The organism is Streptomyces sp. NPDC059649, assembly GCF_042734445.1.
Classification (GTDB): domain Bacteria; phylum Actinomycetota; class Actinomycetes; order Streptomycetales; family Streptomycetaceae; genus Streptomyces.
This window is the reverse complement of the sequence record NZ_JBHWDV010000032.1, coordinates 11788-56694: the sequence shown is the minus strand read 5'-3', so window position 1 is coordinate 56694 and position 44907 is coordinate 11788. Positions and strand designations below refer to the sequence as shown.

The 44907-nt window shown below is 73.5% G+C and carries 34 protein-coding genes; 11 read left to right on the top strand and 23 right to left on the bottom strand.

Going from position 1 to position 44907, the window contains the following annotated elements; translation table 11 throughout:
* Positions 1-316: 316 nt before the first annotated feature.
* From nudC to ACFV1J_RS27605, 5 genes are all read right to left on the bottom strand, one after another.
* The gene (gene nudC, locus ACFV1J_RS27625; RefSeq protein WP_385862423.1) at positions 317-1252 is read right to left on the bottom strand and encodes an NAD(+) diphosphatase; all 936 of its coding nucleotides are present in this window, start codon (positions 1250-1252) and stop codon (positions 317-319) included.
* A 76-nt stretch (positions 1253-1328) separates the two neighbouring features.
* Positions 1329-2735 carry a dipeptidase gene (locus ACFV1J_RS27620; protein WP_385862421.1) on the bottom strand — a complete coding sequence of 469 codons (1407 nt, stop codon included), beginning with the start codon at positions 2733-2735 and terminating at the stop codon, positions 1329-1331.
* A 10-nt stretch (positions 2736-2745) separates the two neighbouring features.
* Complete coding sequence (locus ACFV1J_RS27615) at positions 2746-6402, bottom strand: UvrD-helicase domain-containing protein (protein ID WP_385862419.1); 3657 nt, start codon at positions 6400-6402, stop codon at positions 2746-2748.
* 707 nt (positions 6403-7109) lie between these two features.
* Positions 7110-10520, bottom strand: a complete 3411-nt coding sequence (locus tag ACFV1J_RS27610) for an ATP-dependent helicase (protein WP_385862417.1) — start codon at positions 10518-10520, stop codon at positions 7110-7112.
* A 218-nt stretch (positions 10521-10738) separates the two neighbouring features.
* Positions 10739-11128, bottom strand: coding sequence for an MGMT family protein (locus ACFV1J_RS27605; RefSeq protein ID WP_385862415.1), 390 nt, complete (start codon positions 11126-11128; stop codon positions 10739-10741).
* Between the two features lie 188 nt (positions 11129-11316).
* On the opposite strand from ACFV1J_RS27605, the gene ACFV1J_RS27600 reads away from it, so the two are divergent.
* Complete coding sequence (locus ACFV1J_RS27600; protein ID WP_385862413.1) at positions 11317-14286, top strand: flippase-like domain-containing protein; 2970 nt, start codon at positions 11317-11319, stop codon at positions 14284-14286.
* Positions 14287-14404: 118 nt separating this feature from the next.
* Here the strand turns inward: ACFV1J_RS27600 and moeZ are convergent, their stop codons facing one another.
* The 12 genes from moeZ to ACFV1J_RS27540 form a co-directional block, all read right to left on the bottom strand.
* Entirely contained in the window at positions 14405-15583 is a 1179-nt protein-coding gene (gene moeZ, locus ACFV1J_RS27595) for an adenylyltransferase/sulfurtransferase MoeZ (RefSeq protein WP_385862412.1), read from the bottom strand.
* A 73-nt stretch (positions 15584-15656) separates the two neighbouring features.
* On the bottom strand, positions 15657-16421 hold the full coding sequence (locus ACFV1J_RS27590) for a spherulation-specific family 4 protein (RefSeq protein ID WP_385862410.1): 765 nt from the start codon (positions 16419-16421) through the stop codon (positions 15657-15659).
* The gene (locus ACFV1J_RS27585) at positions 16409-17365 is read right to left on the bottom strand and encodes an NAD-dependent epimerase/dehydratase family protein (RefSeq protein ID WP_360946945.1); all 957 of its coding nucleotides are present in this window, start codon (positions 17363-17365) and stop codon (positions 16409-16411) included. Before ACFV1J_RS27585 ends, ACFV1J_RS27590 begins: the two co-directional genes overlap by 13 nt.
* Positions 17366-17639: 274 nt before the next feature.
* Complete coding sequence (locus ACFV1J_RS27580) at positions 17640-19220, bottom strand: hypothetical protein (protein WP_385862407.1); 1581 nt, start codon at positions 19218-19220, stop codon at positions 17640-17642.
* A gap of 447 nt (positions 19221-19667) precedes the next feature.
* Positions 19668-21377 (bottom strand): DUF3492 domain-containing protein, encoded by a 1710-nt coding sequence (locus ACFV1J_RS27575; RefSeq protein WP_385862405.1) that lies wholly within the window; start codon positions 21375-21377, stop codon positions 19668-19670.
* 183 nt (positions 21378-21560) lie between these two features.
* Positions 21561-23225, bottom strand: a complete 1665-nt coding sequence (locus ACFV1J_RS27570; RefSeq protein WP_385862403.1) for a dipeptide ABC transporter ATP-binding protein — start codon at positions 23223-23225, stop codon at positions 21561-21563.
* The gene (locus ACFV1J_RS27565) at positions 23222-24220 is read right to left on the bottom strand and encodes an ABC transporter permease (protein ID WP_385862402.1); all 999 of its coding nucleotides are present in this window, start codon (positions 24218-24220) and stop codon (positions 23222-23224) included. Before ACFV1J_RS27565 ends, ACFV1J_RS27570 begins: the two co-directional genes overlap by 4 nt.
* Positions 24217-25206 (bottom strand): ABC transporter permease, encoded by a 990-nt coding sequence (locus tag ACFV1J_RS27560; protein ID WP_385862399.1) that lies wholly within the window; start codon positions 25204-25206, stop codon positions 24217-24219. The genes ACFV1J_RS27565 and ACFV1J_RS27560 overlap by 4 nt, the downstream gene beginning before the upstream one ends.
* Positions 25203-26942 (bottom strand): ABC transporter substrate-binding protein, encoded by a 1740-nt coding sequence (locus tag ACFV1J_RS27555; protein ID WP_385862398.1) that lies wholly within the window; start codon positions 26940-26942, stop codon positions 25203-25205. Before ACFV1J_RS27555 ends, ACFV1J_RS27560 begins: the two co-directional genes overlap by 4 nt.
* 189 nt (positions 26943-27131) lie before the next feature.
* The gene (locus ACFV1J_RS27550; RefSeq protein WP_385862396.1) at positions 27132-27224 is read right to left on the bottom strand and encodes an Ms4533A family Cys-rich leader peptide; all 93 of its coding nucleotides are present in this window, start codon (positions 27222-27224) and stop codon (positions 27132-27134) included.
* 114 nt (positions 27225-27338) lie between these two features.
* Positions 27339-28817 (bottom strand): DUF3152 domain-containing protein, encoded by a 1479-nt coding sequence (locus ACFV1J_RS27545; RefSeq protein ID WP_385862394.1) that lies wholly within the window; start codon positions 28815-28817, stop codon positions 27339-27341.
* Between the two features lie 8 nt (positions 28818-28825).
* On the bottom strand, positions 28826-29845 hold the full coding sequence (locus tag ACFV1J_RS27540) for an alpha/beta fold hydrolase (protein ID WP_385862393.1): 1020 nt from the start codon (positions 29843-29845) through the stop codon (positions 28826-28828).
* 181 nt (positions 29846-30026) lie between these two features.
* Between ACFV1J_RS27540 and ACFV1J_RS27535 the strand changes: the two genes are divergently transcribed.
* The 4 genes from ACFV1J_RS27535 to ACFV1J_RS27520 all read left to right on the top strand — a co-directional run bounded on the left by ACFV1J_RS27535 (position 30027) and on the right by ACFV1J_RS27520 (position 31965).
* On the top strand, positions 30027-30245 hold the full coding sequence (locus tag ACFV1J_RS27535; RefSeq protein ID WP_385862391.1) for a hypothetical protein: 219 nt from the start codon (positions 30027-30029) through the stop codon (positions 30243-30245).
* 148 nt (positions 30246-30393) lie between these two features.
* A complete protein-coding gene (locus tag ACFV1J_RS27530; protein WP_385862389.1) occupies positions 30394-31035 on the top strand; it encodes a TetR/AcrR family transcriptional regulator in 642 nt (213 codons plus the stop codon).
* A gap of 140 nt (positions 31036-31175) precedes the next feature.
* Complete coding sequence (locus ACFV1J_RS27525) at positions 31176-31403, top strand: DUF3107 domain-containing protein (RefSeq protein ID WP_261955827.1); 228 nt, start codon at positions 31176-31178, stop codon at positions 31401-31403.
* Between the two features lie 271 nt (positions 31404-31674).
* A complete protein-coding gene (locus ACFV1J_RS27520) occupies positions 31675-31965 on the top strand; it encodes a hypothetical protein (protein ID WP_385862387.1) in 291 nt (96 codons plus the stop codon).
* A 39-nt stretch (positions 31966-32004) separates the two neighbouring features.
* On the opposite strand, the gene ACFV1J_RS27515 is transcribed toward ACFV1J_RS27520, so the two are convergent.
* Positions 32005-32742, bottom strand: coding sequence for a ferritin-like fold-containing protein (locus tag ACFV1J_RS27515; protein WP_385862385.1), 738 nt, complete (start codon positions 32740-32742; stop codon positions 32005-32007).
* A gap of 315 nt (positions 32743-33057) precedes the next feature.
* Here ACFV1J_RS27515 and ACFV1J_RS27510 point away from each other — a divergent pair, with 315 nt between their 5' ends.
* From ACFV1J_RS27510 to ACFV1J_RS27500, 3 genes are all read left to right on the top strand, one after another.
* Positions 33058-35277 carry a DEAD/DEAH box helicase gene (locus ACFV1J_RS27510; RefSeq protein ID WP_385862491.1) on the top strand — a complete coding sequence of 740 codons (2220 nt, stop codon included), beginning with the start codon at positions 33058-33060 and terminating at the stop codon, positions 35275-35277.
* Between the two features lie 116 nt (positions 35278-35393).
* Complete coding sequence (locus tag ACFV1J_RS27505) at positions 35394-36260, top strand: alpha/beta fold hydrolase (protein WP_385862383.1); 867 nt, start codon at positions 35394-35396, stop codon at positions 36258-36260.
* Positions 36261-36563: 303 nt separating this feature from the next.
* Complete coding sequence (locus tag ACFV1J_RS27500) at positions 36564-37025, top strand: SRPBCC domain-containing protein (RefSeq protein WP_385862381.1); 462 nt, start codon at positions 36564-36566, stop codon at positions 37023-37025.
* Positions 37026-37125: 100 nt separating this feature from the next.
* Here the strand turns inward: ACFV1J_RS27500 and ACFV1J_RS27495 are convergent, their stop codons facing one another.
* Positions 37126-38052 carry an NYN domain-containing protein gene (locus tag ACFV1J_RS27495; protein WP_385862379.1) on the bottom strand — a complete coding sequence of 309 codons (927 nt, stop codon included), beginning with the start codon at positions 38050-38052 and terminating at the stop codon, positions 37126-37128.
* Positions 38053-38255: 203 nt separating this feature from the next.
* Here ACFV1J_RS27495 and ACFV1J_RS27490 point away from each other — a divergent pair, with 203 nt between their 5' ends.
* Positions 38256-38408 carry a hypothetical protein gene (locus tag ACFV1J_RS27490; protein WP_093485054.1) on the top strand — a complete coding sequence of 51 codons (153 nt, stop codon included), beginning with the start codon at positions 38256-38258 and terminating at the stop codon, positions 38406-38408.
* A 205-nt stretch (positions 38409-38613) separates the two neighbouring features.
* On the opposite strand, the gene ACFV1J_RS27485 is transcribed toward ACFV1J_RS27490, so the two are convergent.
* The 3 genes from ACFV1J_RS27485 to ACFV1J_RS27475 form a co-directional block, all read right to left on the bottom strand.
* Positions 38614-39219, bottom strand: coding sequence for a MarC family protein (locus ACFV1J_RS27485; protein ID WP_385862377.1), 606 nt, complete (start codon positions 39217-39219; stop codon positions 38614-38616).
* A 198-nt stretch (positions 39220-39417) separates the two neighbouring features.
* Entirely contained in the window at positions 39418-40269 is an 852-nt protein-coding gene (locus tag ACFV1J_RS27480; RefSeq protein WP_385862375.1) for a PHP domain-containing protein, read from the bottom strand.
* 114 nt (positions 40270-40383) lie between these two features.
* A complete protein-coding gene (locus tag ACFV1J_RS27475; protein ID WP_385862373.1) occupies positions 40384-41022 on the bottom strand; it encodes a DUF6758 family protein in 639 nt (212 codons plus the stop codon).
* A gap of 210 nt (positions 41023-41232) precedes the next feature.
* On the opposite strand from ACFV1J_RS27475, the gene ACFV1J_RS27470 reads away from it, so the two are divergent.
* Positions 41233-42498 (top strand): MFS transporter, encoded by a 1266-nt coding sequence (locus ACFV1J_RS27470; protein ID WP_385862371.1) that lies wholly within the window; start codon positions 41233-41235, stop codon positions 42496-42498.
* 40 nt (positions 42499-42538) lie between these two features.
* Here ACFV1J_RS27470 and ACFV1J_RS27465 read toward each other — a convergent pair whose 3' ends face one another.
* Positions 42539-43123: a suppressor of fused domain protein gene (locus ACFV1J_RS27465; protein WP_385862369.1), complete on the bottom strand. Its 585-nt coding sequence runs from the start codon at positions 43121-43123 to the stop codon at positions 42539-42541.
* Positions 43124-43623: 500 nt separating this feature from the next.
* Here ACFV1J_RS27465 and ACFV1J_RS27460 point away from each other — a divergent pair, with 500 nt between their 5' ends.
* On the top strand, positions 43624-44751 hold the full coding sequence (locus ACFV1J_RS27460) for a magnesium and cobalt transport protein CorA (protein WP_385862367.1): 1128 nt from the start codon (positions 43624-43626) through the stop codon (positions 44749-44751).
* Positions 44752-44907: the final 156 nt, after the last annotated feature.

The window sequence follows — 44907 nt, the reverse complement described above, 5'->3', positions numbered from 1 at the left end:
TTTTTAACCCCCCCTGCCCCCCCCCACACCCCCCCGGGGGGGGCCCAGCACCCCCCGGGGGGGGGGGGGGGCTGGCGCGGGGGGGGGGGGGCCCCCCGGCCCCCCCCACACCACTTGCCGCGAGGGCTGCCACTCGCCTCAGCTGTCACTGGCCGCGGGGGCTGCCAGTTGCCCTGAGGGCCGACGCCACGGCAAGGGGCAAGCGGCGACGCGCAAGCCCGCACGCCAAAGGGCCGCCGTCCCGTTCCGTAGAGCAATGACGGAACGGGACGGCGGCCCTTTGCCGTGCGTGTGAGGTCGCGCTCGCCTCAGGTCGTTACGGCTTCGGCAGGGGCTTGCCGTACCAGAGCTCGATCAGGCACGCGGCGATGGAGATGCCGTGGGGCGGCAGGACCTCGCCGGATTCGAAGGCGGCGCGGAGGTCCTCGCGGGAGAACCAGCGGGCCTCTTCGATCTCCTCTCCGTCCACCTGGATCTCGGAGGAGGTGGCGCGGGCCATGAAGCCCAGCATCAGGCTGGAGGGGAAGGGCCAGGGCTGGCTGGCCACGTACTCCACGTCCCCGACGACGACGCCGGCCTCCTCGTAGACCTCACGGGCCACCGACTGCTCGATGGACTCGCCCGGCTCGACGAAGCCGGCGAGGGTGGAGAAGCGGCCTTCGGGCCAGTGGACCTGGCGGCCGAGCAGGGCGCGGTCCTCCTCGTCGGTGACGAGCATGATCACGGCCGGGTCGGTACGGGGGTAGTGCTCGGCGCCGCAGGCGGGGCAGCGGCGGATGTGGCCGGCGGCGGCGATGACGGTGCGTTCGCCGCAGCGGGAGCAGAAGCGGTGCAGCCGCTGCCAGTTCTCCAGGGCGACGGCGTGGACGAGCAGGCCGGCGTCGCGCGGGGACAGCAGCATGCCCGCCTCGCGCAGGCCGGCCGGGCGGGCGGACTGGTCCATGCGGCCGGGGAGGCTGTCCTTCTGGAGAGCGAAGTAGCTGACGCCCTCGTCATCGGTGCCGAGGTAGTAGCGGTGGGCCTCGGTCAGCGGCGCCTCGAAGGACGGCGTCATGATCAGTTCGGTGCGGCCGTCGGGGGTGTCGTCGATCAGTGCCTGGCCGCCGGACACCACGAAGACGCGCGTCGTCGGGTGGCTCCAGGCCGCCGCCAGCCATGCCTCGTCGAGACGGTGGTGGGCGGAGCGGTCGATGCCGCTCGGCGCGCTGAACGTGATCGGCCGGTCGGCGGTGTGGTCGGTCCAGGTGGTCACTGCTGTTTCCAACTCCCCCTGAGGCGTGGGTGATTGCTGCGTACGGGCGCGGAACGGGGCGGCGGGTGCGGCGCGGTCAGGTCCGCTGCCAGTGCTCCGCCAGGTCGCCCCACAGGTGGGCGGCGGTTTCGACGCCCTTCATCAGCAGGTCGAGTTCGACCTTTTCGTTCGGTGCGTGCCAGCCGTCGGAGGGCACGGAGATGCCGAGGAAGAGGACCGGGACGCCGAGGACGTCCTGGAGGTCGGCGGCCGGGCCGGAGCCGCCCTCGCGGGTGAAGCGGATCTTCTGGCCGAAGGCGCGTCCCATGGCGCGGACGACGGACCGGAGCGCGGGGTGGTCGAGCGGGGTGAGGCAGGGGCGGGTGGCGCCCCAGAAGGTGATCGTGTGCCGGATGCCGGGCGGGAGCTGTGCGGCGACCCAGTCGCGTACGGCCTGCTGGACGGCGGCCGGGTCCTGGCCGGCGACCAGCCGGAACGAGAGCTTCAGCTGGGCGGTGGACGGCACGATGGTCTTGCCGCCGGGGCCTTGGTAGCCGCCGCCGATGCCGTTGACCTCGGCGGTGGGGCGGGCCCAGAGGCGCTCCAGGGTGGTGGTGCCGGCCTCGCCGAGGGTGGCGTGGGAGTGCGCGGTGCGCAGCCACTCCTCCTCGTCGAAGGGCAGCTCGGCGAAGAGTTCCCGTTCGCGGTCGGTGAGTTCGATCACGCCGTCGTAGAAGCCGGGGACGGCGACCCGGCGGTCGGCGTCGTGGAGTGCGGCGGCCAGCCGGGCGGCCTCGGTGGCGGGATTGGGCACCGCGCCGCCGAAGGAGCCGGAGTGGATGTCCTGGTCGGGGCCGTACAGATCGATCTGACAGTCCGTCAGTCCGCGCATGCCGGTACAGACCGTGGGGTTGTCCCTGGACCACATGCCGGTGTCGGAGACGATCACGGCGTCGCAGGCGAGGCGGTCGGCGTGCTTCTCGATCAGCGCGGGGAAGTTCGGGGAGCCGGACTCCTCCTCGCCCTCGATGAGCAGTTTGAGGTTGACGGCGGGGGCGGTGCGGCCGGTGGCGGCGAGGTGGGCGCGGACGCCGAGGGTGTGGAAGAACACCTGGCCCTTGTCGTCGGCGGCGCCGCGGGCGTAGAGCCTGCCGTCGAGGATCTGCGGCTCGAAGGGGTCGGTGTGCCAGCCGTCCTCACGGGCGGCGGGCTGCACGTCGTGGTGGCCGTAGACGAGCACGGTGGGGGCGGACGGGTCACCGGAGGGCCATTCGGCGAAGACGGCGGGCAGGCCGTTGCCCTCGGTCTCCCAGATCTCGGCGGTCGGGAAGCCGGTGTGGGTGAGCTTGGCGGCGAGCCATTCGGCGCTGCGGCGTACGTCGGGGGCGCGGTCCGGGTCGGCGGACACGGAGGGGATGCGCAGCCACTCGGCGAGGTCGCCGAGGAAGGCGTCGCGGTGGCGGTCGAGGTACGCGTGGACGGCGCTGTCCGGGGTTGTGCTCATACGACCGAGCCTATCGGCCTTCCGGGGGAGGCCGGTCGTCGGTCTCGCCCAGCAGGATGCGTTCGAGGCCGGCGCGGCCGGGGAGGCGGGTGGGCCGGACGATCTCGCCGGTGCGGACGTAGAGGAAGGCGGCGCCGACGGCGGACGGGGGCAGGCCGTGCCGTTCGGCCCAGGCGAGGCGGTAGATGGCGAGCTGGAGGGGGTCGGCGGTCTGGGTGCGGCCGGTCTTCCAGTCGATGATCTCGTAGCGGTCGCCGTCGGGGCCGCGCTCCTTGTAGACGGCGTCGATCCGGCCGCGGACGACCCGTCCGGCGAGTATCAGTTGGAACGGCGCCTCGACGAGGTAGGGGGTGCGGTGGGCGTAGGGGGTGCGGGCGAACGCCTCCTTGAGGGTTTCCAGGTCGTGTTCGTCGGTGATGCGGTCGGCGTCGGGATCGTCGGCGCCCGGTAGCTCGTCGGGGCCGAGCAGTGGCAGGGCGAGCTCTTCGAAGCGGGACTCGACCCAGGCGTGGAAGCGGGTGCCGCGGCGGGCGCCGGGCTGGGGCGGGCGCGGCATGGGGCGGGCCAGCTCGCGGGCGAAGCCGTCCGGGTCGGCGGCGAGGCGGAGCAGCTGGGTGGCGCTGAGTGCGGCGGGCAGCGGGACCTCGCGGACGGTGGCGCGGGAGCGGCGCAGCTCGTCGGCGAGCGCCTCCAGGTCGCGGTCCCAGGAGCCGAGGATGCGGCGTTCCTCGGGCAGCAGCGCGTGCGGGCCGGTGCCCTCGTCGCCCCCTTCACCGTTTTCGCCCTTTTCGTCCGGGCTGCTGAGGTCCGGCTCGGTGGTGCGCTGGGCGACGATACGGGGCCGCGGCGGCGCGGCGGCCGGGTCGGGTACGTCGTCGAACGGGTCCGCCTCCGGGAGCGCGGCCGCGTCCGGGAGCGCGGCCGCGTCCGGCTCCTCGAACGGGTCCGCTTCCCGGAAGGGGTCCGCTTCCTCGAACGGGTCCGCCTCGGGCACGCCGTACGCGTACGCCGCGTCGTCCTCCGGCATGCCGTACGGGTCGTCCGCCCACTCCTCCTCGGGCGGGGCCGGCGGCCACTCCGGGTCGTACGCCGGAGACGGTGCGGGGACGGCGGCGGAAGTCGTGGTGGCGGGCGGCCGGGCGGCCTGGTGGCGGGCCAGGTGGGCGCGGACCGCGGCGGCTGCGGTGCGGCGGCGGGCCAGGGCGGCGGGGTCGAGCGGCAGGGGCCAGGCCTGTTCGACGGCGGCCTCGGCGAGGGTGGGGTTCTCGGCGCCCTCCTCGGGCGGGTCGGCCCAGTGCTCGATCTCGCCGTGGCCGGCCTCGCAGTGCTCGCGCAGCGCGTCGAGGAAGGCGGAGGGGCCGCGCGGTCGCTTCTGGTGGGGGCCCCACCAGTGGCCGGAGCCGAGCAGCAGGGAGCGGGGGCGGGTGAAGGTGACGTAGCCGAGGCGGAGTTCTTCGGTCTGCTGGTGGTGCTTCATCGCCTCCTTGAAGTCCTTGATGCCGCGGGCGGCCCATTCCTCGACGTCGGGGAGGGTGGCGGCGTCGCCGCGGAGGGCGTGCGGCAGGACCTTGGCGCGGCTGGTCCAGGACTCGCGGGACTGTTCGCTGGGGAACTGCTTGGCGACCAGGCCGGGGACGGCGACGACGTCCCATTCGAGGCCCTTGGACTTGTGGGCGGTGAGCACCTTGACGGTGTTGTCGCCGCCGGGGAGGGAACTGTCGAGGCCCTTCTCGTACTGGGCGGCGGTGCGCAGGAAGCCGAGGAAGGCGAGGAGGGTGGCTTCGCCGTCGAGGGATTCGCCGCCCTGTTTGGCGGCGAATCCGGCGGCGATGTCGAGGAAGCTGCCGAGGGTTTCGCGGCGGCGGGCGGCGAGGGCGTGCGGGGAGGCGGAGAGCTCGACCTCGAGGCCGGTGGTGGCGAGCACCCGGTGGAGGACGTCCATGAGGGGGTCGCCCAGGGAGCGGCGGAGGTCGCGGAGCTCGGTGGCGAGGTGGGCGAAGCGCACCCGGGCCTCGGCGGAGAACGGCAGGCCGTCGTCGGTGCCGTCGGCCTCCAGGAAGGTGTCGAGGGCGTCGGCGAGGGAGAGGGTCTCGGCGGGGTCGGTGCCTTCGACGGCTTCGGCGAGGCGTTGGGCCGGGTCGTCGGAGGGGCCGCCGTGGTGGACGAGGGTGCGGGCGCGGCGGCCGAGGAGGGCGAGGTCGCGGGGGCCGATCCGCCAGCGGGGGCCGATCAGGAGGCGGACGAGGGAGGCGTTGGCGGTCGGGTCCTGGAGCACTTCGCACACGGCGACGAGGTCGGCGATCTCGGGGAGGTGCAGCAGTCCGGAGAGGCCGACGACCTCGACGGGGATGTCGCGGGCGACGAGTTCGCCCTGGATCTGGGCGAAGTCGCCGGCGGTGCGGCACAGGACGGCGATCTCGCCGGGCGGGGTGCCGGTGCGGACGAGGTGGGCGAGGGAGTCGGCGAGCCAGCGGAGTTCTTCGGCGTGGGTGGGCAGCAGGGCACAGCGGACGGTGCCGTCGCGTTCGGCGCCGGGGGCGGGGCGGAGCGCTTCGACGCCTTCGTGCATGCGGCGGAGCGGGGCGGCGAGGCCGTTGGCGAGGTCGAGGAGGCGGCCGCCGCTGCGGCGGTTCTCGCTGAGCGCGTACCGGTGGGCGGGGGTGCCGTCCGCGAAGGGGAAGTGGGCGGGGAAGTCGTCGAGGTTGGCGACGGAGGCGCCGCGCCAGCCGTAGATGGCCTGGCAGGGGTCGCCGACGGCGGTGACGGCGTGCCCGGTGGGGGTGCCGTTGGCGGCGCCGAAGAGGCCGGAGAGCAGCAGTCGCTGGGCGACGGAGGTGTCCTGGTACTCGTCGAGCAGGACCACCCGGAATTCGTCGCGCAGGATCCGGCCCACCTCGGGGCGGGTGGTGGCGAGGGTCGCCGAATGGGCGATCTGGTCACCGAAGTCGAGCAGATCGCGGCGGCGTTTCTCGCTGCGGTACGCGGCGACGAGGTCGAGGAGCTCCAGCCGGGCGCGGGCGGTTTCGGGGACCTTGCGCAGGTCGGCGTTGGTGAGCTTGATCCCGTCGAGGGTGGTGAGCAGCCCACTGTCGTACGCACGGAGCTCGGCCGGGTCCACGAGGTGCTCGGCGAGCTCTGCATCGAGGGCGAGGAGGTCCTCCACGAGGGAGGGCAGGGAGGTGGTGAGCGCCGGGTAGGGGCCGGGGGCGGTGCGCAGGGTGCGGGCGGCGAGCTGGAAGCGGGTGGCGTCGGCGAGCAGCCGGGCACTGGGTTCCAGGCCGATGCGCAGGCCGTGGTCCTTGAGGAGCTGGCCGGCGAAGGCGTGGTACGTCGAGATGCGCGGTTCCCCGGGGACGGCCTCGGCACTGACCGGCACGGGCTCCGGGTCGGTCACCCCGGCCCTGACGAGGGCGGCACGGACCCGCTCGGCCAGCTCGCCGGCGGCCTTGTTGGTGAAGGTCAGGCCCAGCACCTGCTCGGGAGCGACCTGCCCGGTGCCGACCAGCCACACCACCCGCGCGGCCATCACCGTGGTCTTACCGGACCCGGCCCCGGCCACGATGACCTGCGGCGCGGGCGGCGCGGTGATACACGCCGTCTGCTCCGGGGTGAACGGGATCCCGAGCAGCTCCTTGAGCTGCTCGGGGTCGCTGATACGAGCTGACACGCTGAAAACGGTAACGGCCCCCACTGACAATCCGCTGCGCTGGGCTGCTCGCCCCACGTACCTGGCTTTCCCGCCGCGGGGCGCTTTGCGGCGCCCCGCACGTACCCGTCTGCGGCGCCGCGGGGCTTGGTCGCCGTTGCGCGCTTTGCGGCGCCCCGCACGTACCTGGCCGTCCCGCCGCGGGGCTTGGTCGCCGTTGCGCTTTGCGGCGCTCCCCACGTACCCGTCTGTCCCGCCGCGGGGCTTGGTCGCCGTTGCGCCTGGCGGCGGGCGATTGTTTGTCGGGTGCGGTGCCGGCCCTCCAGACTTCGTCCTCCGGTCCAGCCCCTCCCGTGAGTGGGGGGAAGAGCTGAGCGGGGGCGGGCCTGATCCGTTGACCGCGCGCACGTGGGCATTACCTGCACCCCCACCGTCCTTAACTTTCCCCCTCCCGGGAGGGGACGGGCCGGAGGGGCCTTGTTCGTGGACGTAAAGCGAAGCAGTCCACGAACAAGGCCCCGGAGGACCGTCACCGCACCCGACAACCACCAGCCCGCCGCAGGCGCAACGGCGAGACGCCCCGCGGCGGGAAAGACAGGTACGTGGGAGGCGCCGCCAAGCGCGCAACGGCGAGACGCCCCGCGGCGCAGCAGACAGGTACGTACGGGGGCGCCGCGAAGCGCAACGGCGAGCAACCCCCACGGCGGGAAGGCCGAGTACGTGGGAGGTCACTCCACCACGTGACGCCCCTCCGGTCGCGCGCTGCAGGACGCGCGGAACGCGCAATGCGTGCAGTGCGTGCCCGCGGCCGGTGTGAAGCGTTCCTCCAGGACGCGGCCGGCGGCGGTGGCGAGGAGGTCGCCGACCCAGTCGCCGTCCGGCGGCGGCTGGGCCTGTACGGCGGGCAGCGCGTCGCCGCCCTCCTTCTGGGGGGCGCCGATGCGCAGGTGGACGAGTTCGGCGCCGCCGGGTTCGGGGGTGCGGCCGTCGAAGGCGTCGTCGACCGCGCCTTCGCGGACCGCGAGCTGGTAGACGGCGAGCTGGGGGTGGCGGGCGACCTCGGGGCCGGTCGGTTTCTGTTTGCCGGTCTTGAAGTCGACGACGTAGGCCCTGCCGTGTTCGTCCTGGGCGACGTGGTCCATGCTGCCGCGGATGCGGACCTCGTAGGTGCCGGCCCGGAGGGTGACGTCGAAGGGGTGCTCGGTGGCGACGGTGTCGCGGCCGAGGGTTTCGCGTTCCATGACGTGCCAGCGCAGGAGGCGTTCGAGGGCGGCGCGGGCCTGGTCCTTTTCCTGGCGGGACTTCCAGGGGGCGTCGAAGGCGAGCGCGTCCCATACGGAGTCCAGGCGTTCCATGAGGACGGTGAGGTCGGCGGGGGTGCGTCCGGAGGCGACCTCGTCGGCGAGGACGTGGACGACGTTGCCGAAGCCCTGGGCGGCGGTGGCGGGGCTGTCCGCCTTGACCTCGCGGCCGAGGAACCACTGGAGGGCGCAGGTGTTGGCGAGCTGGTCGAGGGCGCTGCCGGAGAGGACGACGGGCCGGTCGCGGTCGCGCAGCGGGACCCGGCTGTGGGTGGGGTCGTGCATGCCCCACCAGGTGTCGGGGTGGGCGGCGGGCACCAGGGGGCGGTGGTCGTCGTCGTGCAGTGCGGCGAGCCGGGCGAGCCGCTGGGCGGCGGCGTCGCGCAGGGCGGGGCTCGCGGCGGGGTCGACGGTGGTGGCGCGGAGTTCGGCGACCAGCGCGGCGACGGAGAGGGGGCGGCGGGGGCGGCCGGTGACGTCCTGGGGGGTGATGCCCAGTTCGGTGAGGAACCGGGAGGGCTGGTCGCCGTCGTCGGCGGCGGCCTTGACGGCGGTGACGACGAGGCGGTCGCGGGCGCGGGTGGCGGCCACGTAGAACAGCCGGCGTTCCTCGGCGAGCAGGGCGCCGGGGGTGAGGGGTTCGGCCAGGCCGTCGCGGCCGATCCGGTCGGCTTCGAGGAGGGAGCCGCGGCGGCGCAGGTCGGGCCAGAGTCCTTCCTGGACGCCGGCGACGACGACCAGCCGCCATTCCAGGCCCTTGGCGCGGTGGGCGGTCATCAGCCGGACGGCGTCGGGGCGGACGGTGCGGCGGGTGAGGGTGTCGGCGGCGATGTCCTGGGCGTCGAGTTCCTCCAGGAAGTTGAGGGCGCCGCGGCCGCCGGTGCGTTCCTCGGCGCGGGCGGCGGTCTCGAACAGGGCGACGACGGCGTCGAGGTCGCGGTCGGCGTTGCGGCCGGCGGCGCCGCCGCGCCGGGCGGCGCGTTCCAGGCGCTGCGGCCAGGGGGTGCCGTCCCACAGTTCCCACAGGGCCTGTTCGGCGGTGCCGCCGCCGGCGAGGAGTTCGCGGGCCTTGCGCAGCAGCAGGCCGAGCCGCTGGGCGCCGCGGGCGTAGCCGGGGTCGTGGGCGACCAGGCGCTGGGGTTCGGCGAGGGCCCGGGCGATCAGTTCGTCGGAGGGCGGCGGCAGGGCCGTGCCGGCGGCGCGTTCCTCCTCGCGCAGGGCGCGGCCGAGGCGGCGCAGATCGGCGGCGTCCATACCGCCCAGGGGGGAGGCGAGCAGGTCGAGGGCGGTCTCGGCGTCGAGCCGGCCCGGGGCGGTGGTGTCCGCGGTGTCCGGTTCGGGGCCGAGGGCGGCGAGGGCCGCGGCGCGGAGCGCGGTGAGCAGGGGGGCGACGGCGGGTTCGTGGCGCAGCGGGAGTTCGTCGCCGTCGATGTCGAGGGGGACGCCGGCGGAGGTGAGGGCGCGGCGGACGGCGGGGATGGAGCGCCCGCCGGCGCGGACGAGGACGGCCATGTCGCGCCAGGGCACGCCGTCCTCCAGGTGGGCGCGGCGCAGGATGTCGGCGACGTTGTCCAGCTCGGCGCCGGGGGTCGGGTAGGTGTACGCCTCGACGCGGCCGCCGTCCCGTACGGGCGTGGGTTCGCGGTGGGCGCGGACCTTGGCGGCGGGGAGGCGGGTGAGCGGCATCCGGTGGGTGAGCTGCCGGGTGGCGGTGAGCAGGGCGGCGCCGGAGCGGCGGGAGGTGCGAAGGACGGCGACGGGGGCGGGGGTGCCGTCGCCGCGGCGGAAGGTTTCGGGGAAGTCGAGGATGCCGTTGACGTCAGAGCCGCGGAAGGCGTAGATCGACTGGTCGGGGTCTCCGAAGGCGACGAGGGTGCGGCCCGGGGTACCGGGGGCGGCGGCCGCTGTGTGGTTGCCGGCGAGCGCGCGCAGCAGCCGTACCTGGGCGGCGTCGGTGTCCTGGTACTCGTCGACGTAGACGGCGTCGTAGGCGGTGGCCAGTTGGGCGGCGATCTCGGGGCGTTCGGCCAGGAGCACGGCGCGGTGGACGAGTTCGGCGTAGTCGAGGACGCCCTGGCCGTCGAGGACGTCGAGGTATTCGGCGAGGAAGCCGGCGGCGGCGTACCAGTCGGGGCGTCCGGTGCGGCGGGCGAAGGCGGCGAGGGCGTCCGGGCCCAGGCCGAGTTCGCGGCTGCGGGCGAGGACGGCGCGGACCTCGTCGGCGAAGCCGCGGGTGGTCAGGCAGGCGCGGAGGTCGTCGGGCCAGCTGATCGCGGCCCGGCCCTCGCCGGCGAGGTCGGCCTGGCCCTGGAGGAGTTCGCGGACGACGAGGTCCTGTTCGGGACCGGACAGCAGCCGCAGCGGGTCGGCGAAGAGGTCGGCGTCCTGATGGGCGCGGACCAGGGCGTAGCAGAAGGAGTGGAAGGTGGTGGCCTGCGGGATGCCGGCCGGTGCGGGCGGTGTCCCCGGCCCTTCGCCGTTTCTGCCGGGGCGGCGGCGGGGCTTCTCCAGGGCACGCAGGCGGAGCGCGAGGCGGTCGCGGAGGGCGACGGCGGCCTTGCGGCTGAAGGTGAGGACGAGGATCCGCTCGGGGTCGCCGCCGTCCCGCACCCGGCGGGCGACGGCTTCGACGAGGGTCGTGGTCTTGCCGGTACCGGGCCCGGCGAGGACCAGCAGCGGGCCGTCCCGGTGGTCAACCACGGCGCGCTGGGCTGCGTCCAAGGTGGGAGGGTCCACCCGTTCCGGCGGTGTGCGGACCAGTCGGTACGCGCCGGAGGCGTCCTGCCGCGCCGCCCGGCGGGGCTGCGTCGGCGGGACGGCCTTGAAGGAGGAGCTCACGTGGATCGCCGGTCCTGAGGAGGGTGCTGGTCGTGGTGCGGATGCGGTGCGGGGCGCGCCGCGGTGCGGGGTGCCGGGGTGGCTGGGAGCCGGGCGGCGGCGCCGTGGGGGCGGCCGGCGCCGGGACGGCAGTGCCCGACGCTACGCCAGTGGGCGCCGGGGCCGCGGACCGGTCCGCGGGCCGCCGGGCCGGGCCGGGGTGGCCGGCGCCGGGCGGCTCAGTCGTGCCATGGCTCGTCCCGGTCGTCCTGCCGGCCGTCCCAGCGGGCGCGCCGCATGTCGAGTCTCGGTATGTGGCCCTCCGCCCCCTGCGACGCGGCACGCAAGGGGGTGCCCTCGTCCCTGTAGTGGGCCAGGGCGCGCAGTTCGCTGCCGGGGAGCAGCCGCCCGTCGGCGCGTACCACCCGCCACCAGGGGACCGCGCCGCCGTAGAGCGCCATCACCCGCCCGACCTGGCGCGGACCTCCCTCGTCCACGTACTCCGCGACATCGCCGTACGTCATGACCCGGCCGGCCGGAATCAGCTCGGCGACGGAGAGCACCCGCTCTGCGTAGGCGGGCAGTTCCCCGGCGTCGGCGCCGGGCGCCGTGTCTCCGGTACCACTCATTCGGTCCATCCTGCCGCACGGCACCGACAATGGGAGCGGACACACGGTCCACCACCCTTCGGAACGCCGGCGGCGGCCGCCACCGGACCCGGCGCGGTGGCAGAGGTTCCGCTTCCCGTCACCCCGAAATGCACCCTGATGCCCCCCTCCACCGGTCGGCCGTGCCACCATCTTCCGGACGGTGACTGGTGATACGAGATCAAGAAGAGACGGCCGAGCAGCAGGGCGCGGCGCCTCCACGGGAGGCGGGCGCCCCTGAAGCGCTGCCCGTCGAGGGGAAGCACCAACGGAGGCCGGCCACGGCTTCCGCTACCGAAAAGGCGAGCACGATCAAGAAGGCCGAACGACCGGGGGCGTCCCAGAGGCCGGAAGGGCCCAAGGAGCCCGCACCACCCACGGGACACGAGGAGGAGCGGCAGAGCGACCGGCAACACCAGCAGGCGCAGGACGACGCGCACGTGGAGCACGGCAAGGGCGCCGAGCCGGGCCCGACCGCGGCCCGCGGCGCGTCCCGGACGGGTTCGCACCGCGACGGGACGGCCGCCGACGAGTGCGGCGAGTTCCACGTCGACCGGGTCTCCGGCGACGAGCCGCTGCTGCCCGCCCGGGTGCACCGGCCCGCCGACCTGCTGCGGCTGCTGCTCGGCATGGCCGGTATCGCCCTGGTCCTCGCCCTGGCCACGTTCGCGCACGGCACCACCGCGGGCCTGGCCCGGGACATCGGCACCGGCGCCCGGGCCACTCCCCCGCTGCTGATCAATCTGGCGGGGCTGACCGCCAGCGTCGCGGTGCTGATCGTGCCGGTGGCGTTCGCCGTCGAGCGGCTGGTCAAGCGGGACGGGCTGCGGATCGCGGACGGCGTGCTCGCCGCCGTCCTCGCGCACGGGGTGTCGCTCGCCACCGACCTGTGGGTGGCCGAGTCCGCCCCGGCCTCCATCAGGGTGGCGCTGACCCAGCCGCTGGCGAACGGCTCGCTCTCCGCGCCGGTGCACAGCTATCTGGCGCCGGTGATCGCCTACATGACGGCGGTGGGCATGTCCCGGCGGCCGCGCTGGCGGGTCGCGATGTGGGGCGTGCTGCTGCTGGACGCGTTCGCGGTGCTGGTCGGCCGCTACACCACCCCGTTCGCGATCATCACGACGGTGCTGATCGGCTGGACCGTGGCGTTCGGCACGCTCTACGCCGTCGGCTCCCCCAACGTCCGGCCCACCGGGCAGAACCTCCTCGCCGGGCTGCGCCGGGTCGGCTTCCGTCCGGTCAGCGCGATGCGCGCGGAGGACACCGCCAACGCCGAGCACAACGAGAACAACGAGCACGCCGACCGCGGCCGCCGCTACCTCGTCACCCTGGAGGACGGCCCGCCGATCGACGTCACCGTGGTCGACCGCGAGCAGCAGGCCCAGGGCTTCTTCTACCGGGTCTGGCGCCGGCTGTCGCTGCGCGGCATCAACCAGCGCCGCAGCCTGCAGTCGCTGCGCCAGGCCCTGGAGCAGGAGGCGCTGCTGGCGTACGCGGCGATCGCGGCCGGCGCCCACGCCCCCAAGCTGATCGCCACCTCCGAGCTCGGCCCGGACGCGGTGATGCTGGTCTACGAGCACATCGCGGGCCGCACCTTCGACTCGCTGGCCGACGAGGAGATCACCGACGCGCTGATGCACAGCGCCTGGCGGCAGGTCGAGGCGCTGCAGTCGCGGCGGATCGCGCACCGGCGGCTGGTCGGTGACGCCATGCTGGTGGATCGTTCCGGCAACATCGTGCTGACCGAGCTGCGCGGCGGCGAGATCGCGGCCGGTGACCTCGTTCTGCGGATGGACATCGCGCAGCTGCTGGTCACGCTGGGCCTGCGGGTCGGCGCGGAACGGGCGGTGGCGGCGGCCGTGGAGGTGCTCGGCCCGGACGCGGTCGCGGACAGCCTGCCGCTGCTCCAGCCGATCGCGCTGAGCCGCACCACCCGGGCCACCCTGCGCCAGCTGGCCCGGGAGCGCGCCAAGCGGGAGCGGGAGGCGGTGCTGGCGGCGTCGCAGGCCGCCAAGGAGGCGCGGGAGGCCCGGGAGGCGGCCCCGAAGGACCGCCGGACGCTGCGGGCCGAGCGGCACGCGGAGAAGAACGCCGAGAAGCGGGCGTTGGACGAGGCGACCGAGGAGGCCCGCGAGGAGGACCTGCTGGCCCAGATCCGCCGGCAGGTGCTGTTGATCCGGCCCACCGCGGTGATCGAGCCGGCGAAGCTGGAGCGGCTCAGCCCGCGGATCCTGATCAGCTGGATCGCCGGTGCCTTCGCGGTGTACCTGCTGCTGTCCCAGCTCACCAACTTCAACCTCGGTGACGTGGTCAGCGAGGCCCAGTGGGTGTGGGTGCTGGTGGCGATGTTCTTCTCGGCGACGACGTACATCGCGGCGGCGATGAGCCTGCTGGGGTTCGTCACGGAGAAGGTGTCGTTCGTCCGGACCGTGATCGCGCAGATCGCCGGCAACTTCGTGAAGCTGGTGGCGCCCGCGGCGATCGGCGGGGTGGCGCTCAACACCCGCTTCCTGCAGCGCGCCGGGGTCCGGCCCGGTCTGGCGGTGGCGAGCGTCGGCGCGTCCCAGCTGTTCGGGCTGGGCAGCCACATCCTGCTGCTGCTGGCCTTCGGCTATCTGACCGGCACCGAGCAGACCCAGGACATCTCGCCGTCCCGTACGGTCATCGCCGGGCTGCTCACCGTGGCCGTGCTGGTGCTGGTCGTCACGGCCGTGCCGGTGCTGCGGAAGTTCGTCTCGACGCGGGTGCGGTCGCTGTTCGCCGGTGTGGTGCCGCGGATGCTGGACATCCTGCAGCGGCCCCGGAAGCTGGTCACCGGCATCGGCGGGATGCTGCTGCTGACGGCGGCGAACGTGATGTGCCTGGACGCGTCGATCCGGGCGTTCGGCGGCGGCGACAAGATCAGTTACGCGAGCATCGCGGTGGCGTTCCTCGCCGGCAACGCACTGGGCTCGGCCGCCCCCACACCGGGCGGCGTGGGCGCCGTCGAAGGTGCGCTGATCACCGCGCTGACCATCGCGGGGCTCCCGGGCGACACCGCGTTCCCGGCGGTGCTGCTGTTCCGGCTGATGGTCTTCTGGCTGCCGGTCCTGCCGGGCTGGCTGGCCTTCACGTATCTGACGCGCAAGGGCGAGATCTGACCCGCAGGGTCGCCCCGGGGCCCTCGGGCAGCCGGGCAAGGCGAAGGCGCCGGTCCGTGGCATACGGACCGACGCCTTCGGCGCTGTCTACGGCGCGGTGATCAGTGCGCGGGCCTGATCAGTAGACCGGCTTCTCCGGCTCGACGGTGTTGACCCAGCCGATGACGCCGCCGCCCACGTGGACCGCGTCGGCGAAGCCGGCGGACTTCAGGACGGCGAGCACCTCGGCCGAGCGGACGCCCGTCTTGCAGTGCAGGACGATCTTCCGGTCCTGCGGGAGGTCCTGGAGGGCGGTGCCCATCAGGAACTCGTTCTTGGGGATCAGCCGGGCGCCGGGGATCGAGACGATCTCGAACTCGTTCGGCTCGCGGACGTCGATGATGTCGATCTTCTCGTCGGCGTCGATCCACTCCTTGAGCTGCCGCGGAGTGATCGTCGAGCCGGCCGCGGCCTCCTGGGCCTCTTCCGAGACGACGCCGCAGAACGCCTCGTAGTCGATGAGCTCGGTGACGGTCGGATTCTCGCCGCAGACCGCGCAGTTGGGGTCCTTGCGGACCTTGACCTGACGGTACGTCATCTCCAGGGCGTCGTAGATCATCAGGCGGCCGACGAGCGGGTCGCCGATGCCCGCGAGCAGCTTGATGGCCTCGTTGACCTGGATGGAGCCGATGGAGGCGCACAGCACACCGAGGACGCCGCCCTCGGCGCAGGAGGGCACCATGCCCGGCGGCGGGGGCTCCGGGTACAGGCAGCGGTAGCAGGGGCCGTGCTCGGACCAGAAGACCGACGCCTGGCCGTCGAAGCGGTAGATCGAGCCCCAGACGTACGGCTTGTTCAGCAGCACGCAGGCGTCGTTGACCAGGTAGCGGGTGGCGAAGTTGTCGGTGCCGTCCACGATCAGGTCGTACTGGGCGAAGAGCTCCATGACGTTCGTGGAGTCGAGGCGCTCTTCGTGGAGGTTGACCGTGACGTACGGGTTGATGCCCAGCACCGTGTCCTTGGCGGACGCGGCCTTGGAGCGGCCGATGTCCGCCTGGCTGTGGATGATCTGGCGCTGCAGGTTCGACTCGTCGACCTCGTCGAACTCCACGATGCCGAGGGTGCCGACGCCGGCCGCGGCCAGATACATCAGCGCGGGCGAGCCCAGACCGCCGGCGCCGACACAGAGCACCTTGGCGTTCTTCAGCCGCTTCTGCCCGTCCATTCCGACATCGGGAATGATCAGGTGGCGGGAGTACCTGCGGACCTCGTCGACGGTGAGCTCCGAAGCGGGCTCGACCAGGGGTGGCAGCGACACGGATGACCTCAACAAGGGGGTTGGTCGGTATCTGAGGACTGGTTGTCTTCCCGTAACACTGCCACGCCCTTCTTCATTCCGAGACACCCGGTCCGATGCGCGAGACGAATTCGTCCCAGTAGCCGGGCAGTGATTCCCAGGCACTTCCGACGGCATCGGCGGCCCCGGCCCGGCGGTCGGTGAGGTACACGGTGCCCGCCCCTTGCCAGCGGGCGATCCGCAGCGCCTCGTCCAGATGGGTCCGCGGCACGCTGTGCACGAGGTGACAGAACCGCTCCGGAGGGTGGTCGGCGGTCCACTCCGCGACCTGTGACCAGCGGTAGTCCGCCCACCGGCCGGCGAAGGTGACGAGCTGGTCGGCGGTGTCGGCGTATCCGGGGTGCGGATGGCTGCCGTGCCCGAGGACGAGGTGGGCGCCCGGGCACAGGCCGCGCAGGGCGGTGGTGAGCCGCCGGGTGGCGGGCAGCAGGGGCCGGTCCGTGGGGGTGCGGTCCAGCCAGAAGCCGTCGACGCGGTACCACTCCAGATAGCGGTGGGCGTCGGCGAGCAGCTCGCCGACGGGCCGGGTACCCCGGCCGAGGTCGAGGTGTCCCAGCACTCGGACACCCGTCTCACGCAGCCGGGCGGCGGCCGGTGCGCAGTGCGGGTCGGGGCGGGCCCCGGGCCCGTTGGACACGTCGAGCACCGCCCAGTGCACCAGGCCCGGGCCGCAGCCGAGCAGCCCGGACCATTCGGCGGGCGCGAGCAGCGGATGGGCGAAGCCGGGTACGCCGAGGCCCAGCGGGGCGGCGCCGGTCGGGGCGCGGGTGGGGCCGGCGGGGGTGGTCAGATGCGACACGCGGCCTCCATCCAGATGTCGGCGAGGGATTCCTCCAGGACGATCCGGGGGCGCCAGCCGAGCCGGTCGCGGGCGGTACGGACGTCGGCCTGCTGCCAGGTGCCGCAGCCGTCCGGGTACGGGTAGGTGGTGGGCGGCGAACCGACCGGGTGGTCGCCGGCCGGGGCGGGGATGACGAGGCGGGCCGGCGGGGAGTCGAGTTCGTGCAGCGCGCCGCCGAAGCCGGCGACCCGGGCGAGCACCGAGGCGGCCTCGCGCAGCCGTACCGCGCGGCCGGTCCCGATGTTGACCACGCCCTGCGCGGCGGACAGCGAGGCGGCGTGCACCGCGCGGGCGACGTCCCGGACGTCGACGAAGTCCCGCTGTACGCCGAGCCCGCCGAGCTTGAGTTCGTTGTCGCCGGACTGCATGGCGCGGCGCATGGCCTCGGCGAGCCGGCCGAGCGGGGAGCCGGCCGGGGTGCCGGGGCCGACCGGTGAGAAGACCCGGAGCACCACCGCGTCGAGCCCGGAGCCCAGGACGAGTTCGGTGGCGGCCAGTTTGCTGACGCCGTACGGCCCGCCGGGGCGCGGCACGGCGTCCTCGGCGGTCGACGAACCGGGCTGCGAGGGCCCGTACTCGGAGGCGCAGCCGAGGTGGACCAGGCGGGCGCCGCAGCCGCTGCGGCGCAGCGATTCGCAGATGGTGGCGACCGCGACGGTGTTGTGGCGGGTCAGCTCGCGGGCGCCGCCGCGGGTGGCACCGGCGCAGTTGATGACCACGCCGGGGTGGACCGCGTCGAGGAAGCGGGTCAGCGCCCCGGGGCTGCCGGTGGCCAGGTCGAAGCGGACGTCGGCGTCGTCCCCCCGGCCGAGGGCGGTGAGCTGGACGGCCGGGTCGGCGAGCAGGCGGTCGGCGACGTAACGGCCGAGGTAGCCGTTGGCTCCGATGAGCAGCACCCTCATCGTGCGACCCCCCGGTGCCGTCGGGCTTCGGTCGGCTGGACGTTCATGTGTCGTGCTCCTAAGGAGGGTGGTGGGAAGTGCGTGCGCTCCGGCCGGGGGGTCGGCGTCCGTCGTGGGGACGGGGGCCGCGTGGGGGGCGTGGTCCGCGGCGGGCGGGCCGCAGCGGCCGGAGGTGCCACAGAAGCCGTTACGGGGTGCCTCCGCGGCGGTGGTGCGTGGTGCGGGTGCCCGGGTGGTGCGGCGTGGGGGTGCGGGCCGGTGGCCGTCGGAAGGGTCACGACCGGGTCGCCTTCCGGGGGCCGGTGGGGGCGGGTGAGTGCGCACAGGCGCCGGTGAGCGCCCGCAGGCCGTACGCGAGGAGGGCGAGGGCGGCGGCGGTGCAGGCCAGGGCGGGGACCGCGGCCGGTCCGGCGGCGGTGGCCAGCGCCTGGACCGGGGCGTCGAGCGGGGGCGCGCCGGGGAGCCGGGCCGCCAGGACGAGGGCGGGGGCGAGCGCCTCCAGGGCGGCGGCCGAGGCAAGGCCCCGTGCGGCGGCCTTGGGGAAGCCGTGGACGGTGAGCAGCCGGGCGAGGAAGAGCAGCAGCCCGAGGGCGATGACGGCCACCGCCGGGAGCGCGCCGCCGTCGCTTCGGCCGAGGACCGCCCGGGCGCCCAGCAGCAGGGCCGTCAGCGCGCCCAGGAAGAGCAGGGTGGTGCCGAGCAGCAGCGGCCGGATGCGGGCCGCGAACTCGCCCAGGCCGCGGCTGGCGGCCAGCGCCCGGCGGCCGCGTACGGCGAACCAGCGGGCGCAGCCGGCCGCGGGCGGTACGGCGAGGGCGAGCGCCGCGGCGGCGGCGAGGGCGGGGTGGGGGTGGGTGGTCGGCAGGGCGGGGCCGCCGGCCAGCAGGTGGCCGAGCAGCCGGTCACCGACGAGTGCGTAGCCGACGGTCCAGCAGGTCCACAGGGCGGCGGACCGGGGGGCGGTGCCGGAGTGGCGGGGGCGCAGCGGTCCGGAGCGTACGGCCAGCCGGACGGCGAGCGCGGTCAGCACCAGCCCAGTAACGCCAACGGCCATACGGGCGAAGGGAGTTACCGATCCGCCGACGGAGGCGAGGGCGGCGAGGGTGGCGGCACAGAGGGCGGCGGGGAGGAGGTGCAGCGCGGCGCCGCAGCGTCCCCCCCACCCCCGAACCCACCCCCCGCCCCCTCCCCCGAAGGGGGAGGAGGGGGCGGGGGAGAAGCTCCGCGGCCGGCTGGCGCCCTCGGAATACGCCCGCCCCTCCGCCCCCTCCGCGTACGCCCGCCCCAACTCACCGTCGGCATACGGTGATCCGCCGGCATAACGTGATCCGTCGGCATACGCCGACCCGGCGCCGTAGGCCGACCCGGCGCCGTACGCCGATCCGTCCGCACCGTCCAGGGGATCGCCCCCCGCCCCGCGGTCCAACCCGCGGTCCAACCCGCCGTCCGCCCCCCGCTCCCCCACCGCGTCGTCCAGGGCGGGCGCTGCCGACCCCGCGTCCGGCCGGGTCGTCGTTCCTCCCGTGCCGGGTTCCGCGCGGGGTACGCGGGCGTAGAGCTCCTCGGCGAGGGAGAAGACGTCCCGGTGCCGGAAGCGGGCGGCGGTGCGATCGGTGACGCCGTGGGCCTCCAGGCCGGCGGCGATCTCCAGTGGGTCGACGGCGTGGGCGCAGAGCGTCCGGTGACGGTGCATCAGGGCTCGTACCGGGTCGGCGGGCCCGCGGCGGGCGGGGCGGGTGGTGGCGGCCTTGCGGGGCGTGCGGGCGGGTGCTGCGGGGTCGGCCGTCGCGCTGTTTGGGCGGGCACCGGGGGTGCCGCGGTCCGGTGGGGTCGTCGCCCAGTCAGGTGTGGTCATCGTTCCTCTCCCCTCCCCGTGGCTGCCGACGCGTGGGTCCCGCCTACAGGCCTCCCCGTGGCTGCCGACGGGTGGGTCCCGCCTACAGGCCTCACCGTGGCCGCCGACGCGTGGGCCCCGTCTACGGGCCTCACCGTGGCCGCCGACGGGTGGGTCCCGTCTACGGGCCTCACCGTGGTTGCCGGCGGGTGGGTCCCGCCTACGGGGCGGATGCCCGCGGTGCGCTCCCGGGGTGGGCGGCCGCGGCGGCGGAGGCCGTCCCGGTTGCCGGCGTGCGCCACATCGGCCATACCCGTCACCAGGGCCACACCCACCACCCCCATCGCGCACATCACGTCCAGCACAGCTGTCATCACTGCCGACACCCCTGTCCTCTCCGTCACGCCAACCACGGCTGCCTCTCGCCCTCTTGGTCCGTAGGCCGCTGCGTCCTCGGTCCTCGCCGTCTCATGGCACCGCCCAGCTCGGGGTCCGGCCGGCCGGTGCGGGGCCGGGCCGGGCGGCCGCACCGGTGGTGGCCCAGCGGCCGGGCACATGGGATTCGGCGGGGCGGGCGAACGGCTGCGGTACGCCGTGCGCGTCCCGGTCCCGGGCGGCGGACGGGCGGCCCGGGGCGTGCGAGATCAGCTCCAGATAGATGCCACGAAATGCCGCGGTGTTCTGCTCGACGGTGAACAGCTCCAGCGCCCGGGCCCGGGCGGCGGCACCCAGGCGTGCCCGGCGGTCCGGGTCGCCGAGCAGCGCGCCGCAGGCCTCGGCGAGCGCGCGGGGGTTGCGCGGCGGGACCACGAGCCCGGTGCCACCGATGACTTCGCAGACCGCGCCGGCGTCCGTCGACACCGTGGCGCGGCCGCAGAACATCGCCTCCACCAGGGAGCGCGGGAAGCCCTCGACGACGCTGGAGAGCACCACTACGGAGGCGGAGGCATAGGCGTCCGCCAGGGTGGGGGCGTCGGGACCGCCGATCTCCTCGAAGCTGACCGGGTTCTCGCCGACGGTGACGGCGTCGGCCGCCTCGTCGGGGAACAACTGGGCGGCCAGCGCCCGGCAGTGGGCGAGGTAGCCGGCCGCCCGGGGGGCCCGGCCGAGGCCGCCGATGATCCGGAGGGTGGCCGCGGGTTCGGCCCGGTGGACCTCGGCGAAGGCGTGCAGCAGCGCGATCAGGTCCTTGGCGGGCTCGACCGCGCCGACCCACACCAGGGTCTTGGAGTCGTCGGCCGGGGCGTCCGCGACGGCGGCGAACGGCGCGGCGTCCATGCCCGGGTGGACCGTGCGCAGTCGGTCCCGGTCGGCGCCGCAGCGCTCCTGCCAGCGCCGGGCGTGGGTGTTGCCGGGGGTGATCAGGGCGGCCTGGGCGTAGGTCTCGGCGGCCAGTGCGCCCTGGAACGCGGCGAGCAGGGCGCGCACCGGTGCACTCAAGGGTGCCGCGGCGCGCGCGAGGTAGTGCTCCCGCAGCCGTACGCCGTACTCGGTGACCAGGAGCGGCGTACCGAAGAAGCGCTTGGCCAGCAGGCCCGGGAGGGCGGCCGCACCACCGGAGGCGGCATGGCAGAGGTCGACGCCGTCGAGGCCGGGGGTGTTCCCGTCGCCGTACCAGTCCAGTGAGAGGGGGCGCAGTGTGCGTTCGAGCCGGTCGGCGACCGTCAGCAGGTCGCCCACCTGGGCGCCGTGTGCGGCGGGCAGTGCACGGGGGCCGTGGCAGACCGATTCCAGCCGGCGCACGGCGTCCTCGGAGCGCAGCAGGGCGGGCAGTCCGCCGTCGTCCCCGGCCTGTTCGGCGAGTCCGTACAGGCCGCTGGCGAAACGGTCCGCCTTCCTGGTCAGGGCGTTTTCGGGGGGCGTCGAGGCGAAGCCGGTCAGCAGGTCGCCGAAGTGCTCGGCGAAGCGGCGGCGGGCCCGCCGTCCGGGGGCGCGGCCGCGGCGCCCGTCCGCGGCCCGGCGGTGCCCGGCGGGGAAGTCGCCCCAGAGGGGGGCGTCGTGCACCCGTGTGATGTGGCCGGGCAGGGCGGGCCGGCCGCGTTCCCGGCGGGGGTCGGTGCGCAGGGCGTAGATCTCGAAGTCATGGCCGGTGAGCCCGCGTACGAGCCGGTCGCACCACGCGTGCGACTCACCCGGCGCGTACGGATAGCCACCCTCGGTGAGGAGTCCAATGCGCACGACGGCACCCCCGTCCTCCCATGTCGGCTTCCCTGACACGACGGCGCAGGGCCGTCGAACCTGCAGGGAGACGCTATGCAAAAGGGCCGGTGGCGCGATGGACGGTTGTCCGTCGCGCCACCGGAAGGGGTGAAAGCACGTAACTTTCGGCCTGTTGGGGCGTTTCGACGCGCTATGTGATCGCTATGCCGCCGCCCGTAGCGTCCGGCGGTCCGCCGCGACCTGCGGGTCGAGGACCGGTACGGCGGCCAACAGCCCCTGTGTATAGGTGTGTTGGGGGTTCTCGTACACGGAGTCGACCGGGCCCTCCTCGACGATCCGGCCGGACCGCAGCACCACGACCCGGTCGCTGACCGCCCGGACGACCGCCAGGTCGTGGGCGATGAAGACCAGCGACAGGCCCAGTTCCCGGCGGAGTTCGCCGAGCAGTTGCATCACCTGGGCCTGGGTGGTGACGTCCAGGGCGGAGACCGGTTCGTCGCAGACCAGCAGCCGCGGGCCGGGAGCCAGCGCCCGGGCGATGCCGACGCGCTGGCGCTGGCCGCCGCTCAGCTCGTGCGGATAGCGGTGGTACCAGTCGGGGTCGAGCCCGACCCGTTCCAGCAGTTCACGGGCGCGCCGGAGGGTCGCCGGAGCGTCCTGCCCGCCGGCTGCGCGGAGCGGGTCGGCCACCGATTCGCCGATGGTGCGGCGGGGGTTGAGCGAGGAGGCCGGGTCCTGGAAGACCATCTGGATCTCCCGGCGGACCGGGCGCAGGGCGCGTTCGTCGAGGGAGCCGATGTCGCGGCCCCGGTAGCGCAGCGTTCCCGCGGTGGGCTCCAGGAGGCGGACCAGCATCCGGCCGAGGGTGGTCTTGCCGCTGCCGGACTCGCCGACCAGGCCGAGGGTTTCGCCGGCCCGTACGGTCAGCGAGACGTCGTCGACGGCGGTGGTGCGGGCCCGGCGCGGGCCGAACTCCCGGCGCAGGCCGACGGCTTCGAGGAGCGGCGGTTCGGCCGGGGGTGCGCCGGGCGTGCGGGGTGCCGGGACGACGGGCCGGGGCCGTACGGCGTCCACCCGGGGCACCGCGGCGAGGAGTTCCTTGGTGTACGGGGCCGAGGGCGCGCCGAGGACCTCGCCGACCGGGCCGTGTTCGACGGCCCGTCCGGCGCGCATGACCAGCACCTCGTCCACGGCGCCGGCGGCCACCCCGAGGTCGTGGGTGACCAGGATCAGTCCGGTGCCGGTCTCGGTGCGCAGTTCGTGCAGCAGGTCGAGGATCTGGGCCTGGACGGTGACGTCCAGCGCGGTGGTCGGTTCGTCGGCGATCAGCAGCCGGGGTTCGCAGGCCAGGGCCATCGCGAGCAGCGCCCGCTGCCGCATCCCGCCGCTGAATTCGTGCGGCCGGGAGCGGGCGCGGCGGGCGGCGTCCGCGATGCCGACCCGGTCCAGCGCGGCGACCGCGCGCGCCCGGGCGGTGCGGCGGGAGGCGTCCGGCCGGTGCACCCGGTGCACCTCGGCGATCTGGTCGCCGATGGCGTGGTACGGGTCGAGGGAGGACAGCGGGTCCTGGAAGATCATCGCGGCGGTGCCGCCGCGCAGCCGCCGCAACTCGGCCTCGGGGGCGGCCAGGACGTCGTGCCCGTCGACCCGTACGGTGCCCTCGACCCGCGCGCCGGTGCCGCGGTGCAGGTCGAGCAGGGCGGCGGCGACGGTGGACTTGCCGGAGCCGGACTCGCCGACGATGCCGAGGGCGCGGCCGGGCGCGAGGGAGAAGGAGAGCCCGTCGACGGCGCGGACGCCGGCCGGGTGGTCGCCGGCGGGGAAGGTGACGGCGAGGTCGGTGACCTCGACCAGGGTGCCGGTCATGTCAGGGTGACCCTCCGGTCGGCGAGTGCGTAGAGGACGTCGGCCAGGGCGTTGGCGAGGACGACGGCGGTGCCGATGCCGAGGACGGCGCCGACGACGACGGGCAGGTCCACGGTGCGGACGGAGTGGACCAGCAGCTGGCCGAGGCCGGGCAGGCCGAACAGCGTCTCGGTGAGCATCGCGCCGCCGAACATCGTGCCGAGGTCGATGGCGTTGAGCGCGATGACCGGCGGGAGTGCGCCGCGCAGTGCGTGCCGTCCGATGACCGACCGTTCGGCCAGGCCGTAGGCGCGGAAGGTGCGGATGTGGTCCTCGGCCAGGGTTTCCAGGATCGAGGAGCGGGTCAGCCGGGCGTATTTGGCGGATTCCAGCAGGGCGAGGGTGGTCCAGGGCAGCAGCAGGTTCCAGGCCCACTGCTCGGGGTCCTCGGTCAGCGGGACGTAGGACGGGAACGGCAGCCACTGCAGGGTCGCGCAGAAGAGCATCAGCAGCAGCAGGCCGGTGATGAAGACCGGGGTGGCGGTGCCGGTGAGGGTGAGCACGGTGAGCAGCCGCTCGGTGGTTCCGCCGCGGCGCAGTGCGGAGAGCAGTCCGGTGCCGACGCCGAGCAGCAGCCACAGCACCATCGCGCCGAGGGCGAGGGAGGCGGTGACCGGCAGCCGGGCGGAGAGCAGTGCGGTGACCGGCTGGTCGTTCTGGTAGGAGAGGCCGAAGCAGGGGGCGGGGCAGTGCAGCACGCCGGTGCCGGTGGAGTAGTCGCGGCCGGTGACCAGGCCCGCGAGGAAGTGCAGATACTGCGTCAGGAGTGGTTCATTCAGGCCGAGTTGGTCGCGTACCTGGCGGAGCTGTTCGGCGTTGCAGCGCGGTCCGCAGGCGAGTTTCGCGGGGTCGCCGGGGGCGACGTAGAAGAGCAGGTAGACCAGGACGGAGAGCAGGAACAGCACGATCAGTGCGCCGCCGAGTTTGCGCAGCAGGTAGCCGGTGGTGCCGGTCATGCGGCGGCTCCCTTCGGGGTGTGCCCGGCGGTGGCCGCCGGTGTGCCGCGGGAGCCGCCGCGGGTGCCGACCCGCAGCCGGGAGCGTTCGCGGGGGTCGAGCGCGGCGCGGACCGCGTCACCGAGCACGGTGAAGGCGAGGACGGTCACGAACAGGCAGGCCGCGGGGAGCAGGACGTACAGCGGGTCGGCGCGGAACCAGGTGGTGGCGGTGGAGAGCATCTGTCCCCAGGAGGCGGTGGGCGGTTTGACGCCGATGCCCAGGAAGGACAGGGAGGCCTCGGCGACGATGTTGGTGGGGACGAGGATCGCGGCGTAGGTGATCACGGGGGCGGCGAGCGCGGGCAGGAGTTCCCGGCGGGCGACCCGGGCCGGGCGCCAGCCGGCGAGCCGGGCGGCCGCGACGTGGTCGAGCTTCTTCAGCGACAGTGTCTGGGCGCGCACGACCCGTGCGGTGCTGCCCCAGTTGAGCAGGCCGATGACGATGATCAGCAGCAGTGGGCGGGGGAAGCCGGCCGGTACGACGGCGGTCAGCGCGACACCGAGGACGAGCATCGGCAGCGCGATCATGACGTCGGTGAGGCGGGACAGCACGGTGTCGACGAGCCGGCTGCCGAAGCCGGCGGCCAGGCCGATCGTGACGCCGGTGAGGACCTGGACGGCGGTGGCGCCGAGGGCGACGAGCAGGGAGATCCGCGCGCCGTACAGCAGCCGGACGAACAGGTCGCGCCCGGTGCCCGGTTCGACGCCGAGCCAGTGGTCGGCGCTGATCCCGCCGTGGGTGCCGGTGGGCACGCCGCCGCGGGCCGAGTCGATCAGTGCGTCGTGGTACGTGGTGGCGTCCTGGCCTTCGAGCGCCGCGAGCAGCGGGGCGCCGAGGGCGAGCAGGGCGAGGACGGTGAGGACGGCGGCGGCCGCGACGGCCGACGGGCGGGCGCGCAGCCGCCGCCACACACCGGTTTCCCGGGTGGTTCGTTGCTGGGTCACTTGACCGCGACCTGCGAGATGTCGAGCACGCCGTCCCAGTCGCTGATCACGATGTTCTTGACGTCCTTGCCGTAGAGCCGCTTGTAGACGGGGTGGAACAGCGGGACGGACAGCGCCTTCGCGCCGATCTTCCGGTCCAGGGCGCCCCAGCGGCGGGCCGCCGCGTCGAGGTCGGTGAGCTTGTTGATCTCGTCGATCTCGTGGTTGACGGCCGGGTCGTCGAGCTGGGCGTGGTTGAAGTTGTAGGCGTCCTTGACGATCTGCCGGCCGTCGAAGATCGGCGCGAGGAACGGGCCGCCGGAGGGCCAGTCGGCGCCCCAGTGGCCGATGAACAGGCCGGGCTCGTCCTTGATGCTGTGGGTCTTGTCCTTGTAGTCGTTGTCCTCCAGGCCGGCCAGCTTGACGGTGATGCCGGCCTTCTGCAGCGCTTCCTGCACGGCGGTGGCGACGTCGCGGCTGGTTTCGAAGTTCTTGGCGGTGGAGTGGGTGAGGGTGAGGGTGAGCCCGTTCTTGTGGCCCGCTTCCTTCAGCAGTTCCTTGGCCTTGGCCGGATTTCCGGTCCTTCCGGCCGGGAACGCGTCGTAGGGCGTGTAGCCGAAGGATTTCTGGTGCGGGAGGAAGGTCGTGGCGGGTTCCGCGAGCGAGGAGCCGCCGGCGGCATTGATGACGCTCTGCCGGTTGATGGCGTAGGAAATCGCCTGGCGCACCTTGGGGTTGTCGAAGGGCTTCACCTTCGGGTTGAAGGCGAGGTAGGTGGTGTAGCCGAAGTGGCCGGTGCCGACCCGCTTCTGGAGTTCCTTGTCATTGCCGATCTGGGCGAGTTCGGCCGGGCCGAGGTTGGTGTCGGTGGTGACCGCGGCGGCGTCCGCGCCGGAGCCGGTGGACAGCCGCTGGTTGATGACGGAGGAGTCGAGTCCGGAGCGCACGTCGACGGTGTCGGGGTAGGCGTGGCGTTCCTTGTCGGTCTTCTCCGACCAGTTCTCGTTGCGCGTCAGGACGAGGTGTTCGCCGTCCCCGGTGTTCTTGACGACCTTGTACGGGCCGGAGGAGACGGGGTGTTCCTCGTATTTCGTGCCGGTGTCCTTCTTTCGCGGTACGGGGGCGAACTGGGTCTGCGAGGCCAGCAGCGGGAATTCCCCCTCGGGCTTGCGCAGATGGAATACGAGGGTTTTGGCGTCGGGTGTCTCGATGGACTTCAGGCCGTCCTTGGACGTGTCCTTGTACGGGCCCTGGTATTTCTCGCCGCCGATCAGCCAGTCCCGCAAATAGGGTGCGCCGCCGGAGAGTTCCGCGGCGAAGGACCGCTCGATGCCGTATTTGATGTCGGCGCTGGTGATCGGGGAGCCGTCCTCGAACTTCAGGCCGTCCTTGAGGGTGTAGGTCCACACCGTGGCGTTCTTGCTGGGCCGTCCGGTGTCGGTGGCGAGGTCCGGTACGGCCTTGGCGCCGGCGGCGCCGTTCTCGCGGTTGCGGGTGGTCAGGGTGCGGAAGACCAGGCTGGGGACCTTGCCGCCGCCGGAGGTGTAGAGCCGGGCCGGGTCGAAGTCGGTCTGCGGTTCGGAGTTGAGGACGGTGAGGGTGCCGCCCTTGTGCGGGGTGGCACCGGCCCCGGTGTCGGCGCTGCCGTCCTTGGGCCCGCAGGCGGTCACGCCGCCGGCGAGGAGGACGACGGCCGCGGCCGCGGCCACTTTGCGGGCGGACAGGGGGAGATGACGGGAACGGGCCGGCTCGGCCATGACGGGGGTGCCTTTCGCAGCGGGGCGTCGGCAGGGGGCGGCGGCCGGGCTGTGCGGGCACACGAGGCCGCCCCTGCGGATGCGTTACGGGAGGTGCCCACCGGCATACGGGCATGCCGGTGGGGACGCGTTTCACGCGGGGAAGTGACCCGGTCCGGAGGCGGGCGCCTCTACGGAACCGGGTGGGCCTCAGCGACAGTCGATGTCGGCCACGGACTGCACGGACACGCCGATCAGCGCCAGCTCGATGGCGGCGTGGTCGGTGGCGTGGCGGTGCGGCATGCGCAGATGATGGAACGGAAGTTCGCATCCTGGCAAGGTGTCTCACGATGAGAGACGCCTCGTCTCAGCCAGGACGGCGACGCACTCCCGGCCGGTCCCCCTACCCGCTCGGTCTCAGCGTGCGGTGGGATACGGCCAGGAGTTGGGCCGGCAGGTCACACCGTCCGTGGTCAGGAACTTCGTCTGCTGCATCATCACCGGGGCGAGCGCGCCCTGCCGGGTGCAGGCCTCGTGGTTGTGCCCGAGCCGGTGGCCGACCTCGTGGTTGATCAGCATCTGGCGGTAGGCGTGCATCTTGTCGGGCCCGTACGTCTTCGCACCCTGCGCCCACCGGTAGGCGTTGATCATGACCCGGTCGGTGGCCGCCGAGTCGCAGGAGACGTTCTCCTCGTACGTGTCGAGACCGGACTTGGCGCACCACTTCGCGGTGGTCCCCGGGCTCGCCAGGGTGACCACGAAGTCGGCCGGGCCGGAGGCCACGCGCTGGAACGTGCGTTGCCCGCCGTGCGCCCAACTCCGGTCGTCGTTCAGGGTCTTGTGCACCGCCTCGGCGAAGAGCGCGCCGTCCAGCGGCAGTCCCTCCTCGATGTCGACGCGGTAGCGCAGCACCTTGCCGTGGCCGGGCGCCTCGGCGTTCCCGCCGACCGGCTTGAAGCGGCCGGTCGCGGTCATATGCGCGTCCAGCGGGAAGACCTGCGCCATCTGCTCGTCGTAGCCGGCGGGCTTGGCGTCCTGGGTGGGCCGGGCGTGCGAGCGCGAGGCCTCGTCACCGGCCGCGTCGGTACGGTCGTTGCCGCTGCGCGCCTGCGGGTCGCCGCCGTCCTTGTGCTGCTCGGCGACCTGGCCGGCGATGACGACGGCGAGCACGGTGGTGACCGCGGCGGCCGCCGCGCCGGTGAACGTCCGGCCCTTGCCGCCCTTGCGGGCGCCGTGCCGCGCCTCGTCGAAGGTGGCGTCCGCGCCCTCCGGGAAGTCGTCGTCCTGGAAGTCCTCGTCGGGGCCGTGGTCCACCACCGTCCCCGCGGGCCCGGCGGCGGGCCCGGGCACCCGTACGCCTGCCGCGTCCGGCCGGCCGTACGCCGGGGAGCCGACGGGTGTACGGACGGCGCCGGGCGCACCGGCCCGGAAGACATCGTCGTCGGCGCCGTCCGCGGCGAGCGCGCCGGCCGGGCCGTCGGGGCCGGCCGGCCGCCGGGCGTACGACGCCGCGTCGAAGGCGTCCACGTAATCCCGTCGCGGGCCGCGACCGGTGCCCGGTGCGGCCATCGGCGGCGCGCCGGCCATCTCCGCCCGCGGCCGGGGAATCCGCGGCGCGGCCTGCCCGGGCATCCCGGGCGCGGTCCGTCCGGGCGCGGTCCCGGGCGTCATCGGGGACGTCGGCACGCCCGGGAACGCACCCCAGGCGCCGCCCGGTTCGCGCTGTTCGGGGTGGCCGCCGCGGACCGTGTCACCCCCGGCCGGCTCGCGCCGGCGACGGCCCGGACCGGGGCCGGGGGCGGGTGCCCGGCCGGCCGGCGGACCGTGGCCGGGCGGCGTCGCGGACTGCGAGGGGTCTTCGGCCTCCGGCCGGTCTCGGCGGCTATGACGTCCCACGGGGCGTGTCAGCTCCTGCCCGGATCAGCGGTCACTTCGGTCATCCCGGAATCGAGCAGCTCGCGGACGGCACGCGCCACCGCCTCCGGGTACTCCATCATCGCCACGTGCCCCGCCTCCGGCAGTGTCACCAGCCGCGCACCGCGGAACGCCGCGGCCGCCCGCCGGGCCATCCGGAGGGAGACCAGGCGATCGCGTCCACCGTAGACGAGAAGGGTGGGGGCGAGCACGCGTTCGGCCTGACGCCACAAATTGTGCTGCCCGCCGAGCGTGTACGCGTTCACCAGCGCCCGCGTCGAACGCTCCATCACCTCCCAGAAATAAGGGAGTTCGAGCCGCCGGGCGTACTCGGCGGCCGCGGTGTCGAACCCTTCGGGGGTCACCCTTCCGGGATCGCCGTAACAGAGGGACAGCACCTCGCGGGTGCGGCGCTCGGCGGTCCAGTCGCGGGTGAGCCGGGCGAAGAGGCCGGCGACACCGGGGACGGCGAGCAGCGCGGTGGGCACCGCCGTGCGCTGCGGCCGCAGCTCGGGCAGGGCCGGCGAGATCAGCGTCAGGGTGCGGACCAGATCCGGCCGGGCGGCCGCCACGCGGGTGGCCGTGGTGCCGCCCATGGAGTTGCCGATGAGGTGGACCGGGCCGCGGCCGGCCGCGTCGAGGTGCCGGATCACCGCGCGGGCCTGCGCGGAGACGGAGTAGTTGCCGTCGGCCGGCGGCGGGGAGTGCCCGAAACCGGGCAGATCGAGGGCCTCACCGTCCAGCCGGTCGGCGAGCAGCGGCATCAGCTGCGACCAGTTCTGCGAGGATCCGCCGAGGCCGTGGACGTAGAGCGCGGGCTCGCGCTCCCGGGCCGACCCCGCGTCGCCGTCGCCCCGTACTTCGGGCCGCCCCTCCGGAGCCCGTACGGTGAGGGTGAGGCCCGGCAGGCGCACGGTGCGCACCGTCTCCGCCGCGCCGGGCCGACCAGGGCCGGCCGGGGGCACCGGGAGGGCGGTGGTCGCGGTGTCCGGCGACTCGGTCGAAGACATGGAGTCGATGTTACGAGACGATCACACCCCCAATTGTGTGTTCGCGGTCACACACCGCATCGCGCCGTCGCGGCCGCTCTCCTAGGCTCGTAGGCAGGGGCGGCCGCCCCGGCCCTGCTTTCCTGTCAGGCACCAGCCGACATAGCGAGCACGCGAGGAAGCACCGAGAAAGGCAGTCATCATGCGTGTCGACCCGACCGACCCGGACACTTTCGTGGACGACAGCGACACCGCCGAATTCGACGTGGAGGCGCCGGAGGCGGACGCCCAGGAGCAGTACGCCGATCTCGCACCGCAGCGCGACGAGGCGCTGACCCGCATCGACCCGTCCGCCGCGAACGAGGCGGACCTCGCCGAGCAGGCCCGGGTCGTCGAGCTGAACGAAGACGAATACCGATGACCTGGGACGTTATGTCGCATTGGTGCGGCGGGGCCGGAGAGAAATTCTCGGCCTTGACCGCGCACAGCCGGGTTACCCAAAAGTACGATGGCGGGCGCGGTGCACCACCTTGTACTGGCCGCGTAGGGAACGATTTCTGGGAGGCAGCGTGAGCGCCATCGAGCAGACCGAGGCCGCACGCCCGCGGGGCACACGCCTGCCACGCCGCGCCCGGCGGAACCAGCTTCTGGGCGCGGCCCAGGAGGTTTTCGTCGCACAGGGCTACCACGCCGCGGCAATGGACGACATCGCCGAGCGGGCCGGCGTCAGCAAGCCGGTGCTCTACCAGCACTTCCCGGGGAAGCTGGAGCTCTACCTGGCGCTGCTGGACCAGCACTGCGAGGCGCTGCTCCATTCGGTGCGCTCGGCGCTGGCGTCGACCACCGACAACAAGCAGCGGGTCGCGGCCACGATGGACGCCTACTTCGCGTACGTCGAGGACCCGGGCGGCGCCTTCCGGCTGGTCTTCGAGTCGGACCTGACCAACGAGCCGGCGGTCCGCGAGCGGGTGGACAAGGTGTCGCTGGAGTGCGCCGAGGCCATAAGCGCGGTGATCGCCGAGGACACCGGCCTGTCGCAGGACGAGTCGATGCTGCTCGCGGTGGGCCTGGGCGGTGTCTCCCAGGTGGTGGCGCGCTACTGGCTCTCCTCCGGCAGCGCGGTCCCGCGGGAGACCGCGGTGGCCCTGCTCACGTCGCTCGCCTGGAAGGGCATCGCCGGCTTCCCGTTGCACGGCAGCGACACGCACTGACCCTGTTCGCTGCGGGCGTGTTCCACGGCGTCCTGCCCGTCCCCGTACCGGGCTAATGTGTGCTGCGTACGGCGCGGATGACCGCGCATCCTCCCCCAGCGGTGCTGGGGGACCCCCAGATCGTCGGAGGGACAAAAGCCGTGGAGGTCAAGATCGGCGTGCAGCACGCACCCCGCGAGATCGTTCTGGAGAGCGGGCAGTCTGCCGAGGAGGTCGAGCGGGCGGTGGCCGAGGCGCTGGCCGGCAAGTCGGAGCTGCTCAAGCTGGCGGACGAACACGGCCGCAAGATCCTGGTCCCGGCGGACCGGGTGGCCTACGTGGAGATCGGCGAGCCGGCCGGCCGCAAGGTCGGATTCGGCGCGCTCTGATCGACGGGCGCCGCACGGCGCCCGCCAAGAACGAGGGCGGCGGCCCGGGGGACGCGTTCCCCTGGGCCGCCGCCTTTTCCCGTAGTCCGTCCCGGTCCGCGCCGGGTGCCCGGCCCGCTGCGCTGATCGGGCAGCGGAGCGGCGCACCGAGGGTTGCTGCCGCCGCCCCCTGGGTACGACCGCCTACGACCGATTTGTTCGCCCGACGGATCGACACACCCCGCCACCGGCGTGGTGCCCGGAGTTCGCACGGAACGTGGGAGGGAAGAGCATGATCTTCGAAGCGCTCGGAGCCGTGGCCATCGGCCTCGCCATCGCGGTCGTCGCCATGCGCCGGCTGCCCGACCGCTTCCCCGCGCGCGGTCTCACCCTGGCGACCGGCCCGGTCGCGGCCCTGCTCGGCGCGCTGCTGACCCGCTCGATCCTCGGTGCGGGGCATCCCGTCCAGGTGATGCTCGCCGCGGTCGCCGTGAGTGCCGCGCTGCTCTCGGTCCTGGTGCGCCCGCCGCGCAACCGTCTTCGGCGGCCGGCCGCCACGCTGAAGGGGCACCGGACGGCCTGAAGCGCCCGGCGCCCTTCCTCGGACGTCCTGCGTCGGCCGTCAGGCCGCCAGGCCCAGCGCCGCCATCCGCTTGGTGTGCGCCTCGGTGATCCGGGAGAACATCCGGCCCACCTCCGCCAGGTCGAAGCCGTCGGCGACCCCGCCCACCAGCATCGTGGACAGCGCGTCGCGGTCCGCGACGACCCGCTGGGCCTGGGAGAGCGCCTCGCCCATCAGCCGGCGGGCCCACAGCGCGAGCCGTCCGCCGACCCGCGGCTCGGCCTCGATGGCGGCCCGTACCTTCTCCACGGCGAAGGACGCGTGCCCGGTGTCGTCCAGCACGGTCAGCACCAGATCGCGGGTGTCGGCGTCCAGCCGCGCCGCGACCTCGCGGTAGAAGTCACTGGCGATCGAGTCGCCCACGTACGCCTTGACCAGGCCCTCCAGCCAGTCCGACGGCGCGGTCTGGCGGTGGAACTCGTCCAGTGCGGCGGCGAACGGCTCCATCGCCTCGTTCGGCTCGGCCTCGATCTGCGACAGCCGCTCCCGCAGCCGCTCGAAGTGGTGGAACTCGGCCGAGGCCATCTTGGCCAGTTCGGCCTTGTCGTCCATCGTCGGCGCGAGCTTGGCGTCCTCCGCCAGGCGCTCGAAGGCGGACAGCTCGCCGTACGCGAGCGCGCCGAGCAGATCGATCACGGCGGCCCGGTAGTGCGGGTCGGCGGATGCCTGCACCCAGTTCTGGGCGGCGATCCCGGTGTGTTCTTGCGTGTCAGCCGCAGCGTTGTCAGGCGTTCCCATGGCGGCACAATAGCCCGCGCGGCGCCGCGGGGAAGGCCCTGGTCAGCCAGTTCCGTTCACCCGTCCGATCGGCCCGCCGGACCGGCGCGGGGGCGGTGCGCGGGGACGTGACGTATTCCTCACTCATACACGCCTTCGGATGGGGGCGCCGCATCCGGGGTACAGTGGTATTTGGACCTGCCGAGTATCGGTGGGTCGTTCCACGAAGCGGATGCCCGGTCGGTGGCCCGATCGGCTCCAAACCGACCGCCCTCCCCCGCGGCGCGTACGTAGACGTACGCACAGCAGGAGGCACACCGCTCGCGGCAGGAGCGCCTGAGCGTTGGCAGTGGTCCCGCGCCACCGGCCCCATCAGGCCGGCCCCGTACGAAACCGTGCGACGGTGCGGTACGACCCCCTTCGCCGCCTCACGCCGCGTCTCACAGAAGAGGCAAGATTCTGTCTACGTTTCGAGACCTCGGGATTTTCCCCGAGACCGCCGAGGCCCTGGAAGCCGTCGGTATCGTTTCCCCCTTTCCGATCCAGGAGCTGACGCTCCCCGTCGCCCTCTCCGGCAACGACGTCATCGGCCAGGCCAAGACCGGCACCGGCAAGACCCTGGGCTTCGGACTTCCGCTCATCGAGCGGGTCACCGTTCCGGCGGACGTCGAGGCGGGCCGCTCGCAGCCCGAGCAGCTGACCGAGGCGCCGCAGGCCCTCGTCGTCGTCCCCACCCGTGAGCTGTGCCAGCAGGTCACCAACGACCTGCTCACCGCCGGCAAGGTCCGCAACGTCCGGGTGCTGGCGATCTACGGCGGCCGGGCCTACGAGCCCCAGGTCGAGGCGCTGAAGAAGGGCGTCGACGTGGTCGTCGGCACGCCCGGCCGGCTGCTGGACCTCGCGGGCCAGAAGAAGCTCAACCTCTCCCAGGTCAAGAGCCTGGTTCTGGACGAGGCCGACGAGATGCTCGACCTGGGCTTCCTGCCCGACGTCGAGAAGATCATCCAGCTGCTGCCGGCCAAGCGGCAGACGATGCTGTTCTCCGCGACCATGCCGGGCCAGGTCATCTCCCTGGCCCGCCGCTACATGTCGCAGCCCACGCATATCCGCGCCACCGCGCCGGACGACGAGGGCCAGACCGTCGCCAACACCACCCAGCACGTCTTCCGCGCGCACTCCATGGACAAGCCGGAGATGGTCGCGCGCATCCTCCAGGCCGAGGGCCGCGGCCTGGCCATGGTCTTCTGCCGTACGAAGCGGACCGCGGCGGACATCGCCGACCAGCTCGCCCGGCGCGGCTTCGCGTCCGGCGCGGTGCACGGCGACCTCGGCCAGGGCGCCCGCGAACAGGCGCTGCGCGCGTTCCGCAACGGCAAGGTCGACGTCCTGGTCTGCACCGACGTCGCCGCCCGCGGTATCGACGTCGAGGGTGTGACGCACGTCATCAACTACCAGTCGCCCGAGGACGAGAAGACCTATCTGCACCGCATCGGCCGCACCGGCCGGGCGGGCGCCAAGGGCACCGCGATCACCCTCGTCGACTGGGACGACATCCCGCGCTGGAAGCTGATCAACAAGGCGCTGGACCTGCCGTTCGACGAGCCGGAGGAGACCTACTCCACCTCGCCGCACCTCTATGAGCAGCTCAACATCCCCGAGGGCACCAAGGGCGTGCTGCCGCGCGCCGAGCGCACCCGGGCCGGGCTCGCCGCGGAAGAGGTCGAGGACCTGGGCGAGACCGGCGGCCGCGGCCGCGGTCCCCGCCGGGGCGCGGCCGTCGAGGAGGAGCGCCCCAAGCGCACCCGTACACCGCGGCAGCGCCGCCGTACCCGCAGCGGCGCGCCGGTGGACGACCCGGCTGCTTCCGAGACGAAGGCGACCGGGTCGCTCGATGCCGCCGAGGGCACCGCGGCCGGTGAGGAGTCCGCGGAACCGCGGCAGCCGCGCCGGCGCCGGCGTACCCGCGGCGCGCAGACCGGGGCGACGATCCCGGTGGCGGGCACCGCCCCGGCGCCGGCCACGGAGTCCGCCGACGTGGTCGCCGAGGCCGCCCCGGCCGCCGCCCCGGCCGAGGTGACCGAGGCCCCGGCCAGGCCGAAGCGGACCCGCACCCGGACCCGCAAGGCCGCCGAGCCGGCCGCGACGGACGCCGCCGAGGCCGCGCAGGCCGTGGTGGACACCGCCGAGGGCACCGAGGAGGCGCCGGCCAAGCCGAAGCGCACCCGGACCCGTAAGGCGGCCGCCGCCGAGCCGGCCACCACCGAGGCCGCCGAGGCCGTGGTGGACGGCGTCGAGGGCACCGATGAGGCGCCCGCCAAGCCGAAGCGGACGCGGACCCGCAAGACCGCCGCGGCCAAGGCCACCACCACCGAGACCCCCGTGGTCGCGGAGGAGGCGCCGGCGAAGCCGAAGCGGACGCGCAAGACAGCGGCGAAGACCGCTGCCGCCAAGAAGACCGTGGCCGCGGCCCCCGCCGCCGTCGACGGCGAGGAGGCTCCGGCCAGGCCGAAGCGCACCCGGACCCGTAAGGCCGTCGCCGCCCAGCCGGCCGACTGACGCCGTACGGCCCGACCGGCCCGATCGACCGGACGACCCGGCCCCGCTCCCCGCGGGTGCCGGGTCGTTCGGCGTCCCGGCCCGGTTTTCCCGGACGGCCCGGATAACCTCACTCCATGAGCAGGCCGCCCACCCTCACGCTGCCCCCGTGCGCCCGCGCGTACCGACTCGACACCGACCGCGGCGAGTTCGCCGTCCATGAGGCCCGGCCGGACGGCGCGCCGATCGGGACCGCGCTGCTGGTGCCCGGTTTCACCGGCAGCAAGGAGGACTTCATCGCCTTGCTGTCGCCGCTCGCCGCGGCCGGGTTCCGGGCGGTCGCGGTGGACGGCCGCGGCCAGCACGAGTCCCCCGGCCCGCGGGACGAACGGGCTTACGCACAGCGGGAGTTGGCGCTCGACGTACTGGCCCAGGCGCGGGCCGTGCAGCAGGCCGGGAACGGTCCGCTGCATCTGCTCGGGCATTCGCTGGGCGGCCTGATCACCCGGGCCGCGGTGCTGCTCGACGCCGCCCCGTTCCGTTCGCTCACCGTGCTCAGCTCCGGTCCGGGGGCCATCGAGACCTCCCAGCAGACCCGGGTGCGGATGCTGATCGACGCGCTCGGCTCGCTCGGCATGGAGGACGTCTGGCGGGCGATGCGCGAGCTGGACCCGCCGGAGGCGGCGGACGCCGAGACCCCGCCGGAGATCGGCGCGTTCCTGCACCGACGCTGGCTGAACACCGTCCCCGAGCAGCTGATGGCGACCGGCCGGCAGATGCTGGCGGAGCCCGACCGGGTGGCGCAGCTGGCCCGCACCGGGCTCCCCGTGCATGTCGTCTCCGGGTCCCTGGACTACGCCTGGCCGGTGCCGTCGATGGACGACATGGCGCGCCGGCTGTCGGCCCGGCGCACCGTCATCGAGGGCGCCGAGCACTCCCCCAACGTCGAACGCCCGGAGAAGACCGCCGAGGCGCTGACCGGCTTCTGGAGCGGGGTGGGCTAGCACCCGGGGCCCGGGGCCGGGGGCCGTCCCTGGCCGTGCGTCGGGGTCTCCCTTACGGGTCCGGCCGTGCGTCAGGGGCTCCGTACGGTCCGGCCGTGCGTCAGGAGTCCCGTGCGGGTCCGGCCGTGCATCAGGGTCTCCCCTACGGGTCCGGCCGGACGGCGGTGGCGTCGGCGGTGGCGTCCGGCAGTGGCATCCGGCGGGGTGTCGTCGGGACAGCGCCGGACGGTTCGGCGAGCATCGAAAGGAAACGGGCGGGCCCGGGCGGCCCGTCCGGCACCGGCTGCCGACGAAGGGCCCGACATGACCGAGAACCCCCAGGACGATCCGCACGGCATCGCGCTCACCCGCACCTTCGACGCCCGCCGCGATCTGGTCTTCGAGGCCTGGACCACGCCCGCGCACTTCGCGTACTGGTTCGGTGGGGAGCTCACGGTGCCGGTCGAGCGGATGACGATGGACGTCCGGCCGGGTGGGACGTGGAGTCTGGTCATGCACTCCCCGGACGGCAGTGAGCTGCCGTTCTCCGGGGTGTACCGGGAGGTCGTACCGCCGGAGCGGCTGGAGTTCACGCTCAACGACGCCTATGCGCCGAGCAGTTCGGAGGGCGAACTGATCAGGGTGACCCTGAGCGATCTCGGGGACCGGACGGAGATGGCCTTCCGGCAGCTCGGCGGCAATCTCACCTCGGAGCAGTACCAGCAGGCGGAGGCGGGCTGGTCGAGCTTCTTCGACCGGCTCGCGGGCCTCCTCGCCCGGGCCTGAGCCGCTCCAGCGTTGCCCGGGGTCTCCGCCGGAGCTGTCCGTGAGGGGCGCCCCGGAGCTGTCCCTGAGGTGCCCCAGGAGCTGTCCCCGAGGTTCTCCCCTAGAGCTGTCCCTGGACGTGCTCCCAGAAGCCGTCCCGCAGCACCCGGCGCAGGTCGGCGTGGCCGCGCAGGGAGTGGTGCAGCAGCGCCTCGGCGGCGGTCAGCAGCTCCTGGTCGACGGGGCCGGGGAGGTACGGGTGTCCGGGCAGCAGTCCGGCCGCCCATTCCCGGCCGCGCTCCGCGAGCCACTGGGCGGCGACCCGGGCGCCGACGAAGCGGACCTCCTCCCGGCCGGGCGCCGGCCCCTCGCCACCGGGCTGCTCGGTGACGTCGATGCCGGTCCGCCGGGTGACGTAGGGCTTGCAGAAGTCCAGGTCGAAGACGCGGGTGCTGTCGGCCTCCCACAGCAGCGGTTCGGCCTGGTTGCGGCCGGCCGGTGCCTCGATGCCCCACAGGTGTACCCGGGCGCCGTAGCCCTGGGCGGCCTCGACCGCGGAGACCAGGTCCTCGTCGCCGCCGATGAGCACCGCGTCGGTGATCGCGCGGTGCCGGGCCAGCGACTCCAGGTCCGAGCGGATCAGGGAATCGACGCCCTTCTGCTGGTTGTTGGCGTTGAGGTTGCCGAGCCTGACCTTCACGTCCGGCAGTTCGGCGATCCGCTGCTGCTCGGGGGTGTGGAGGCGGCGGCGGGCGCCGTCGTACCAGTAGACCCGCAGCAGCCGGCTGTCCGGGAAGATCGTCCGGGCCCGGTCGATGAAGGCCTCGATGATCCCCTCGGCGTCCAGCTCGAAGCCCTTGCGGTCCTCGGTGCCGGCGACGAGCTTCCCCGCGGCGGCGTAGACATAGCCGGCGTCGACGAAGGCGGCGTGCACCGAGGGGGTCGTGCCGACCTTGTTGAGGACCCGGGCGAGCAGCTCGTTGGTGCGCGCCATCCCGGCGGCGAGCGCGGCGAGGTCGGTGGGGCCCGGGGGCTGGAGGTCGTTCATACCGGACCCATTGTCCGGGCGTCCGCTCGGCGGGCACAACCGCTCTACCTGCGAGTATTTAGACCGTCGAAAAATTTCTTTAGCGTAGGGAATGATTGCAGGGTGCGGGTCGTTGTACCGGTACGGAAGGACGGGCGACGAGGCCCCTCATTCCGTCTCACTCACGTTCTCCGCAGGAGGATTCCGACGAAGGGAGAAGCCTGATGCGCTTCGAGATCATGCGCCTGGACGATGTCGACGGCACGGCCGTGGACAGCACTGTCGTGGACGCCGCCTCCGTCAACCGGATCGTGCAGCAGGCCGCCGCAACCGGCCAGCGCATCTACATCCGCCCGGCCGACACCGCCGCCCGTTAATCCCTGGCCGCCGAAGGCCACCGACGCCGCACCGCCCCCGTACGGAACATGCCGTACGGGGGCGCTGCCGTACCTAGGGGCGGCGCGCCCAGGACCCTGGGTCAGGGACCGGCGCGCACCGGACCCCGGGGCAGGGGGCGGCGCGTGCAGGGCCCCGGGGCAGGGGCCGACGCGCACACGGGGCCCCGGGTGCGGCCCCGCCGCCTCAGGCCGCCTGGATGACCTGCAGCACGCCGTTGATGATCTGCTGCACGGCCAGCGCGGACAGCATCATGCCCGCCAGCCGGGTCACCAGGACCACCCCGCCGTCCTTGATCACGCGGATGATCACCAGCGAGAACCGCATCACCAGATACAGCACCACATGGATCGCCGCGATCGCCGCCCATACGGAGACCTGGGCCGCGAACCCGTGCGCGTGCTGCACCGCGAGGATCACCGACACGATGGCACCGGGCCCGGCCAGCAGCGGCATGCCCAGCGGCACCAGCGCCACATTGACGTCCTTGGTCTGGGTCGGCTCCTCCGACTTCCCGGTCAGCAGGTCCAGCGCGACCAGCAGGAGCAGCAGTCCGCCCGCGATCATCAGCGCGGGCGTCGAGATGTGCAGCCGGCCCAGGATCTGCCGGCCGAACAGCCCGAAGACGGCGATCACGCAGAACGCCACGGCGGCGGCCTGCCAGGCCATCCGGCGCTGGACCTTGGCTGGCCGGCCGGAGGTGAGGGCGAGGAAGATCGGGGTGATCCCCGGCGGGTCCATGATCACGAAAAGCGTGACGAAAAGGGTGCTGAAGACGGCGACGTCGAACATGGTTGGCCTTGCGAGAGGTGGTACGGACGAGCGGAAATCGGGGCGGTCACGGGCCGGCACGAGGCGTGCGCGGGCCCGGGAGAGACGACGGAAGAACAGGACGGGGGGAGCCGGTACGGCGCGCGGGGCGCGGACCGGCGGGCGGGCGGCACGATGCGCGCCTTCGGTGCGGCGCGCGGTCGTCACCCGCGGCGGGGCTCAGCCGCCCGCGCCGGGGACCGGGAAGGCGCCGGTGGCGCGGCGCACGATCTCCCCGTAGATCTCGGGGTCGGTGGTGTGGTCACCGAGCCGGCAGGTCTTGCGGCTGCCGTGGTAATCGCTGGAGCCGGTGGTCAGCAGGCCGAGGTCGGCGGCCAACCCGCGCAGCCGGGCGCGGGTCGGCGCGTCGTGGTCCATGTGGTCGACCTCGATGCCGTCCAGGCCGGCCGCGGCGAGCTCGGCCATCGCGCTCTCCGGTACGCACCTGCCGCGCTTGACGGCCAGTGGGTGCGCGAAGACGGTGACCCCGCCCGCGGCCTTGACCAGCCGGATCGCGTCGAACGGGTCGAGCTCGTGCTTCTCCACGTACGCCGGGCCGTCGCTGGCGAGCCAGGAGTCGAAGGCCTCGTTGACCGAGCCGACGACGCCCAGCTCCATGAGGGCGGTGGCGATGTGCGGGCGGCCCACGGCGCCGTCGCCGGCGATCCGGGCGACCTGCTCCCAGGTGACCGGGACGCCGTGCTCGCGGAGCTTGTCGATGATGGCCCGGGCCCGCGGCACCCGGTCGTCGCGGACCAGCTCCCGCTCGCGGGCGAGTTCGGGCTCCTCGGGGTCGAAGAGGTAGGCGAGCATATGGAGGCTCACCCCGTCGATCCGGCAGGAGAGTTCGGCGCCGGTGACCAGCGTCAGCCCCTCGGGCAGCGCGGCCCGCGCCTCGGCGTGGCCGGCGACGGTGTCGTGGTCGGTCAGCGCGACGACGTCCAGCCCGGCGGCCGCGGCGCCGCGCACCAGCTCGGCCGGGGTGTCCGTACCGTCGGAAGCCGTGGAGTGGGTGTGCAGATCGATGCGCACGACGCGGACTCCAGACTGCTGCGGGACGGACGGGGGACCTCAGAAGGATAACCGGGCCGCCGGACACCCCGGCCCGCGCCGGCGGGCGGCCCCTCCCCGGACGGCCCGCCGAGGTCAGCCCAGGACGCGCGGGGAGAGCGCCCCGCACGGCAGCAGGTCCACCTCGGCGCCCGCCTCGCGCAGATCGGTCAGCACCAGTTCGCCGTACATCAGCAGCCCGGACTGCTCGGGCCAGGCGATCGCCCACAGCCACAGCCCGCGCGCCTCGCCGGCGAAGACCGCGCGGTCCGGCGGCGCAGCGTTCACCTGCCAGAGCGGAGTGGGCCGGCCGGCCGCCAGCACCTTCGCCTGCGGGGGTTTGTCGACACACAGGTGGGAGCCGGGGTCGGGGCCGTCGATACCGGCGTAGCGCGCACCGAGCCCGACGCCCAGTTCCTCGGCGATCAGGAGGAGTTCACCGGGTCCGCCGAGCGGTCCGGGGCCCGAGCAGGCCACCGCGGTCGCCCGGCCGCCGCTGCGGTCGTCGCCCGCACAGGCCACGCCGGTGAACAGCCAGCCGACCGGCAGCGGCCAGGGCATCCAGACGGGGACCTGCGCGCGGTGCACGACGACGCCGAGCGCCTCGACGCTCGGCGGGACGACCGGCTGGAGCGGATGCACGGTGCCGTGCACGGAACACTGCCAGGTGTCGGAGAAGAGACCGGGCGCCCGTACCCGGCCTCCGCACTTCGGGCAACTGGGTTCGCCCCTCATAAGGACCAACGGTCCTCCAGGCCCGCCGCCGCGTCAAGGACGATCACCCGACCGATGTGTGCGGAATCACTTGCCACGCCGCGCACTTGACCACTCCGGCGCCTCCCGCCACCCACCCGAAAAACTAGTTGCAGCTTGCATTTTTTAGGCCCCCTAACTTAATATGTGCAATGGTCAACGATCTTCGGCGAGGGGAAGGGGAACCGCGGCATGAGCGGCATCACGAGCAGTGGCCACGGCGGTGGCACGACGGCCGATCCGTTCGACGAGGGCGGCGGCACCCTGCTGCGTCAGCCGAAGGCCGTCTGGGCCACGGCCGGCGCCTCGGTCGTGGCCTTCATGGGCATCGGCCTGGTCGACCCGATTCTCCCCTCGATCGCCCAGGGCCTCCACGCCTCCCACAGCCAGGTCTCCCTGCTGTTCACCTCGTACTTCCTGATCACCGCCGTCGCGATGCTGCTCACCGGCTTCGTCTCCAGCCGCATCGGCGGCCGCAGGACCCTGCTGCTCGGCCTCGCCTTCGTGGTGGTCTTCGCCGCCCTCTCGGGCATGTCCGGCTCGGTCGGCGCACTCGTCGGCTTCCGGGCCGGCTGGGGCCTCGGCAACGCGCTCTTCGTCTCCACCGCCCTCGCGGTCATCGTGGGCGCGGCCGCGGGAGGCAGCGCGGCGGCGATCCTGCTCTACGAGTCCGCGCTCGGCCTCGGCATGGCCTGCGGCCCCCTGCTCGGCGCGGCCCTCGGCAACGTCAGCTGGCGCTACCCCTTCTTCGGTACGGCCACGCTGATGGCGATCGGCTTCCTGTGCATCACGGCGTTCCTCAAGGAGCAGCCCAGGCCCGCCCGCAAGACCTCGCTCCTCGACCCGATCAGGGCGCTCGGCCACGGCGGCCTGGCCGCGGCGGCCGGCTCGGCGTTCTTCTACAACTACACGTTCTTCACCGTGCTGGCCTTCACGCCGTTCGTGCTGCACCTGACCCCGTACCGCTCCGGCGCGGTGTTCTTCGCCTGGGGCGTGCTGCTCGCGGTCTTCTCGGTACTCGTGGCCCCGCGCCTGCAGGCGCGGTTCGGCTCGCTGAAGGTGCTCGGCGGCTCGCTGGTGCTGCTCGCGGTGGACGTGCTCGTCCTCGGCTACGGCGACCACACCACGGCCGTCGTCTGCACGATCCTGTCCGGCGCCTTCATCGGCGTGAACAACACGGTCTACACCGAGCTGGCGCTGGGCGTGTCGGACGCCCCGCGCCCGGTGGCGAGCGCGGGCTACAACTTCGTCCGCTGGTTCGCGGCCGCGGCGGCGCCCTTCCTCGCGCCGCAGATCGAGGAGTGGACCGACCTCCACATACCGTTCGTGGTCGCCGCGGTCACCGCGGTGCTGGGCGCGCTGGTGGTCGTCGTACGGCGGAACGCCCTCGCTCACGACGCCACGGAGCACCAGCCGCAGCACGCGACCCGGGACGGCGTCACGGTCTTCGCCAACTGACGTTTTCCGAGCGGCACTTGGTGAGTTCGCTCACTCCGCCTCAGTCGAGCGGGACGGCCTTACGGGCGGGATCCCGCAGATCCGTCCCGTTCGCGAGCCAGCGCTCCTGGAGGGCCTCCGCCCCGTGCACCCGCTTCCAGGCGGCCTCGTTGGGCGTCATCGGCAGCAGCGGCAGGAACCGTACGGGGTCCATCGGAGCGTCCAGCTCCAGGTCCTCGATCAGCCCGCCCGACTCGGCGACCAGGACCGAGCTGAAGGGCGCGCCGGGCCACAGCGGCTCACCCACGTCCAGGGAGGCGCCCGGCGCCACCACGACGCCCTCGACCTGCGGGGACGCGGCGAGCACGGCCAGCGGGCGGAGCACCTTGTCGGTGTCGGCGCGGCCGGCCTTCACCGACAGCAGGAGTTCGGCGCGCGGCCCCTTCAGCGGGTCCGCGACCACCGCCGTGGGGTCGGCCATCGGCTGGGCGGACATCCCGAGCGTGGCGTAGCGCACCACCCCGTTGTCCACGAAGCGGAGCACCTCGATACGGTCGGTGCCGAGGAAGGTGACGGCGGCGCGCGCGTCCGGCTCGCCCAGACTCGTCCGCAGCCGGGCTTCGACCAGCTCAAGAACATCAGACATGCCGCGAGCATATGGCCGGTCCGCCGACCGGCCGTCGGCCGTCCGTGAGTCCGCTGCGCGACAGAGCTGTTGTTCGTATGGAACAGGCAAAGCGGCACCGTGGCGCTCCAGGCGGCTGATAGCCTTGCCGTCTGGTCAGGGAATGACGTTCGTCCCCCAGCGGGGACCGGCCGGAGGAGGTGGGGCTGCGGTGGATCCGAGTCGACCGTGCAGTACCGATAGCTCTCCTGTCATCCCCCTCGCGCAATCACTCTCCTGATCGAGAGCTTCCGTACCCCGCCGCAGAGCGGCGAAACCGGGGAAGCGCCTTTGCGCCGGATGTAGATGACGGAAGAGCGCCTTCGCCTCTTTGTTCCGTGTTCTGCGAATCGCCGTCAGCATCCGCACGGAGCGCCGCCCGCTTTGCGGACGTACCGCCGATGACGCTGCGTACGTCCACGTTCCGGGCAGCGTTGCGCCCCGCGCCCGCGTTGACGGCCGGCCCGTGAAGGAGCCCGCCCATGTCGATGATCCGTGACCTGCGCGCCGCCGTCCGCCCGTCCCGGCGCCGCGACGACGCCCCGTACCGCTCCGAGAGCACCGCCCCGGCCTGCGCCAACAGCGCCATCGTCGACTGCGGGGTGTACCGCGAGGGCCGCCGGGTGAGCAACCACGTCACCCCGGCCGAGGCGATGGCCTCCGTACGCGCCGACGGCGGCTTCATCTGGGTGGGGCTGCACGAGCCCACCGAGGCCGAATTCGCCGGTATCGCCAAGGAGTTCGGGCTGCACCCGCTCGCCGTCGAGGACGCCGTGCACGCCCACCAGCGGCCCAAGCTGGAGCGCTACGACGACACGCTGTTCACCGTCTTCAAGACCGTCCACTACGTCGAGCACGCCGAGCTGACCGCCACCAGCGAGGTCGTGGAGACCGGCGAGGTGATGTGCTTCACCGGCCGGGACTTCATCGTGACCGTGCGGCACGGCGGCCAGGGCTCCCTGCGGGCGCTCCGGCACCGGCTGCAGGACGACCCGGAGCTGCTGGCCAAGGGGCCGTCCGCGGTCCTGCACGCCATCGCCGACCAGGTGGTCGACGGCTACATGGCGGTGGCCGGCGCGGTCCAGGACGACATCGACGAGGTGGAGATCGACGTCTTCAGCTCGGGCACCAACGGCAAGGGCAACGGCTCCAAGAGCTCCGCCAAGGGCGGCGACGCCGGGCGGATCTACCAACTCAAGCGCGAGGTACTGGAGTTCAAGCGCGCGGTGTCGCCGCTGCTGCGGCCGATGCAGCTGCTCAGCGAGCGGCCGATGCGGCTGGTCGACTCCGACATCCAGAAGTACTTCCGGGACGTCGCGGACCACCTGGCGCGGGTCAACGAGCAGGTGCTGTCCTTCGACGACCTGCTCAACTCGATCCTGCAGGCCAACCTCGCGCAGGCGGCGGTGGCGCAGAACGAGGACATGCGCAAGATCACGGCCTGGGCGGCGATCTTCGCGGTGCCCACGATGATCGCCGGCATCTACGGCATGAACTTCACCTACATGCCGGAGCTGCACTGGAAGTACGGCTATCCGGCGATGATGGTCGTCACGGTCGCCATCTGCTTCGGCATCCACCGCGGCTTCAAGCGCAACGGGTGGTTGTGAGCCCTGGCGGGTGCGGCGGTTCCGGCCGGGGGTCCGGGGGTTGCCCCCCGGGAGGACACAGCAAGCGCAACGGGTGGTTGTGAGCCCTGGCGGGTGCGGCGGTTCCGGCCGGGGGTCCGGGGGTTGCCCCCCGGGAGGACACAGCAAGCGCAACGG

Bases quoted from the DNA above. Each gene is read 5' to 3' on its own strand.
- ACFV1J_RS27620 (WP_385862421.1), bottom strand. From the start codon at position 2,735: ATGAGCACAACCCCGGACAGCGCCGTCCACGCGTACCTCGACCGCCAC.
- ACFV1J_RS27605 (WP_385862415.1), bottom strand. From the start codon at position 11,128: ATGAGTGGTACCGGAGACACGGCGCCCGGCGCCGACGCCGGGGAACTG.
- ACFV1J_RS27585 (WP_360946945.1), bottom strand. From the start codon at position 17,365: ATGAGGGTGCTGCTCATCGGAGCCAACGGCTACCTCGGCCGTTACGTC.
- ACFV1J_RS27580 (WP_385862407.1), bottom strand. From the start codon at position 19,220: ATGACCACACCTGACTGGGCGACGACCCCACCGGACCGCGGCACCCCC.
- ACFV1J_RS27570 (WP_385862403.1), bottom strand. From the start codon at position 23,225: ATGACCGGCACCCTGGTCGAGGTCACCGACCTCGCCGTCACCTTCCCC.
- ACFV1J_RS27565 (WP_385862402.1), bottom strand. From the start codon at position 24,220: ATGACCGGCACCACCGGCTACCTGCTGCGCAAACTCGGCGGCGCACTG.
- ACFV1J_RS27555 (WP_385862398.1), bottom strand. From the start codon at position 26,942: ATGGCCGAGCCGGCCCGTTCCCGTCATCTCCCCCTGTCCGCCCGCAAA.
- ACFV1J_RS27550 (WP_385862396.1), bottom strand. From the start codon at position 27,224: ATGCCGCACCGCCACGCCACCGACCACGCCGCCATCGAGCTGGCGCTG.
- ACFV1J_RS27540 (WP_385862393.1), bottom strand. From the start codon at position 29,845: ATGTCTTCGACCGAGTCGCCGGACACCGCGACCACCGCCCTCCCGGTG.
- ACFV1J_RS27535 (WP_385862391.1), top strand. From the start codon at position 30,027: ATGCGTGTCGACCCGACCGACCCGGACACTTTCGTGGACGACAGCGAC.
- ACFV1J_RS27520 (WP_385862387.1), top strand. From the start codon at position 31,675: ATGATCTTCGAAGCGCTCGGAGCCGTGGCCATCGGCCTCGCCATCGCG.
- ACFV1J_RS27515 (WP_385862385.1), bottom strand. From the start codon at position 32,742: ATGGGAACGCCTGACAACGCTGCGGCTGACACGCAAGAACACACCGGG.
- ACFV1J_RS27505 (WP_385862383.1), top strand. From the start codon at position 35,394: ATGAGCAGGCCGCCCACCCTCACGCTGCCCCCGTGCGCCCGCGCGTAC.
- ACFV1J_RS27500 (WP_385862381.1), top strand. From the start codon at position 36,564: ATGACCGAGAACCCCCAGGACGATCCGCACGGCATCGCGCTCACCCGC.
- ACFV1J_RS27495 (WP_385862379.1), bottom strand. From the start codon at position 38,052: ATGAACGACCTCCAGCCCCCGGGCCCCACCGACCTCGCCGCGCTCGCC.
- ACFV1J_RS27490 (WP_093485054.1), top strand. From the start codon at position 38,256: ATGCGCTTCGAGATCATGCGCCTGGACGATGTCGACGGCACGGCCGTG.
- ACFV1J_RS27485 (WP_385862377.1), bottom strand. From the start codon at position 39,219: ATGTTCGACGTCGCCGTCTTCAGCACCCTTTTCGTCACGCTTTTCGTG.
- ACFV1J_RS27475 (WP_385862373.1), bottom strand. From the start codon at position 41,022: ATGAGGGGCGAACCCAGTTGCCCGAAGTGCGGAGGCCGGGTACGGGCG.
- ACFV1J_RS27470 (WP_385862371.1), top strand. From the start codon at position 41,233: ATGAGCGGCATCACGAGCAGTGGCCACGGCGGTGGCACGACGGCCGAT.
- ACFV1J_RS27465 (WP_385862369.1), bottom strand. From the start codon at position 43,123: ATGTCTGATGTTCTTGAGCTGGTCGAAGCCCGGCTGCGGACGAGTCTG.
- ACFV1J_RS27460 (WP_385862367.1), top strand. From the start codon at position 43,624: ATGTCGATGATCCGTGACCTGCGCGCCGCCGTCCGCCCGTCCCGGCGC.